General features: G+C 73.1%; 47 protein-coding genes and 1 pseudogene (1 of these 48 cut by a window edge). 22 read left to right on the forward strand and 26 right to left on the reverse strand.

What is annotated here, in order from left to right:
- The first annotated feature begins 317 nt into the window (after nucleotides 1–317).
- Both Sri02f_RS14265 and ptsP read left to right on the forward strand, forming a co-directional pair.
- Entirely contained in the window at nucleotides 318–767 is a 450-nt protein-coding gene (locus Sri02f_RS14265) for a PTS sugar transporter subunit IIA (RefSeq protein WP_109001549.1), read from the forward strand.
- A gap of 80 nt (nucleotides 768–847) precedes the next feature.
- Nucleotides 848–2518 carry a phosphoenolpyruvate--protein phosphotransferase gene (ptsP, locus tag Sri02f_RS14270; protein WP_109001550.1) on the forward strand — a complete coding sequence of 557 codons (1671 nt, stop codon included), beginning with the start codon at nucleotides 848–850 and terminating at the stop codon, nucleotides 2516–2518.
- 88 nt (nucleotides 2519–2606) lie between these two features.
- Here the strand turns inward: ptsP and Sri02f_RS14275 are convergent, their stop codons facing one another.
- Together Sri02f_RS14275 and Sri02f_RS14280 are read right to left on the reverse strand one after the other, a co-directional pair.
- Nucleotides 2607–3503: a DUF8829 domain-containing protein gene (locus Sri02f_RS14275; protein ID WP_109001551.1), complete on the reverse strand. Its 897-nt coding sequence runs from the start codon at nucleotides 3501–3503 to the stop codon at nucleotides 2607–2609.
- A 214-nt stretch (nucleotides 3504–3717) separates the two neighbouring features.
- A complete protein-coding gene (locus Sri02f_RS14280; RefSeq protein ID WP_109001552.1) occupies nucleotides 3718–5685 on the reverse strand; it encodes an acetoacetate--CoA ligase in 1968 nt (655 codons plus the stop codon).
- A 215-nt stretch (nucleotides 5686–5900) separates the two neighbouring features.
- On the opposite strand from Sri02f_RS14280, the gene Sri02f_RS14285 reads away from it, so the two are divergent.
- Complete coding sequence (locus Sri02f_RS14285) at nucleotides 5901–8267, forward strand: glycoside hydrolase family 31 protein (RefSeq protein WP_109001553.1); 2367 nt, start codon at nucleotides 5901–5903, stop codon at nucleotides 8265–8267.
- 2 nt (nucleotides 8268–8269) lie between these two features.
- On the opposite strand, the gene Sri02f_RS14290 is transcribed toward Sri02f_RS14285, so the two are convergent.
- Nucleotides 8270–8806 carry an NUDIX domain-containing protein gene (locus Sri02f_RS14290; protein ID WP_109001554.1) on the reverse strand — a complete coding sequence of 179 codons (537 nt, stop codon included), beginning with the start codon at nucleotides 8804–8806 and terminating at the stop codon, nucleotides 8270–8272.
- Nucleotides 8807–9272: 466 nt separating this feature from the next.
- Here Sri02f_RS14290 and Sri02f_RS14295 point away from each other — a divergent pair, with 466 nt between their 5' ends.
- On the forward strand, nucleotides 9273–9698 hold the full coding sequence (locus Sri02f_RS14295) for a Zn-ribbon domain-containing OB-fold protein (protein WP_109001555.1): 426 nt from the start codon (nucleotides 9273–9275) through the stop codon (nucleotides 9696–9698).
- Nucleotides 9695–10885 carry a lipid-transfer protein gene (locus Sri02f_RS14300; RefSeq protein WP_109001975.1) on the forward strand — a complete coding sequence of 397 codons (1191 nt, stop codon included), beginning with the start codon at nucleotides 9695–9697 and terminating at the stop codon, nucleotides 10883–10885. The genes Sri02f_RS14295 and Sri02f_RS14300 overlap by 4 nt, the downstream gene beginning before the upstream one ends.
- A gap of 153 nt (nucleotides 10886–11038) precedes the next feature.
- On the opposite strand, the gene Sri02f_RS14305 is transcribed toward Sri02f_RS14300, so the two are convergent.
- The 4 genes from Sri02f_RS14305 to Sri02f_RS14320 form a co-directional block, all read right to left on the reverse strand.
- On the reverse strand, nucleotides 11039–11644 hold the full coding sequence (locus tag Sri02f_RS14305; RefSeq protein WP_109001556.1) for a GTP-binding protein: 606 nt from the start codon (nucleotides 11642–11644) through the stop codon (nucleotides 11039–11041).
- Nucleotides 11645–11753: 109 nt separating this feature from the next.
- The gene (locus Sri02f_RS14310; RefSeq protein WP_109001557.1) at nucleotides 11754–12149 is read right to left on the reverse strand and encodes a DUF742 domain-containing protein; all 396 of its coding nucleotides are present in this window, start codon (nucleotides 12147–12149) and stop codon (nucleotides 11754–11756) included.
- 9 nt (nucleotides 12150–12158) lie between these two features.
- A complete protein-coding gene (locus tag Sri02f_RS14315) occupies nucleotides 12159–12590 on the reverse strand; it encodes a roadblock/LC7 domain-containing protein (protein ID WP_109001558.1) in 432 nt (143 codons plus the stop codon).
- Nucleotides 12587–15427 carry a nitrate- and nitrite sensing domain-containing protein gene (locus Sri02f_RS14320; protein WP_109001559.1) on the reverse strand — a complete coding sequence of 947 codons (2841 nt, stop codon included), beginning with the start codon at nucleotides 15425–15427 and terminating at the stop codon, nucleotides 12587–12589. The genes Sri02f_RS14315 and Sri02f_RS14320 overlap by 4 nt, the downstream gene beginning before the upstream one ends.
- Before the next feature lie 420 nt (nucleotides 15428–15847).
- On the opposite strand from Sri02f_RS14320, the gene Sri02f_RS14330 reads away from it, so the two are divergent.
- Complete coding sequence (locus tag Sri02f_RS14330) at nucleotides 15848–16426, forward strand: hypothetical protein (RefSeq protein ID WP_109001561.1); 579 nt, start codon at nucleotides 15848–15850, stop codon at nucleotides 16424–16426.
- Between the two features lie 98 nt (nucleotides 16427–16524).
- Here the strand turns inward: Sri02f_RS14330 and Sri02f_RS14335 are convergent, their stop codons facing one another.
- The 4 genes from Sri02f_RS14335 to Sri02f_RS14350 form a co-directional block, all read right to left on the reverse strand.
- Nucleotides 16525–21156, reverse strand: a complete 4632-nt coding sequence (locus Sri02f_RS14335; RefSeq protein WP_109001562.1) for a hypothetical protein — start codon at nucleotides 21154–21156, stop codon at nucleotides 16525–16527.
- Nucleotides 21157–21246: 90 nt separating this feature from the next.
- Nucleotides 21247–22125 carry a hypothetical protein gene (locus Sri02f_RS14340; RefSeq protein WP_109001563.1) on the reverse strand — a complete coding sequence of 293 codons (879 nt, stop codon included), beginning with the start codon at nucleotides 22123–22125 and terminating at the stop codon, nucleotides 21247–21249.
- Nucleotides 22126–22243: 118 nt separating this feature from the next.
- On the reverse strand, nucleotides 22244–23770 hold the full coding sequence (locus Sri02f_RS14345; RefSeq protein ID WP_109001564.1) for a hypothetical protein: 1527 nt from the start codon (nucleotides 23768–23770) through the stop codon (nucleotides 22244–22246).
- A gap of 237 nt (nucleotides 23771–24007) precedes the next feature.
- Nucleotides 24008–24709 (reverse strand): GntR family transcriptional regulator, encoded by a 702-nt coding sequence (locus Sri02f_RS14350; RefSeq protein ID WP_109001565.1) that lies wholly within the window; start codon nucleotides 24707–24709, stop codon nucleotides 24008–24010.
- Between the two features lie 172 nt (nucleotides 24710–24881).
- Here Sri02f_RS14350 and Sri02f_RS14355 point away from each other — a divergent pair, with 172 nt between their 5' ends.
- From Sri02f_RS14355 to Sri02f_RS14375, 5 genes are read left to right on the forward strand one after another with little or no spacing between them, the layout of a single operon-like run.
- Nucleotides 24882–26183, forward strand: coding sequence for an MFS transporter (locus Sri02f_RS14355; RefSeq protein ID WP_109001566.1), 1302 nt, complete (start codon nucleotides 24882–24884; stop codon nucleotides 26181–26183).
- Between the two features lie 35 nt (nucleotides 26184–26218).
- A complete protein-coding gene (locus tag Sri02f_RS14360; RefSeq protein WP_109001976.1) occupies nucleotides 26219–27034 on the forward strand; it encodes a putative hydro-lyase in 816 nt (271 codons plus the stop codon).
- 19 nt (nucleotides 27035–27053) lie between these two features.
- Complete coding sequence (locus Sri02f_RS14365; protein WP_109001567.1) at nucleotides 27054–27857, forward strand: LamB/YcsF family protein; 804 nt, start codon at nucleotides 27054–27056, stop codon at nucleotides 27855–27857.
- A gap of 2 nt (nucleotides 27858–27859) precedes the next feature.
- Entirely contained in the window at nucleotides 27860–28513 is a 654-nt protein-coding gene (locus tag Sri02f_RS14370) for a 5-oxoprolinase subunit B family protein (RefSeq protein WP_109001568.1), read from the forward strand.
- On the forward strand, nucleotides 28510–29379 hold the full coding sequence (locus tag Sri02f_RS14375) for a 5-oxoprolinase subunit C family protein (RefSeq protein ID WP_109001569.1): 870 nt from the start codon (nucleotides 28510–28512) through the stop codon (nucleotides 29377–29379). The genes Sri02f_RS14370 and Sri02f_RS14375 overlap by 4 nt, the downstream gene beginning before the upstream one ends.
- A gap of 153 nt (nucleotides 29380–29532) precedes the next feature.
- On the opposite strand, the gene Sri02f_RS14380 is transcribed toward Sri02f_RS14375, so the two are convergent.
- From Sri02f_RS14380 to Sri02f_RS14400, 5 genes are all read right to left on the reverse strand, one after another.
- Nucleotides 29533–30483, reverse strand: a complete 951-nt coding sequence (locus Sri02f_RS14380; RefSeq protein WP_109001570.1) for an SGNH/GDSL hydrolase family protein — start codon at nucleotides 30481–30483, stop codon at nucleotides 29533–29535.
- A complete protein-coding gene (locus Sri02f_RS14385; protein ID WP_507772816.1) occupies nucleotides 30480–31748 on the reverse strand; it encodes a glycosyltransferase in 1269 nt (422 codons plus the stop codon). Before Sri02f_RS14385 ends, Sri02f_RS14380 begins: the two co-directional genes overlap by 4 nt.
- Before the next feature lie 50 nt (nucleotides 31749–31798).
- The gene (locus Sri02f_RS14390) at nucleotides 31799–32926 is read right to left on the reverse strand and encodes a glycosyltransferase family 4 protein (RefSeq protein ID WP_109001571.1); all 1128 of its coding nucleotides are present in this window, start codon (nucleotides 32924–32926) and stop codon (nucleotides 31799–31801) included.
- Nucleotides 32927–33145: 219 nt separating this feature from the next.
- Nucleotides 33146–34567, reverse strand: coding sequence for a hypothetical protein (locus Sri02f_RS14395; RefSeq protein ID WP_109001977.1), 1422 nt, complete (start codon nucleotides 34565–34567; stop codon nucleotides 33146–33148).
- A gap of 309 nt (nucleotides 34568–34876) precedes the next feature.
- On the reverse strand, nucleotides 34877–35284 hold the full coding sequence (locus Sri02f_RS14400; RefSeq protein ID WP_109001572.1) for an ankyrin repeat domain-containing protein: 408 nt from the start codon (nucleotides 35282–35284) through the stop codon (nucleotides 34877–34879).
- Between the two features lie 261 nt (nucleotides 35285–35545).
- On the opposite strand from Sri02f_RS14400, the gene Sri02f_RS14405 reads away from it, so the two are divergent.
- Complete coding sequence (locus tag Sri02f_RS14405) at nucleotides 35546–35740, forward strand: hypothetical protein (protein ID WP_069772012.1); 195 nt, start codon at nucleotides 35546–35548, stop codon at nucleotides 35738–35740.
- 40 nt (nucleotides 35741–35780) lie between these two features.
- On the forward strand, nucleotides 35781–37679 hold the full coding sequence (locus tag Sri02f_RS14410; RefSeq protein ID WP_245970634.1) for a P-loop NTPase family protein: 1899 nt from the start codon (nucleotides 35781–35783) through the stop codon (nucleotides 37677–37679).
- Nucleotides 37680–37880: 201 nt separating this feature from the next.
- On the opposite strand, the gene Sri02f_RS14415 is transcribed toward Sri02f_RS14410, so the two are convergent.
- Nucleotides 37881–39377, reverse strand: coding sequence for an SCO1417 family PLP biosynthesis transcription factor (locus Sri02f_RS14415; protein WP_109001573.1), 1497 nt, complete (start codon nucleotides 39375–39377; stop codon nucleotides 37881–37883).
- 99 nt (nucleotides 39378–39476) lie between these two features.
- Between Sri02f_RS14415 and yczE the strand changes: the two genes are divergently transcribed.
- The 4 genes from yczE (at nucleotide 39477) to Sri02f_RS14435 (ending at nucleotide 42983) form a co-directional block, all read left to right on the forward strand.
- Nucleotides 39477–40163: a membrane protein YczE gene (gene yczE, locus Sri02f_RS14420; protein WP_109001574.1), complete on the forward strand. Its 687-nt coding sequence runs from the start codon at nucleotides 39477–39479 to the stop codon at nucleotides 40161–40163.
- Nucleotides 40160–40927 carry a glycerophosphodiester phosphodiesterase family protein gene (locus Sri02f_RS14425; protein WP_109001575.1) on the forward strand — a complete coding sequence of 256 codons (768 nt, stop codon included), beginning with the start codon at nucleotides 40160–40162 and terminating at the stop codon, nucleotides 40925–40927. Before yczE ends, Sri02f_RS14425 begins: the two co-directional genes overlap by 4 nt.
- Nucleotides 40928–40979: 52 nt before the next feature.
- Nucleotides 40980–42329, forward strand: a complete 1350-nt coding sequence (locus Sri02f_RS14430) for an MFS transporter (RefSeq protein ID WP_109001576.1) — start codon at nucleotides 40980–40982, stop codon at nucleotides 42327–42329.
- A gap of 279 nt (nucleotides 42330–42608) precedes the next feature.
- A complete protein-coding gene (locus Sri02f_RS14435) occupies nucleotides 42609–42983 on the forward strand; it encodes an RNA polymerase-binding protein RbpA (protein ID WP_020128921.1) in 375 nt (124 codons plus the stop codon).
- 356 nt (nucleotides 42984–43339) lie between these two features.
- On the opposite strand, the gene fxsA is transcribed toward Sri02f_RS14435, so the two are convergent.
- From fxsA to Sri02f_RS14455, 4 genes are all read right to left on the reverse strand, one after another.
- Nucleotides 43340–43870 (reverse strand): FxsA family membrane protein, encoded by a 531-nt coding sequence (gene fxsA, locus Sri02f_RS14440; protein WP_109001577.1) that lies wholly within the window; start codon nucleotides 43868–43870, stop codon nucleotides 43340–43342.
- 46 nt (nucleotides 43871–43916) lie between these two features.
- On the reverse strand, nucleotides 43917–44870 hold the full coding sequence (locus Sri02f_RS14445; RefSeq protein ID WP_245970635.1) for a polyprenol monophosphomannose synthase: 954 nt from the start codon (nucleotides 44868–44870) through the stop codon (nucleotides 43917–43919).
- Nucleotides 44871–45438: 568 nt separating this feature from the next.
- A complete protein-coding gene (locus Sri02f_RS14450; protein WP_109001578.1) occupies nucleotides 45439–47055 on the reverse strand; it encodes an amidohydrolase in 1617 nt (538 codons plus the stop codon).
- A gap of 81 nt (nucleotides 47056–47136) precedes the next feature.
- On the reverse strand, nucleotides 47137–47577 hold the full coding sequence (locus Sri02f_RS14455) for an Lrp/AsnC family transcriptional regulator (protein ID WP_109001579.1): 441 nt from the start codon (nucleotides 47575–47577) through the stop codon (nucleotides 47137–47139).
- 241 nt (nucleotides 47578–47818) lie between these two features.
- On the opposite strand from Sri02f_RS14455, the gene Sri02f_RS14460 reads away from it, so the two are divergent.
- From Sri02f_RS14460 to Sri02f_RS44075, 3 genes and pseudogenes are all read left to right on the forward strand, one after another.
- On the forward strand, nucleotides 47819–48274 hold the full coding sequence (locus Sri02f_RS14460; RefSeq protein WP_109001580.1) for a hypothetical protein: 456 nt from the start codon (nucleotides 47819–47821) through the stop codon (nucleotides 48272–48274).
- Between the two features lie 386 nt (nucleotides 48275–48660).
- Nucleotides 48661–48927 (forward strand): hypothetical protein, encoded by a 267-nt coding sequence (locus Sri02f_RS14465; protein ID WP_109001581.1) that lies wholly within the window; start codon nucleotides 48661–48663, stop codon nucleotides 48925–48927.
- Between the two features lie 25 nt (nucleotides 48928–48952).
- Nucleotides 48953–49327: pseudogene (locus tag Sri02f_RS44075) on the forward strand (hypothetical protein); the annotation flags it as partial.
- Here Sri02f_RS44075 and Sri02f_RS14475 read toward each other — a convergent pair.
- The 3 genes from Sri02f_RS14475 to Sri02f_RS14485 form a co-directional block, all read right to left on the reverse strand.
- Complete coding sequence (locus Sri02f_RS14475; RefSeq protein ID WP_109001582.1) at nucleotides 49224–49883, reverse strand: TetR/AcrR family transcriptional regulator; 660 nt, start codon at nucleotides 49881–49883, stop codon at nucleotides 49224–49226. The pseudogene Sri02f_RS44075 and the gene Sri02f_RS14475 sit on opposite strands and share 104 nt — an antisense overlap.
- 75 nt (nucleotides 49884–49958) lie before the next feature.
- A complete protein-coding gene (locus Sri02f_RS14480; protein ID WP_109001583.1) occupies nucleotides 49959–50099 on the reverse strand; it encodes an SCO1431 family membrane protein in 141 nt (46 codons plus the stop codon).
- Between the two features lie 90 nt (nucleotides 50100–50189).
- Nucleotides 50190–51557, reverse strand: a complete 1368-nt coding sequence (locus tag Sri02f_RS14485) for a C39 family peptidase (protein ID WP_109001584.1) — start codon at nucleotides 51555–51557, stop codon at nucleotides 50190–50192.
- A gap of 357 nt (nucleotides 51558–51914) precedes the next feature.
- Between Sri02f_RS14485 and Sri02f_RS14490 the strand changes: the two genes are divergently transcribed.
- Together Sri02f_RS14490 and Sri02f_RS14495 are read left to right on the forward strand one after the other, a co-directional pair.
- Nucleotides 51915–52535 (forward strand): uridine kinase family protein, encoded by a 621-nt coding sequence (locus Sri02f_RS14490; protein ID WP_109001585.1) that lies wholly within the window; start codon nucleotides 51915–51917, stop codon nucleotides 52533–52535.
- Nucleotides 52536–52973: 438 nt separating this feature from the next.
- Nucleotides 52974–54842 (forward strand): AAA family ATPase, encoded by a 1869-nt coding sequence (locus tag Sri02f_RS14495; protein WP_109001586.1) that lies wholly within the window; start codon nucleotides 52974–52976, stop codon nucleotides 54840–54842.
- 18 nt (nucleotides 54843–54860) lie between these two features.
- On the opposite strand, the gene Sri02f_RS14500 is transcribed toward Sri02f_RS14495, so the two are convergent.
- Together Sri02f_RS14500 and Sri02f_RS14505 are read right to left on the reverse strand one after the other, a co-directional pair.
- A complete protein-coding gene (locus tag Sri02f_RS14500) occupies nucleotides 54861–55946 on the reverse strand; it encodes a hemolysin family protein (RefSeq protein ID WP_109001587.1) in 1086 nt (361 codons plus the stop codon).
- Nucleotides 55943–56944, reverse strand: the 3' portion of a protein-coding gene (locus Sri02f_RS14505; protein ID WP_109001588.1) for a hemolysin family protein. The gene runs 324 nt beyond the window's last position; the window shows 1002 of its 1326 coding nt (coding positions 325–1326); the start codon falls outside the window, past its right edge; its stop codon occupies nucleotides 55943–55945. Before Sri02f_RS14505 ends, Sri02f_RS14500 begins: the two co-directional genes overlap by 4 nt.

Consider the following 56944-nt stretch of genomic DNA (forward strand, 5'->3'; position numbering starts at 1 on the left):
TTGCAAACTCTATCAGGGTTTTTCCGGCCCTCCGACCACCGTTCCGCAGGCATGCAGAAGATGATCCAGAGTTAGGATCTGACAAGTTTGGGTGCTGCTCGACGAGCACGCTTGATCGCGTCACTCCGCCTGAGCAGGAGTACGACTGTACACGGGGCCGCGCGCCCGCTGCAAATCGACTAGGCTAGTGGTCTAGACCACGGATCGGTCGTTCTCGTGCGGAACCGGTACTTCATATGACATACCCTGCTGCACAGTGCGCCGCCGTGAACAGGCAGTAACGGCCCCTATACATCTCCACCCCTGGGAGGTTTCCCATGACCACCGTCACGTCCCCGCTTGCAGGACGCGCCATCGGACTGGCAGCGGTGCCGGATCCGGTCTTCTCCGGAGCCATGGTCGGCCCGGGCACGGCGATCGACCCGGTACGCGAACCCTCCGAGGCCATCGCGCCGGTGGACGGAGTCATCGTCTCCCTCCACCCGCATGCCTTCGTCGTCGTCGACTCCGAGGGACACGGCGTGCTCACCCATCTCGGGATCGACACCGTGCAGCTCAACGGCGAGGGCTTCGAGCTCCTCGTGAACAAGGGGGACACCGTCACGCGCGGGCAGGGCATCGTGCGATGGGACCCGAGCGCGGTGGAAGCGGCCGGCAAGTCCGCGGTATGCCCGGTCGTCGCTCTGGAAGCCACGGCCGACTCGCTCGGCGATCTCCGTGCGGACGGTGACGTGAAGGCCGGCGACGCTCTGTTTTCCTGGCAGTGACGCCGACGCCGTCCCGGTCGACGGCACACAGGACAACCACCGCGGCGGCAGGCCCCGCCGCACTATGGGAGACGGGTGAGATGGTGACAACGCTGCGAGGCGTCGGCGTGAGCCACGGTGTGGCGATCGGCGAGGTGCGGCACATGGGGACGGCGGTGCTCGAACCGCCGGCCAAGCAGAACCCGGTGCAGGACGCGGAGCGCGAACAGGGGCGCGCCCGCAAGGCCGTGGAGGCTGTGGCAGCCGACCTGATGGCGCGCGGCAATCTGGCGGGGGGCGAAGCCCAGGCGGTGCTCGAGGCGCAGGCCATGATGGCTCAGGACCCGGAGCTGATGGTCGACGTGGACCGGCGTATCGCGGTCGGCAGCACGGCCGAGCGTGCCGTGTACGACGCCTTCGCCGCCTACCGCGAGTTGCTGGCCGGCGCCGGTGAATACCTGGCGGGCCGCGTGGCTGACCTCGACGATGTGCGGAATCGTATCGTCGCCCGCCTGCTCGGTGTCCCGATGCCGGGGGTTCCTGACAGCGACGAACCGTACGTGCTGGTCGCCCGGGACCTGGCCCCCGCCGACACCGCGCTGCTGGACCCGACGCTGGTGCTCGGCTTCGTGACCGAGGAGGGCGGGCCGACGAGTCACAGCGCCATCCTCGCCCGCGCGCTCGGGGTGCCGGCCGTCGTGGCTCTGCCGGGCGCCGGGGAGCTCGCGGAGGGCACGGTGATCGCCGTCGACGGCAGCACCGGCGACGTCTTCGTGAACCCGAGCGACGAGAAGAAGGCGCAGCTCGAGGCAGCGGCCGCCGAGCGCAGGGCCGCGCTGGCCGCCTCGACCGGTCCGGGCGCGACCGCCGACGGTCACAAGGTGCCGTTGCTGGCGAACGTCGGCGGACCGGCCGACGTGCCGGCTGCCCTCGACGCCGGGGCGGAAGGCGTCGGGCTCTTCCGTACCGAGTTCCTCTTCCTCGACGACAGCAAGAACGCGCCGTCCGAGGAGAAGCAGGTCGACGCCTACCGGCAGGTGCTGGAGGCGTTCCCTGAAGGGCGCGTCGTCGTACGGGTGCTGGACGCGGGGGCGGACAAGCCGCTGGACTTCCTGACGCCGGCCGACGAGCCCAACCCTGCGCTGGGCGTGCGGGGGCTCCGGACGCTCCTGGACCATCCCGACGTGCTGCGGACGCAGCTGACGGCGCTGGCCAAGGCTGCCGAGGGGCTGCCCGTCCACCTCGAGGTGATGGCGCCCATGGTGGCGGACCGCACCGACGCCAAGGCCTTCGCGGACGCGTGTCGCGAGGCGGGGCTGCGGGCGAAGTTCGGCGCGATGGTCGAGATTCCGTCGGCGGCTCTGCGGGCGCGTTCGATTCTGCAGGAGGTGGAGTTCCTGTCCCTCGGCACGAACGACCTCGCGCAGTACACGTTCGCGGCCGACCGGCAGGTGGGTGCGGTGTCCCGTCTGCAGGATCCGTGGCAGCCCGCGCTGCTGGACCTCGTCGCCCTGTCTGCCGAGGCGGCCAGGGCCGAGGGCAAGAGCTGCGGCGTGTGCGGCGAGGCCGCCGCCGATCCGCTGCTCGCGTGTGTGCTGACGGGTCTGGGGGTCACCTCTCTTTCCATGGGGTCGGCGTCGATTCCGTATGTGCGCGGTGCGCTGGCGAAGTACACGCTGGCTCAGTGCGAGCGAGCCGCGGCCGCCGCGCGTGCGTGCGACAGCGCGGAGGAAGCGCGCGGCGCGGCGCAGGCCGTGCTGTCCGGGGAGTAGCCGGACCGGGTCGGCCGTCGGCCGGTGGTGCAGGGGCGCTCCGCCTTCGGGTGGGGCGCCCCTGGCGTGGGCGGGTGTTCTGTGCCGATCAGTGGGCGTGGCCCGAGGGCCGTCCTTGGGGACCTAGGTCCGGTGGGAAGCAGTAGTCGACGCCGGACTCGGGTGAGATGAGCTCGCCGGATTCGACGTCGGTGCAGTAGGCGTCGAAGACCTCACCGGCGGTCAGGGGTTCGAGGCCTTCGCCGCGCAGGCGCCATCCGTAGATCTGGTCGCAGGCACCCGGAGCGCTGGTGCGCATGACCAGTCCGCCCGGGCTCTGCGTGGCGAGCCCGAGGGCGAGGACGCTCGTGAACTCCAGGGCCTCGGCGTCGTCGAGCAGCGGACCGGTGGCGTCGGCCGCGTCGTCGGCGTGCAGGACTGCGACGAGCGTTTCGGGTGTGCCGGTGACGCTGCAGACGAGATGCCGGTCGCCCGGCGGCGCCGTGTCGAGGATGCGGGTGAGGAGGTCCGCGGCGCGGGTGAAGGCGGCGCGGCCGATGTCCACGCCGCAGGTGGCGCAGGGTCCGAGACGGGCGAGCAGCGTGGCCGCGTATTCCCAGGCGGCCTGCCGGACGGCTTCGTCGACGAGGGCGGGCAGGAGGTCGGCGAGGGGCTGGCCCTCGTAGGCGATGGTGGGGCCGGTGGTCGCGAGTTCGGCCGTGAAGCGGGTGCGGTTGGCCGGGTCGTCGGCGTCGAGGCCCTTGGCGGTGCAGTAGTCGGCGTAGTCCTGCGGGTCGAAGAGGGCCAGCGTGGTGTGGCTGCCTTGCAGGGCGCGTGTCCTGAGCAGGCCTTCGACCTGTTGGAGGTAGGTGGCGTGGTCGTCGAACGTGAAGGTGCGGTAGCGCCGCATGGCGCGGAAGTCGTGCTCGTCGGTGAGGACGCCGATGGTGCCGGCGATCTCCCGGCGCAGGACGCGCCGCATGGTCTGCTGGTCGGTGTCTGCCACGGTTTCCCCCTGGTGTGCACGTCGAATCAATGCTCACTCACAGTAATCGACGGCACTGACAGTGAGGATTCAGTGGATCGACGGCTGGCCTGCGCGGCACGGAAACCCCAGGTCACGGGGGGGCAAGCGGGCCGACTGGTCCGGGCTTCGCGGTCGTGCTCGGTGAGGCCCGGACCACCTGCGGCGTTCAGCGGGTGGCCCGGCCGGGGCATGGTCAGGATCGCTTGCGGGCGAGGTCCTCGTAGAAGTGCAGGAGGCCGAGGTCGTCGACGGCGCCGGGGTTGACGGCCTTGTCCAGGGGGGTGCCCTGGAGGAGGCGTTTGACCGGGACTTCGATGCGCTTCCCGGTGAGGGTGTGCGGGACTCCGGGCACTTCGATGACCTCGTCGGGGACGTGGCGTGGGGAGAGCTGTCGGCGGATGGACTGTTTGATGCGGTCCAGCAGCGCCTCGTCGAGGACCGCTCCGGGGGCGAGGTGCACGAAGAGCGGCATCCAGTACCCGCCGTCGGGCTGCTCGATGCCGATGACCAGGGATTCCTTGATCTCGGGGAGGCGCTCGACGACCTCGTAGATGTCCGCGGAGCCCATGCGTACGCCCTGGCGGTTGAGCGTGGAGTCGGATCGGCCGTGGATGACGACGGAGCCGCGGGAGGTGACGGTGATCCAGTCGCCGTGCCGCCATACGCCGGGATAGGTGTCGAAGTAGCTGTCGCGGTAGCGGCTGCCGTCCGGGTCGTTCCAGAAGCGGACCGGCATCGAGGGCATGGGGTTGATGACGACGAGCTCGCCGACCTCGTCGATCACGGGGTGGCCGTCGGGGTCCCAGGCCTGCAGATCGGTGCCGAGGCCGGGCGCCTGGAGTTCGCCGGTGTAGACCGGGAGGGTGGGGACGGCTCCGGCGAAGCAGGAGCACACGTCCGTGCCGCCGCTGACCGAGGCGATCCACAGGTCGTCGCGGACCTCGTCGTGCAGCCAGCGGAAGCCGTCCGGCGGCAGGGGGGAGCCCGTGGTGGCGACGCACTGGATCTGGGAGAGGTCGAAGTCGCGGGAGGGGTGCACCTCCGCCTTGCGGCAGGCCATCACGTACGCCGCCGAGGTGCCGTAGAGGGTGGTTCCGGTGCGTTCGGCGACGCGCCACTGGGCGCCTGTGTCGGGGTGGCCGGGGCTGCCGTCGTAGAGGACGATCGTCGTCCCGGTCAGGAGGCCGGAGACGAGGAAGTTCCACATCATCCAGCCGGTCGAGGTGTACCAGAAGAAGCGGTCCTCGGGCCCGAGGTCGCAGTGCAGGCCCAGCTGCTTGAGGTGTTCGACGAGGATGCCGCCCTGGGACTGGACGATGGCCTTGGGCAGGCCGGTCGTGCCGGAGGAGTAGAGCACCCAGAGGGGGTGCTCGAAGGGGACCTGTTCGAAGACGGGTTCCTCGTCGGCGGCCGTCAGGGCCGACCACTCCAGGGCGCCCTCGGGCGGTTCGGCGCCGAGGAGGGGGATGTGGACGACGGCACGCAGGGTGGGAAGTTCGGCGCGGAGTTCGGCGACGACGTCGCGGCGGTCGTGTTCCTTGCCGCCGTAGCGGTAGCCGTCGACGGTGAACAGGACGACGGGTTCGACCTGCTGGAACCGGTCGAGCACGCTGCGTGCGCCGAAGTCGGGGGCGCAGGAGGTCCACACGCCGCCCACGGCGGCCGTGGCGAGGAGCGCGACGACCGCCTGCGGGATGTTCGGAAGGTATCCGCTGATCCGGTCGCCGGGGCGGACGCCGAGCGCGCGCAGTTCGCCGGCCAGGGAGCCGACCTGGCGGCGCAGCTCGGACCAGCTCACCGGGCTCGGTTCGTGGATCTCGTCGACGTACAGCAGGGCCGGTTCGTCCGGCCGGGTGGCGGCCGCGCGCAGCGCGTGCTCGGCGTAGTTCAGCGTCCCGCCGGGGAACCATGCGGCGCCGGGCATGGTGCGCTCGCCCAGTACGCGCGCGTACGGCGTCGAGAACCGTACGTCGAACCACTGGGTGACGGCTTCCCAGAACGTCTCCAGCTCCTCGACGGACCAGCGGTGCAGCGCCGGATAACCGCCTTCGGCGGGGGCTCCGTGGTGTTCGGCCGCCCAGGTCTGGAACTTGGTGACCTGGGCCTGCGCCGTTCGCTGCGGATCTGGCCGCCAGAGCGGCTCGGGGTTCACGGTGGGCATGAAGCGGCTCCCGGACTGTGCGCGTCGTGTGCGTCGCCCGCGCACGAGCAGGGGGTGGTGCGCGTGACGCGGCTGACACGGACGATGCCATGTGATCGACTTCTGCACCAGGGCGGGCGCCCCACAGTCCGTATCGTGAAGATGTGCTCCCGCCACAGGTGAACGGCAGTTGAACGACCCGCGCACGTGACGCGGTCAGTGACAGGGTGAGCAGTATGAGCGGTCGTGACCTGGTGCGTTCGATGAAGGCGGTCGGTTCCGCGGGAGCTGCCCAGGGGTTGCGCACCGTGAGGGCGTCGTGGCGCAGGAGGCGGGCCGACGCGTCGGGGCTGCCGGCGCGGGGTCCTGAGCGCGCGCGGGTGCCCGGCCTGGTGCGGGAGGCGCTGCCGGGGCCCGGCGGGGGGACGCTGCGGTTCAGCCGTTCGGAGCTGAGGATCCGCGTCGCCGTGAACGGGGCCGTGTTCTGGGGTTGGGACGGGGCGGAGCCGGAGCCGTCCTACGCGCTGGCCGGCCCGTGTCCCGAGGGGGACCCGCGCGCGGTGCTGGAGCCGGACAAGGACGGCGGCTGGCGCGTGGTGGCGGAGCGGGTGACGGTCGTGGTCTCCCGGCACGGCGCCGTCGAGGTGCGCACGCCGGGAGGAGTCGTGCTGCGTCGTGATCTGCCGCCCCGGTGGTGGGAGCAGCAGCAGGGCGGCGCGGCGCGGTGGATGCAGCGCTCGGAGGTGGCGGCGGACGCGCGCTTCTTCGGCCTCGGCGGCCGGGCGTCGGGGCCGCGGCTGCGCGACGGGACGTACCGGCTGTGGAACACCGATCCCGGGCGCGCGTTCGGTCCTGGGCACGATCCGCTGCATCTGACGATGCCGGTGCAGCTGGTGGTGGCCGACGCGGGCACGCACCTGGTGTTCCACGACACGTCCTGGGACGGCACGGTCGTGCTGCGGGAGGGCGAGGAGGGGGCGGGCTCCGGGCACGACCGGCCGGGGGCGTGCGAGGTGCGGATGGACGGCGGGCCGTTGCGTCGCTGGGTGATCGTGGGCACTCCCGCGCGCGTGCTCCTCGCCTGGGCTTCGCTCACCGGTGCGCCGGCGGTGCCGCCCGCGTGGGCGCTCGGCCATCATCACGCGCGGCGGGGCTTCGACGGGGAGCAGGAGGTCCGCCGGATCGTCGCGGGCTATCAGGAGCACGGTCTGCCGCTGGACGCGGTCCACCTGGACGTCGACCACTACGACGAGCACCAGGTCTTCACCGTCGACCAGGACCGCTTCCCGAAGCTGTCGGTGCTGGCCGAGGAGCTGCGGCGGGACGGGATACGTCTGGTGTCGGTCGTGGACCCGGCGGTCAGGTCCGCGCCAGGCGGCGCCGTGTACGACGGCGGGGTCGCCGAGGACGCGTTCGTGCGGGACGCGTCGGGGCGGCTCGTGGAGGGCGTGGGGCGCCCTGGGGAGTCGGTGTTCCCGGATTTCACGCACGTGCGTGTGCGGCAGTGGTGGGGCGGGCTCCACGCCGAGCGGCTCGAGCAGGGCTTCGCCGGCTTCTGGCACGACAGGGACGAGCCGACGTCGTTCGCCGCCTTCGGGGAGTCGACGTTGCCCAGGTCGGCCCGGCACTCCCTGGAGGGGCGCGGAGGCGATCATCGCGAGGCGCACAACGTGTACGGGCTGTGCATGGCCCGGGCGGCGTACGAGGGCCTGCGGAGGCTGGATCCCGAGCAGCGTCCGTTCGTCGTCTCCCGCTCCGGCTGGGCGGGTCTGCAGCGCTACGGAGGAGCCTGGTCCGGGGAGGTGGGCACGGGGTGGCCGGGGCTGCGGGCGTCGTTGTCCCTGGTGATGGGGCTCGGGCTGTGCGGGGTGCCGTACTCGGGGCCGGACGTGGGCGGTTTCGACGGCGGTCCGTCGCCGGAGCTGTATCTGCGCCGGCTTCAGCTGGGCGCCTATCTGCCGTTGTTCCGCACGCACGCGCGGGGGCGCGGGGGCGGGCGGGAGCCGTGGGAGTTCGGGGCGGAGGTGCTGGAGCACGCGCGTGGGGTGCTCGTGGAGCGTCGGCGGCTGATGCCGTACTTCGTGACGTTGGCGCATCTGGCGAGGCGTACCGGCGCACCGTACGTACGTCCCGTGTGGTGGGGTTCGCCCGGGAACCGGGCGTTGCGGGACTGCGAGGACGCCTTCCTGCTGGGCGACTGTCTGCTGGTGGCGCCCGTGCTGGAGCCGGGTGCCGACCGGCGCACGGTGCGGCTTCCGCGCGGGCGCTGGTACGACACGGCGACGGACCGGGCGTACGAGGGGCCGGGGCAGGTGCTCGTGGACGCGCCGGCGTCGCGTATTCCGGTGCTTGCGCGCGCGGGCGCCGTGCTGCCGGTGCGGGGCGACGACGGCGGGCTGGAACTGGAGGTGTGGGCGCCGGCCCGCGGGCGGACGGGCGGGGGTCTGGTGGTGCGGGACGCGGGCGGCGGCGGGGAGGAACCGCAGATCGAGCGGTACGTCAGCCGCTGGGAGGGCCTGCGGGTCGTCGTGGAGCGGGAGGGTGAGGACGGCGTGCAGGTGCCGTCCCACCCGGTCCGCGTGCGCGGGCTCGGCGAGCGGTGACGTCAGATGTAGCGGCCCTCGAAGAACGCCCGCACCGCGAGGGTGTGGAGCGGGAAGGCGAGTTCCTCCGGCCGGTGCAGCAGATGCCAGCCCTCGGTCTCGTCGGTGGCCGCGGACGTCGGGAGTCGGTCGGCGGGACGCTCCGGAAGGAGGCCGAACAGCAGCAGGTGGCCGTCGGGCGAGCTCATGGCGTCGGCGAGTCGCACGTCGCGGGACGCCGCCTCGATGCCGGTCTCCTCCTTGAGCTCGCGGACGACGGACTGCCGCCAGTCCTCGCGGTCGTCGATGAAGCCGCCGGGCAGGGCGATGCCCCCGCGCGCGGGGGCGACGGTTCGGGTGATGACGACCAGGGCGGTGCCCTTCGCGTCGTACACGGGCTGGAGCGCGACGGCCACCGGCAGGGGGTTGCGGTAGACCACGGTGGAGCAGACCCGGCAGGTGCGGGGCCAGCCGGTGACGCCCTCACCGTAGGGCGCTCCGCAGCTCGAACAGTGGGAGCCGCGCGCGGAGTTCGAAGTGGAGTACAGAGTTTCGGACACGCGGCGGAGCGTATCCGATCTTGCGGAGGGCGTCGTTACGGAGGCGGCTCGGCGCCGTCCGGCGAGGGATCCGGCGGAGACGGGGAAGTGGAAGCGGGCATCCGGGGGCCCGGGTCTGAAGGTGCAGTGCCACCGTCCCTGGGGGAGGTTCACGAAGCCGACCTCTCCCGCGTGCTTTTGAGGAGCAGTCGGTAGGGCGCGCCGGGAGCGACGCACGGGACGAGCGGTTCGCGGGACAGATAGGGCCTGGTCGGCGCGGCCGGGAGCTTCACGAGGGTTGAGGTTCATCGTCGATCCGCGGCTGTGTCCGGAGCAGGGCGGCGAGCCGGGTGAGGCCGCCCTGCTCAGTGCTGTGGAGAGTCGTTTCACGTCCGGTCCCTGCCCATTTCCCCACTGCCGTGGCACACTCCTGACGAATCGTCAGATGACGAGCCTGGAGGCGACCTTGTCGCGTACACGCACACCTGTGGTCGCCGGATGGTTCACCGGGGAGGGAGACGACTTCAGGCTCCTCGGGACGCGTTGCTCGGCGTGCCGGGCGGTCTTCTTCCCCCGTGAGGACACCTACTGCCGTAATCCGGACTGCCAGAGCGGCGACCTGGAAGAGGTTCCGCTCTCCCGGCGCGGACGCGTGTGGTCGTACACGGACAGCCGGTACCGCCCTCCGTCACCCTACGTGACGGATCCGGAACTTCCGTGGGAGCCGTACGCGTTGATCGCTGTGGAGCTGGAGTCCGAGCAGATCGTGGTGCTGGGACAGGCGGTTCCCGGGATCACCGTCGCCGATCTGACGGTGGGCATGGAGGTGGAGGTCGTCCCGGGCGTGCTCGACGAGGACGCGGAGACGACCTGGACGGTCTGGCGATGGCGGCCGACGGGGGTGGCGGGATGACGGCAGAGGTGGCGGTGCTCGGCGCGGGCATGCATCCATGGGGCAAATGGGGGCGCGGCTTCGTCGAGTACGGCGTGAAGGCGGCGCGCGCGGCGCTCGCGGACGCGCGCGTGGCGTGGCGGGACGTCGATTCGATCGTCGGGGCGGACACCGTGCGCGGCGGCTATCCGGGCTATGTGGCCGGGGCGACCTTCGCGAAAGCGCTCGGCTGGCAGGGAGCCAGGGTGACGAGCGTGTACGCGGCGTGCGCGTCCGGGGCGCAGGCGATCGACACGGCCCGGGCCCAGATCCTCGCGGGCCGGGCGGACGTGGTGCTCGTGGTGGGGGCCGACGCCGCGCCCAAGGGCTTCTTCCGGCCGGCCGGAGGAGAGCGGCCGGACGACCCTGACTGGCTGCGGTTCCGCGCCCTCGGCGCCACCAATCCGGCGTACTTCGGGCTGTACGCGCGCAGACGCATGGCGGTGCACGGGGACACTCCGGAGGACTTCGCCCAGGTCAAGGTGAAGAACGCGGCCATGGGCGCCCTGAATCCGTACGCGCGCTACCGCAAGCGGGTCACGTCGCAGGAGGTCGCCGCCTCCGCCGTCGTCGCCGACCCGCTGCGGCTGCTGGACATCTGCGCGACCTCCGACGGCGGTGCGGCGCTCGTCCTGTCCAGCATGGAGTTCGCCCGCCGGCACGGCGCGGCGGACCCGGTGCGGATCAGGGCCGTGTCCACCGTGACCCCCCGCTATCCCCGCACGGTGCTCGATCTGCCGGACATCGCGACCGACTCTGCCCGTGGGGCCGGGCCGGGCGCCGAGAAGTTCCGCGCGTCGATCGCCCGGACCGCCTATGAGGAGGCGGGCATCGGTCCCGAGGATCTGTCCCTGGCCGAGGTCTACGACCTGTCCACCGCTCTGGAACTGCAGTGGTACGAGGATCTGGGTCTGTGCGGCGACGGCGAGGCCGCCAAACTGCTGTGGGAAGGCGCGACCGCGCCGGGCGGCCGCATACCGGTGAACACGAGCGGCGGACTGGCCTCCTTCGGGGAGGCGGTGCCCGCCCAGGCCATCGCCCAGGTCTGCGAGGTCACCTGGCAGTTGCGAGGACAGGCGGGCGACCGCCAGATCGCGGGCGCGCGCGTGGCCGTCACGGCCAACCAGGGGCTGTTCGGCCATGGCTCGGCGGTGGTCGCGGTGCGGTGAGGAGGCCGGCGCAAGGCCGTGGACGCAAGGCCGTGGACGGCGGCCCGGGCCGACTGGAGGACGGCGAAGGGTTGCACGCGCGCGTGGCTGCCCGGGCAGCCCGCGGGCCGAATCCCGGCCGGTGGAGGCACGGGCCGTGCTCGTCCCGCGCGTCTAGGTGGTGACGGTCTCCCGGCGTTCGGCCCCGTAGTCCATCGCATGCTGGACGACGCCGACGAGGACGTCTCTGACCGACCTCCGGTCGCGGGCGTCGCACAGGATGACCGGTACGTCGTCGTCCAGGTCGAGTGCGCCGCGCACGTCCGCCTCGGGGTAACGTGCGGCTCCCTCGAAGCAGTTGACGGCGATGAGGAACGGGATGGAGCGCCGCTCGAAGTAGTCGACGGCGGCGAAGCAGTCCTCCAGGCGGCGGGTGTCGGCGAGCACGACGGCGCCGAGCGCGCCCTCGGAGAGCTCGTCCCACATGAACCAGAACCGCTCCTGGCCGGGCGTTCCGAACAGGTACAGCACCAGGTCCTCACGCAGGGTGATGCGCCCGAAGTCCATGGCGACCGTGGTGGTGTTCTTGCCTTCGACGCCGGTGGTGTCGTCCACCGGACGACCGGCCTCGGTGAGGTACTCCTCGGTACGCAGCGGCTTGATCTCGCTGACGGCGGCGACGAGGGTCGTCTTGCCCACGCCGAAGCCGCCCGCCACCAGGATCTTGAGCGTGACGGGCTCGACCGGGGGCTTGCCGCGCTCAGAGCGCCCGAAGATCATCGATCTCTTCTCCTGCTCGATGGCTTGATGGGGGGAGCCGGGTTCCGGGGACGGCGGCGCGTGCGCGGGAAGCAGGCCGCCGCCGTTTCCGAAGCCGCTTCCGCGCTGTTCACAGCGCCCGGAGGCCGTTGATCACGTCACGCAGAATGCTTTCGTCCGGCAGCTCGGCCGGGGGCACCGGCCGGTTCACATGAACGAACTGCGCGTCCACGAGGTCGCCGACCAGGACCCGAACCACCCCGATGGGGAGGTTGAGTTCAGCGGCGAGTTCGGCGACCGACTGCGGCGCGTCGAGGCACAGCGCCGCGATGTCCACGTGCTCGGGGGACAGCGAGGGGTCCGCTTCCGCGTCATCCGCGTGGGGCTCCGCGACGACGACCGCGATCAGGTCGAGACGATGCTGGACCGCACTGGTGGTACGGCCGCGCGTCATGGCGTACGGACGGACGACCGGTCCGGCCTCGTCGTCGAACCAGTGACTGCTTCCCTGACCGTCTGTGCTCATGCCATCCCACTACCCGCCCGAGGGCAGATCGGTGCGCGGGGCGGTGCCCAGATGTACGCCGACCCGTTTGACGAGCAGCGTCATCTCGTACGCCACGAGGCCCACGTCCGAGTCGGCGTCCGAGAGCACGGCGAGGCAACTGCCGTCACCGGCGGCGGTGACGAACAGGAACGCGTCGTCGAGCTCGACGACGGTCTGACGGACGCTGCCGGCCTCGAAGTGGCGGCCGACGCCCTTGGCGAGGCTGTGGAATCCGGACGCGACGGCGGCGAGATGCTCGCCGTCCTCGCGGGTCAGGTCCTTCGACACCCCTGTCGGCAGGCCGTCGCCGGAGAGGACGACGGCCTTGCGGATGCTGGCGACGCGGTCGACGAGTTCGTCGAGGAGCCAGTTCAGCTCGCCGTTGATGCTGGTGTGGCCGGTCGTCTTCGGTGCGGTCATCGACCGTCCCCCTTTGTCGTTCCTTGTGGTGCTGTGCCGCTGTGGGCGTCGTCGCCCGCGGCGTTCTCCACGCGGCCGCGCTGCCAGCCGCGCTGGAGCGAGGCCATGCGGCTGCGTACCTCGTCGGCGTCCCGGTCCGCCGGGTCGGAGCGGTCCTCCGCGCGCGGCGCCGGGCCCTGCCGCAACTGCGGGGCCAGGTTCGCCTGGCGCACGCGGCGCGGCAGCGCTCCCGTGTCGGAGCCGGAGCCGGTGTTCCCTCGCCGACCGGCGTCGCGGTCCGGGCCGTCGGACAGGGCCGCGGTCTGCCGTGCGCGCCGGGGAAGGGCGGCGGGCGAGGACGGCTCCTGACCGTCGCGGGCGGCCTGCTCCTGCGCCGGAAGGCCTTCGGCGCCGCCGTGCGGAATCTGGGACGCCGTGCCACGCCGTCGCGACGGCAGAGGCGCCGGCTTGCCGTCGTCGATGCGGCGCGGACCGGGCCTGGCCGGGAGGTCCGGGTCGGTCTCCGCGCGCGGGAGACGGTGCTCCGGGACGGGGCGCCCGTGCGAGCTGACCAGCTTGGGCGTGCGGCGGCCCGGCAGCAACGGCACGGGCGCGGCGGGGCCGTCGCCGACGGACCCGTCGGGTTCGCCCGCCCCGGCGGACGGCCTGCGGTGCTGGTCGGCGTCGTCGACGCCCGCCTCACCGGCGTCGGTGAGGGAGCGACGGGGACGGAACAGAACACCCTGGTCCTCGTCGTCCTCGGCCAGGGGAACCTGGAATTCGCCCAGGGCGTCCAGGCCGACGGGCGCCTCCAGTTCGATCGGTCCGTCGAGCAGCGAGGCGGGCACTCCCGGGAGCTGCGCCGAGGCCGGGGACAGCGCCGACCTGCGGGTCTCCGCGAGCTCCGCCTCCTTGGGGGGCCTGGGGCGGTCGAGCCGGAAGCCGATGCCGTTGGTGTCGGGGACGTCGTCGGTCAGCAGTGCGTCGGGGATGAAGACCACGGCGGTCGTCCCGCCGTACGGCGAGGGCTGCAGGGAGACGCGGACGTTCTGCCGCTGGGCGAGCCGGCTGACCACGAACAGCCCGAGGCGGTCGGTGTCGGACAGCTCGAACTCCGGTGTCTCGGCGAGCCGGAGATTGGCCTCCAGGAGGGCTTCGGGCGCCATGCCGAGTCCCCGGTCGTGGATTTCGAGGGTGAAGCCGTTGGCCACCCGGTCGCCGTACACCTGGACGGCGGTGTGCGGCGGGGAGAACACCGTGGCGTTCTCCAGGAGTTCGGCCACCAGGTGGGTGAGGTCGGCGACGGCCGGGCCGGTCGCGGCCAGGCGGGGCAGACGGCGGACCTCGATGCGTTCGTAGTCCTCCACCTCGGCGACGGCGGCCCGCACGATGTCCATGAGCTGCACCGGCTTGCGCCACTGCCGCGAGGGAGCGGCTCCGGAGAGGATCACCAGTCCTTCGGCGTGCCGCCGCATACGGGTGGTGAGGTGGTCGAGGCGGAAGAGGTCGGCGAGTTCCTCGGTGTCCTCGGTGCGGCGTTCCATGGTGTCGAGCAGGGTGAGCTGCTTGTGCAGCAGCACCTGGCTGCGACGGGCGAGATTGACGAAGACCTCGGCGACGCCGGAGCGCAGTTCGGCCTGTTTGACGGCGGCCTCGACGGCGGCGCGCTGAAGGGTGTTGAGGGCGTGGCCCACCTCGCCCATCTCGTTCTTGTCGTACTCCAGGCGGGGCACTTCGGTCTCGACGTCGACCTGTTCGCCCGCGGACAGACGGCGCATCACGCTGGGCAGCCGCACGCCGGACGCCTCGTGGGCCTCCATCCTGAGCTGGCGCAGGTCGCGGATGAGGCCCCGGCCGATGCGCACGGACAGCACGAGGGAGACGAGCAGGGCGACCAGCCCGAAGACGCCTGCCACGACCGCCTTGACGATGACCTCGGTCGCCACCGGGCGGACCCGGTCCTGATAGCGGTCGTTCGCCTGCTCGTCCAGGGTGCCTAGTTCGTCCAGGACGCTGCCGGCCGCGGTGTCCCAGTTCTTGGCGCTGACCCCGCGGGGCGGGTCGCCGGGCGTCGCGCCGACGACGGCCTGTTCGACCGTGCGCAGCGGTGCGGTGGTGGCGTTCTTCCAGAAGCTCTCGTAGCGTTCGCGCTCCGCGGTGGGCAGCTGGACGAGGCTGATGTCGTAGACCACTTCGCGCTGGGCCTGCAGATCGGAGACGGCGCGGATCTCCCCGCGGCCGAGCCGGCCCACGACCAGGGCGGAGCCCAGCAGGGCGTCCTCCTGGGAGAGCAGTTCACGGGCGTGGGCGACGTCGACGAGAGCCCGGTACTGCTTGTCCATCTCGACGCTGTCGACCACGTCCAGCTTGACCAGCAGGGAGTAACAGGGGTCGATCAGCTGGGTGTAGAGGTCGAGGGCCTGGGCCCGGGTGACGGTGCGTTGCTCGACGCTCCGGCGCAGGGCGTCGATGCCGTCGAAGGCGTCGAGCACCGCGGTGAGGCCCTCGCTGTCGTCCTGGTCCAGGACGTCGCGCACGTCGGAGTCGCGGGCGTTCCCGCGGATCTCGGCCATGGCCTCGTCGGTGGCGGTCCGGGTGCGGCGCAGGGCGGACAGCGCGTCGGCGGCACGGGGGTCGGCGAGGTAGACGAGGGTCTGACGGCGTTCCTGCTGAACGACGCGGACCGTGTCCTCGATGGGGTAGCCGACCTTTTCGACAAGGGACGACACGGTGAACAGGCGGCTCGCCTCACGACCCGTGAGCACCGTGGCGAAGCCCCAGATCGCCGTCAGGGAAACCAGCGGCACGAGAAGCAGCGCCACGATCTTCCGGCGGATCGACTTCCCGCGAAAGCGCATGGCCTCCCCCTGCTCGGACCCCCACCGGCAGGGGGTACACATGTGCGTCAACAAACGGCGCGAGCCTACTACCGACACGCCCATAACTCGAAGAGCCGTCCGGAAGATGAACTTCCGTACCGAGGGCGAGACATGGTGTGTTGTCCGGTCATTACGGGAGATTGCCCCCTCGAATCCGATCCCTGGAGTTCGGCTGGATCCGATCGGCCGCGCAGGCGAGTTGGCCAGAATTTTTCGCGCCGCGGGAATCTTCGGGGCAGGTCACGCGTCCTACTCATTGGGAATTGGGGGCGGAATCGGCCACACGAGCCGTATGCCGCACCTGGGCTGCGTAAATCAGCGCAAGCCGGGCAGCCACTGGGGAGCAGGGTCTTCAACCCGGAGGCGAGCGGTCTGCTGGCGGTGGGGAGTGACACGGTGATGGGCACGGCGGAGCGGCGCGAGGCGCCCGAGGACGGCGCGGCGACAGGCGGTACGGCACTGCGAGAACCCGAGGCACGGGATCGCGGTCCTTCCGCGAACGGGCACATGACGGCGGCCGGAGACGTCCGGGCCGCGGAGAGACCTGCGTCGGCGGCGCGCAGCGCCCGGCCGGCGGCGCGTGTGGCCTACCGGCCGCTGTGGGTCGAGGAGCCGGCGCGTCGACGCCGGATGCCCGATCCGGTGCGCACGGCGGCCGTACGCGCGGTGCTGATCATCTCCGTGACGCTGATTCAGGCCATGATCGCGTTCCTGTGCACGATGGCCGGCTCCTGGCTGGCCTTCCCCATGGTGATCAGCAGTGTGGTGAGCACGGTGCTGGCCACCTGGGCCGCGTTGGACGTCTGGGTGACCCGACAGGTGTGGAACCAGCGCAACGGCGTGGTGTCGACGCCGAGCAGCACGGCGCGTTCGCTGCGGCGCGAGCGGCGCCGGGTGCGTCGGCAGGCACGCATCGCCGCGCGCGGCCAGGAGCGGATACGCAGGCAGAGCGGCGCCGGGCGGCTCTCGCACTCCTGAACTCGGGCCACGGTTGCTGGAGTCGGTGCGGGGACGCATCTGTGATCGCGTCCCCGCACCGGCTTCCGCCCGTCCGAGCCACGTGTCAGGGCTGTCGGTCAACCGGCGTTCGGCGCGGGGCGCTTGTACATCCGCGTCGCCGTGATCTCGCTGTGCACCTGCGCCGCATCCCCTTCCGCGGCCGGAGCCTGCTGCGGCAGACCGGGGCGAAGGTGTTCCTCGACGCTGATGTACTTCAGGCCCGCCCTGAGGTCGGCGTCGTTGCGCAGGCGGATGACCAGCGGGAACTCCGCGAGTGCCGTCGTGTCGAACAGACCGGTGGTGTAGAGCAGCTGCACGCCCAGGGCGTCCGAGACGGCTCGCTGGAGTTCCAGCAGATAGGTCGCGTTGGCACGTCCGATGGGGTTGTCGAGGAACAGCGTGCCGGCATGGCGGTGCTTGTCGCGACCTCGGTCGTTGCTCCTGAGCGCGGCCATCGTGCAGTACAGGGCGATGGCCGCGGTGAGCAGCTGGCCGCCGGAGAAGACGTCGCCCATCTGGCCGACGGGGACGCGCTCGGCGCGCAGCACGGCGTCCGGCTTGAGGATCTCGACGGCGACGCCCTTGGGCTGAAGCGCCGCGCCGACTCCGCGCAGCAGCAGCGACATGCCGTCGCGCCGCAGGTCCGAGTTCTTCTTGACGGCCGCCCGGGTCGCGTCGTCGATGACCTCGCCGAGCCGTTCGACGAGGGTGGCCTGGTCGGGCTCCTCGAAGCGGATGCGCAGGAACTCCTGGCCGGACCATTCGCCCAGTCCCTCGGGCAGGCGGGAGAGCCGCTGGGCCGAACGCAGGGTGGCGAGCGCGGACTCCACGAGTCCCCGCAGCCGGTCCACGATCGAGTCCCTGTTGCGCTCCAGCTGCTCCAACTCGTCCGTCAGGACGCGCAATCGGGGCGCGAAGGCGTCCGCCCACCTCTTGGCGTGCTCCGGCAGCGCGGAGGCGGGCAGCTCACGGATCTGCTGGCGGGCGGGGGTGCGCACCTGCTCGTAGCGGGTGGAGTTGGCATGCCGCACGAGGATGTCACTGGCCTCGCGGACGGCGGACTCGGCGGCCGACAGGTCGGCGGCGCAGCCGCGCAGATTGCGGCGGGCCTCGGCGGCCGTGTGGCGGGCCTCCTCCGGGGTGCCGGGGTAGGGCTCGGACTCCTCCTGCTCCTCGTCCGGAGTGTGTTCGCGCAGCAGGTCGCGCAACATGGCGGCGATCTCGTCGAATCCGCCGGCCGCGTCCTCGGCGGCCCGGTGGGCGGCCAGGAGTTCGGCGTGCGCCTCGCGGGAGCGGTCCAGGGCCTCGGTGCGGGAGGCGAGTTCGGAGGTCGCGGTGCGCAGCAGGGCCTGTGCGTGTTCGGCGTCGCGCGGCTGGAGTTCCTCGGCGAGTTCGGTGTGCGCCGCGCCGTCCTCGGGCGCGTGTCGCTCCGCCTCTCCGCGCAGGCGACCGAGCTGCTCGCTCGCGGTGGACACGCGCGTCTCCAGGAGCTGCACCAGTTCCTCCGCGCGGGCGGCCGCGGCCTGCCGGGACGGTCCGTCGGAACCGTCGGGTGACTGCAGCAGCTGCTCCGCGCGCGTGCGGACCTTGTTGCTCAGCCGGTCCAGTTCGGCGCGGGCCGCGCTCTCGTCGCTCTCCGCGCGGGCCTGCTCCGCCCGCAGGTCCGCGCCGACGCCCACTTTCTCGTACAGCTGGGACGCGGCCCGGTAGGCCTCGCGGAGGGCCGGCAGAGAAGCCCTGGAGGCGTCCGCGTCAGCCGCGGGCACGTCGTCGGGGGCGCCGGCGATCTCGGCGCGCTCGGCGCGCAGCGCCCGTGCGGTGCGGCGGGCGTCGTCGGCGGCGCGCTGGGCGCCGCGCCGGTCCTCGTCGGCGGCGCGGGCGCGCTCCAGGCAGGCCTGGGCGCGGGCCTCCGACTCGGCGGCCTCGTCGGCGAGTTCCCGGACCTTGACCTGCCAGCCGGCGCGCTCGCGCAGCCGGAAGGCGAGCCCGGCGAGCGCGTCCGCGGCGCGCCGGGCCTTCTGCGCGGCCTCCTGGCGCTCGTCACGCACCTGGGCCGCCTCGACGGCCGTCTCGTCGGCCTCCGCGCGCACGGTCCGAGCCTCGGCCAGCTCGGCCTCGGACTCGTCGGCGAACGCGCGGGCCTCCCCGGCGGCCTGCGTCAGCTCGGTGAGCCGCCCGGCCGGACAGCCGGTACGCCAGGACGTGAGCCGCGCCGCCAGTTCCCGGTCCTTGGCGAGCCGCGCCGCGAGCCGGCGGATGTCCTCGTCCCGCTCGGTCGCCCGCGCGCGCAGCGCCTGCCGTTCCTCGTCGGCGGCGTGCTCGTCGTGCATGGCCGGGTTCGGCGGGACGAGGAAGACGTCCCCGCTGTCGGAGTCGGCCGGCGGGGTCGGCGCGAGCAGGGCGGCGGCCGTGCCGACGGCGACGGCCGAGCGCGGCAGCAGCGCGGCCTCGCCGAGCGCCTCGCGCGCGCGTGCGTGCGAGCCGGGGTCGGTGATGATCACGCCGTCGACCAGTTCGGGCCGGGCGGCGAGCACGCGCGCGTGGTCGGCCGGGGCGACGGCCTGCGCGAGGTAGCGCCAGCCGGGCAGCGCGGGGATGCCGTGCTCGCCGAGGAACTCGACGGTGGCCAGCACGTCCGGGCCGGGCGGCAGGAGTCCCCCGTCGCCGAGCGCACCGAGGATGCGCGCGTCGTCGGCGGCGTCGGTGCGCAGATCGAAGAGCTGACGCTCTGCGGAGGAGACGGCGTCGTCGAGGAGTTCGCGCAGTTCGTCGGCGCAGCGGTCCAGGTCCTCGGGGCTCAGCAGGGAGCCGTCGTACGACTCGCCGTCCTGCCGGGGCTGCGGGATCTGGCGGCGCACCCGGCCGCTGGTCAGCCCCAGGAGTTCGGCGAGCCGTTCCTCGCCGGCCAGGGAGTCGGCGAGGCGTCGCTCGGCGTCGTAGGAGCGCTGGGCGGCGGTGGCGGCGTCGGCTGCGCGGGCCGCGGTGAGTTCGGCGCGGGACTCGGCCGAGGCGGCCTCGCGCGCGTGCTCGCCGGCTCTGCGCGCGGCTTCCCGGGCGGTGTCCCAGGCGGCGACGGCCGTCTTCTCGGCGTCGCTGGCGGCGAGCGCGGCGCGGGCGGGGTCGGCGTCGGGCGCGCTGTCGTCGAGCCAGCCCGCGCGTACGGCTTCGGCGGTCTCCTGCTCGACCTCGGAGAGCCGCTGGCGCAGGTGCCCGACCTCGCTGCGGGCGCGCTGGGCGTCGGTGGCGGCGGACGTGGCGTCCCGGTGCGCCGATTCGCCGACCTCCTGGAGGGCGGCCGACCGCTCCTCCTCCTCGTTGGCGAGGCTCTCGGCGCTCTCGGCGGCCGCGTGCAGGGCACGGACGAGGTCGACGGCGGCCCTGGCGCGGGCGGCGAGGGCGGGGGCGGCGTCGCGTTCGGCCTCCTGGATGGCGGCGGACACGCGCGCGACCCGGTCGGCGGCGGTGCGGTGGCGCAGCACGGACTCGGCTGCCTGCCAGGCGGCGTGCAGGGTACGGGCGTCGGCGAGTTCCCGCTTCTGCGCGGCGGCCGACTTCTCTGCTGCCGAGAGGGCCAGCGAGGCATTGCGGTAGGCGAGTTCGGCGGCGATCAGGGCGCTGCGCCCGCGCGCGCCCTCGGAGTGGGTGACGGCGTAGGCGGCGGCCGTGACCCGCTGGGCGAGATCTCCGGCCCGCTGCCTCTCCCGCAGCCCACGGGCGGAGAGCCGACGGGCCAGCGCGCGGGTGCGTCGCTCGGCCCCCGCGTGGACGTCGCGCGCGCGGGCCCGCGCCTCGGCGGCCTCGACGATCCGGCCCAGCAGGTCCGCGGACCCGGCGGTGAAGTCCCGTTCGGCCATGAGCTCCGCGCGGCGGCCGAGTTTGTTGCCGAAGCCGCTGACCAGGTCGGCGAGCCCGTCGGTGTCGCGGGTGTCGGTCACCGCGCGCAGCAGCAGGTCGGTGAAGTCGGAGTCCTTCTTGACGGCGAAGAGGCCGGCGGCCTCGCCCTCGTCGGCGTTCATCTCCCGCTGATAGCGGAAGAGTTCGGGGTCGAGGCCGAGGTCGCCGAGGTGCTCGATCCACCGGTCGTGGATCTCCTCCCAGTGCACCTCGAGGTGCGGATACGCCTTGCCCGCCTCGGTGATGGCGTCCCGGAAGCCCTTCATGGTGCGCCGGCGCCCCCGTGCGCCGGAGGCGCCCTCGACCGGAGGGCGCACGGCGGTGGACTCGGCGACGGGCAGGTTGTCCAGGCTCAGCCCGGGGCCCGGCCGGAAGGAGTACCAGGCCTCGGCGAACTTGCGCGGGTCGTTGGAGACCTGCCGTCCGCGCCACTCGCTGGCCTTGCCGACCACCACGCACTCGCCGGTGAGCACGTGCTGCCACTCCAGCGCCACGTGTCCGCAGTCGTCGGCGAGCAGGAACTTGCGCAGCACTCCGGAGCTGGCCCCGCCGAGGGTGTTGCGGTGGCCCGGCAGCATGACCGAGAAGATCAGCTTCAGCAGGACGGACTTGCCGCCGCCGTTCTCCAGGAAGAGCACGCCGGCGGGCGCGGGACGGCGTGGCGGCCCTACGGGCTCCTCTGCGAAGAACTCCGCCTGGGTGGGCGCGGGGTCGGGCACGACGTCGCCGACGCCCCGCAGGTCAAGCACGGTGTCGGCGTAGCGCGCACCGGCAGGGCCGATGGAGTAGAGGCGGACCCGGGACAGCTCGTACATGGCGGACTCTCGTAAGTCTTCGGCAGATCGGCGTGATCAGGGGGGTGATGTGCGCCGGGGCGCGGGGAGGGGCTAGGACGCGGGGAGGAGCTAGGAGTGGAACGGAAGACCCGCGTCGGCCACCAGCTCCAGGTCGTCGCTCTCCTCGGCGGGCAGCAGCGTCGGCATGCCGTCGGTGACCGGGACGACGCCCAGTTCCAGCAGTTCGGCCATGGCGGCGCTGCCCGCCATGTCGCGCACCTGTAGCTGGTAGCGGGCCGTCGTGCGATAGGTGCCGCCGTTGTCGTCGCCGGTCCGCTGCAGGAAGCCGGAGTCGGTGAGGAAGGCGACGGCCTTGCCGACGATGCCGGTCGTCGAACCGGCGAGTCTGCGGGCGTCCTTGGTGGCGCCGGTGGAGCTGCGTCTGGCCCAGATCCGCCACGCGGCCTCCAGGCCCGGCGCGTCGGTGGCCGGGTCGGTGTTCTCGCCCTGCTCCTGCGCCCGCTGCTCGAGGCGGTGGCAGGCCTGGCGCACGAAGGCGTCGACCCCGTTGACGCTGACCCGGCCGATGTATCCGTCGTCGGCCAGGTCCTCGGGCCGCGGGAAGGACATCGCGGCGACGCAGAGATGGGCGAGACCGTGCAGGAAGCGGTCGCTGCCGTCGGCGGAGGCACGGCGGGCGTAGTCCCCCATGCGCACGGCGAACACCGAGTCCTCCGCGGCGGTCACGGCCATGCCCGCGCGGGGGGACACCTCCAGCACGATCAGCCCCAGCCCGGCGGCGACGGCGTCGGCGAGCCGCGCGAACGCCGGGTCCTCGCGGTGACGCCGCAGCAGATCGGCGTACTCCTGGTCGCGCGCGGGCTGCAGTTTGGGCTGCAGCCCGAAGGCGACGAGCCGCGCCGCGTCGGCGGCGTCGGCAGGGGTGACGGCGGCGGAGGCCGGTACGGCGACGGCCTCCGGTTCACTCCGGTCGACGTGCTCGGTCACGGCCTCGGCTCCTTGCTCTGCTGGCACGCGTACTCGTGCTCATATGCGTGCTTGTGCTCATGTGTGCGCTCGTGCTCGTTAGTGCGCTCGTGCTCGTTCATTCGGTCGCCCATCGGGCTCATGCCGCCTCCGTGCGGTCCGCAGCCATCCCCGCGGAGTCCAGCAGGGCGGTGCCGACGATGAGATCGGCGCCGCCGAACTCCGGATCGTCCAGTTCCGTCCCGTCGTCCACGGCGAACAGCAGCTTCTCCTCGCCCTGCCGATAGGCGGTGCCGACGGCCGGGCTGGCCGCGTGCACCGCCAGCAGGGCCACCAGATACGGCAGGTCGGGGTCGGTGCGGCGGGCCTGGGCCAGCAGCCCGGACAGGCGCCTCGGCGCGTCCGCGGGCAGATCGAGCAGTTCCGTCGCCGCGGCCAGCTGCTCCTCGCTGAACCGGCTGTCGTCGGGCGTGGCGATGAGGTCGGGTTCCGGCATCTCCGCTCCCAGGTGCTCGCGCTCCACGGGCGGGGTCAGCAGGAGGTCGACGAGGTCGCCCATCCGCACGGACACCGGGGTGCGCAGCCCGGTGCCGTGTGCGAAGAACGCGTCGGTGACCCGGACCGCCTGCTCCACCGGCAACGGCAGCAGGGGGGCGACGAGGTGTCCGTAGAGGTCCGTCCCGGACGACGTCATGGGGGTGGCGAAGGCCTGGCGGTCCTGCTCGGCGCGGAACAGCGGGCCGGCCTCCAGCAGCCGGGACTGCAGCTGTGTGTGCCGGCGGATGCAGTCCTTGACGATGTCGACGAGCTCGGCGGCCCGGCGCTTGTTCTCCGCGTCCTCGATCTCGTCGCGTGCCTTGCGGATGTTGGTGAGGATCGCGTTCTCGTGGCGGTAGCGGTCGGCGACGTGGTCCAGGGCCTCGGCGATCATGTCGGGCACCGCGTTCAGCCAGTCCACCGCGCGGACGTTGCGACGGGTGGCCTCCAGGGCGCGGCGGAGCGTCTCGGAGTACTGCACCGTGCGGTAGCGGGCCTGTTCGGCGGCGAGCTGGGCGTCGGCGAGGCGACCGCGGCGGATCAGCACCTCCAGCTTGACCTCGGCCGCGATCTGGGCGCTGGTGACGTCCGTGTCGAGGGCGCCGACGAGCACGTTGACCGCTTCGTCGGTGGTGCGCAGGTAGACCGCTCCGCCGTAGCCGGGGACCTCCTCGATCAGCTTGAAGTCGTAGTCACGGCGCACATACGTGCCGTCCGGCGCGAACATGCCGTAGGCGGCGCGGAAACCGCGGTCCACGCTGCCGACGTTGATCAGGTTCTCCAGGACCCAGCGGGCCACCCGTTCGTGCTCGGCGACGGGCCGTCGCGGGGCCTGTGCGGCGATGCGGGGCAGCAGACGAGCCACTATCTGGTCGTGGTCGGCGCCGGTGTCGAAGTCCATGTTGAGCGTGACGAGGTCGATGGCGGCCAGGGCGATCTCCGCCATGCCGTAGACCGAGTACTCACCGGCCAGGTTGGCCTTGCGCGCGTCGAGGTCGTGGATCGGCGCCGTGCAGGCGAGCGCGCGCAGCCGCCGCGCCAGCCCCTCGTCGGCGGCCGGTCCCTGAGCGGGACGCGGCCCCGCGCTGAGCTGGGGCGGAACACGGTCCGTCGAAGCAGGCGAAGTCACGGTGCACAGACTAGGTCCTCGGTCTGACATCGACCCAAACGACGCGGATCGCCTCCGGCGGTCGAGCGGGCGGCCACCGGCCGTGACGCGTCTGCGGGCCCTGCGGCTTGCGGCTTTCGCGCCCGGCGTCCCTGGCAGCCCCGTCCCTGGCCCACGCCCCCGCCCCGCGTGCCCGGCCGCGGCCCTCTACGGGCCGCGGTCCTCTACGGGCCGCGGTCCCCTACAGGCCGCGCTCCCCTACGGGGTGCGGTCCTCCCCCACCCTTCGCCGGTACACCTCGACCACCTTTGCCGATGAGTCGTCGAGGTAGACCGTCAGCAGGTGCTCGGCCTCTGCCCTGTCCCCGGCTTCGAGGGCCTGGAGGATCTGGCGGTTGCGCTGGAGGTAGGGCTCGTGCAGCCGGCGCGGTTCGTCGACGAGGTGAAAGGCCAGGCGCAGCTCGGCGAAGACGCTGCGCATGAGCTCGTCGGTGCGCGCGCTCCTGGCCAGAGCCACCAGTTCCCGGTGGAAGTGGAAGTTGGCGGTCCCCAGTTCTTTCCAGTCGTTCTCCACGGCCGCCAGCTGTCCTTCGGCGACGCTCGCCCGGAGGTTCTCCAGCGCGTACGGCGGCTCCCCGAGCCCTCGCACGACGGCGCACTCCACGAGGGTGCGCGTGCGGTAGATGTCCTCGACGTCCTCCACGGTCAGGACCCGGACGAACACACCCCGGTTCAACTCGTGGACGAGCAGGCGCTCATGGGTGAGCAGCCGGAACGCCTCGCGCAAGGTGTTGCGCGAGACGCCGAGCGCTCCGCCGATGCTGTCCTCCGAGAGCCGGGTGCCGGGCGGGAAGTAGCCCTCGGCGATGCGGCTCCTGAGGATGTCCGCCACCCGTTCGGCCGTGCTCGTACGGCCCAGGAGGGCGCGGTCGTCGGCCAGTCCCGCCAGCTGCTCTGCCATGCCCGGAATTCAATCGCAGACCTGAGAACGAGACAACGGGGGTATTGAAGAATCGTTCAACGATCCTCTACCTTCGATTCCACGGCCCCGCCCCGTCCCCACCGCGGCGACCCGCCTCCTGCACGGCACGGCTCAGTCCCAGCACCCTCCGTCCTCCTTCAGCGAGGTGCCCATGAGCACTCCCCCTCCACCGCAGGCCCCGTCCGCCGAGAACCGACGCACGACGACCGCGCACACCCCCGACGACGGGGCGGCGGCCTGGCTGCGCGCACTCGGGCCGCGCGGCCGCCGCGCCTTCGCCGGCGCGTTCGGCGGCTACGCCCTCGACTCCTACGACTACTTCACGCTGCCCCTGAGCATGGTCGCGCTGGCCTCGTACTTCGGCCTGGACAGCGGCCAGACCGGCCTGTTCACCACCGTCACCCTGGTCGCCTCGGCGATCGGCGGCGCCGTGGCGGGCGTTCTGGCCGACCGGATCGGCCGGGTCCGGGCCCTGATGATCACGGTGATCACCTACGCGGTGTTCACCGTCGCCTGCGGCTTCGCGCCCACCTACGAGACGCTGCTGGTCCTGCGGTCCCTCCAGGGGCTCGGCTTCGGCGGCGAGTGGGCGGTCGGCGCGATCCTGGTCGCCGAGTACGCGAGCCCGAGGCACCGGGGCCGCACCCTCGGAGCGATCCAGAGCTCGTGGGCCGTCGGCTGGGGCCTCGCCGCCGTCGCCTACACACTGGTGTTCTCGTTCTTCGGCGACGACACGGCCTGGCGGATCATGTTCTGGACGGGCGCGCTGCCCGCCCTGCTGGTGGTGTGGATGCGGCGCCGGGTGCAGGACGCGCCGCAGGCCACGGCGGCACGGGAGCAGAGCACCGAGAAAGGCTCGTTCCCTGCGATCTTCAAGGGCCCGCTGCTGCGGACGACGCTCTTCGCGGGCCTGCTCTCCACCGGCGTGCAGGGCGGCTACTACACCCTCGCCACCTGGGTGCCGACGTATCTGAAGTCGGAGCGCGGACTGTCGGTGGTCGGCACCGGCGGCTATCTGACCTTCCTGATCTCCGGCGCCTTCCTCGGATACCTCACCGGGGGCTACCTCACCGACCGGCTGGGCCGGCGCCGCAACATCTGGCTGTTCGCCCTGCTCTCGGCGGTGTGCATCCTGGCGTACGCCAACATCCCGAGCGGCGCGGACACCCTGCTGCTCGTCCTCGGCTTCCCGCTCGGGTTCTGCATGTCGGCCATCTTCAGCGGCTTCGGGTCCTATCTGAGCGAGTTGTATCCGACGGCCCTGCGCGGCACGGGACAGGGCTTCACGTACAACACCGGCCGCGCCGTGGGCGCGGTCTTCCCCACCACGGTCGGCTTCCTGGCCGACAGCTGGGGGGTCGGCGGCGCACTGACCTTCGGCGCGATCGGCTACGCGATCGCCGCCCTGGCGCTGTTGGGCCTCCCCGAGACGCGCGGCAAGGAGCTCGAGTGAACCGCCCCTTTCTCACGCAGGACCGTCGTCCGCCTCTGGGCGAGGACCGTCCCGTCGCACTGGCCGAGCGGCACGCGCACGCGTGGAGCCCCGAAACCGCCCGCGCCCGCTTCCGGGCCGGTCTGGCGGGCCCCACGGCCGGCGTCGCGGCGGGCCACACACAGGTCAACCTGATCTCGGTGCCCGCGGACTGGGCGTACGACATGCTGCTGTTCTGTCAGCGCAACCCGAAGCCCTGTCCCGTCCTCGACGTCACGGACGCCGGCTCCTGGACGACCGTCCTGGCCGAGGGGGCCGATCTGCGCACCGATCTGCCCCGCTACCGCGTGTGGGCGGACGGGGAACTGGTGGACGAGCCCACGGACGTGCGCGCGTACTGGCGCGAGGACCTGGTGTCGTTCCTGATCGGCTGCAGCTTCACCTTCGAGTGGGCGCTGTCCGGGGCGGGCGTCCCCATCCGCCACCTAGAACAGGGGCGCAACGTCCCGATGTACATGACCGACCGTCAGTGCCGCCCGGCGGGGCGGCTGCACGGGCCGATGGTGGTGTCGATGCGACCGGTGCCGCCGCGGCATCTGGCGGCCGCCATCCGGGAGAGCAGCCTGCTCCCGGCGGTGCACGGAAGCCCCGTACACTGCGGCGATCCGTCGGGGCTGGGCATCGACGATCTCGGGCGGCCCGACTTCGGCGACCCGGTGGACGCCGAGCCCGACGACATCCCGGTGTTCTGGGCCTGCGGGGTGACCCCGCAGGCCGCGGTGATGGCTTCGCGCCCGCCGTTCGCCCTCACCCACGCCCCGGGGCAGATGTTCCTCACCGACGCCCGCGACGAGCAGTACCGCGTGGCCTGAGAAGGAGTACGAAGGAACTATGACCGCCACGCCCGCCACGCCCGCCACGCCCCCCGCACCCGCGACGACGGCGATCGACCTGAACGCCGACCTCGGCGAGGGCTTCGGCCGCTGGCGGCTGACGGACGACGAGCATCTGCTGTCCGTCGTCACCAGCGCCAACGTCGCCTGCGGCTTTCACGCGGGGGACGCGGCCACCATGCGGCGGGTGTGCGCGCTGGCGGCCGAGCGCGGCGTGACGATCGGCGCGCAGGTCTCCTACCGGGACCTGGCGGGCTTCGGCCGGCGCGCCATGGACGTGCCGGCCGCCGAACTGGCCGCCGAGGTGGCGTACCAGATCGGCGCGCTGGAGGTGTTCGCCCGTGCGGCGGGCGCGCGCGTCGCGTACGTGAAGCCGCACGGCGCGCTCTACAACCGGGTCGTGCACGACGAGGAGCAGGCCGGGGCGGTGATCGAGGGCGTGCTCCTCGCGGACACCGCGCCGACCGTGCTCGGGCTGCCGGGCTCACGTCTGCTGGAACTGGCTCGGGGGGCGGGGCTCGCGGCGGTCCCCGAGGCCTTCGCGGACCGCTCGTACACCGACGAGGGCACGCTCGTACCGCGTGGGCGGGCCGGGGCCGAGATCACCGAGCCGGAGATCGTCGTGGCACGCTCGGTGCGCCTGGCCCGCACCGGGCAGGTCATCTCCCACGCGGGGGCGTCTATCGAGGTGCGCGCGCGTTCGCTGTGCCTGCACGGCGACACGCCCGGCGCGGTGGAACTGGCCATCCGGGTCCGGCGCGGCCTGGAGGAGTCGGGGGTACGAGTGGAGGCCTTCGCGTGAGGGTGCGCGTCCTGCGCGTCGGAGACGACGCCCTGCTCGTCGAGCTGGCATCGGGCGAGGAGGCCGAGGCGCTGCACGCGGAGCTGCTGCGGCGCCGCGCGGCGGGCCTGCTCGGCGTCCGCGAGATCGTCCCGGCGGCCTGCACCGTGCTGCTGGACGGTCTGGCCGATCCCGGCAGAGTGGCCTCCGAGCTGGCCGCCTCCGACATACCGCCGGCTCCCCCGCGCGAGCAGGCGGTCGTGGAGATCGCGGTCCGTTACGACGGTCCGGACCTGGCCGAGGTCGCCGCGCACTGGGGCGTCCCGGAGGGGGAGGTGGCCCGCATCCACGCGGCCACCGAGTTCCGGGTCGCGTTCTGCGGCTTCGCGCCCGGCTTCGGCTACCTCACCGGCCTGCCCTCGCGCTACGACGTCCCGCGCCGGGCCGTCCCGCGCACCACCGTGCCGGCCGGTTCCGTGGCGCTGGCCGGGCCTTACACCGGTGTGTACCCGCGCACCTCGCCGGGCGGCTGGCAGCTGATCGGCAGCACGGAGGCGGTGCTGTGGGACCACGCGCGCGTGCCGGCCGCCCTGCTGTCGCCGGGCACACGCGTGCGCTTCGTGCCGGTGGGACCGACGGAGTCGGCGGGGACTGCGGGGACGGGGGGACCCTCATGAGCGACCGCGCGCTCGTCGTCGTCCGCGCCGGGGCGCTCACCACGGTGCAGGACCGGGGCCGCCCCGGACACGCGCATCTCGGGGTGCCCCGCTCCGGTGCGCTCGACGGGCCCGCGGCGGCCCTCGTCAACCGGCTGGTGGGCAACTCCGCCGACGCGGCCGTCCTGGAGACCACGCTCGACGGGTGCGCCCTCAGGCCGCGCTCGGACGTGACCGTCGCGGTGGGGGGCGCGCCGTGCCGCGTCTCCGTGGACGGCCGGCCGGTCGCCTGGGGCGCGCCGGTACGGGTGCCCGCCGGGGCCGTGCTGGACGTCGGCCCCGCCCTGAGCGGGGTGCGCGGATACGTCGCCGCGGCCGGGGGCGTCGCCGTGGAGCCGGTCCTCGGCAGCCGCTCCACCGACCTGCTGTCCGGCCTCGGCCCCGCGCCCCTCACGAACGGCACGGTCCTGCACCTGGGACGCGAACTCGCCCCGTACGCGCGCGTGGACGTCGGTCCCCAGCCGGCGCCCCCGGGCGAGCTCGTCCTGCGGGTGACGCACGGCCCGCGCGCGGACTGGTTCACCCCCGAGGCGGTGCGCACCTTCACGTCACGGACGTTCCACGTCTCCTCGGCGAGCAACCGCATCGGACTGCGCACCGAGGGACCCGCTCTGGAGCGCGCCGTGGACGGCGAGCTCGCGAGCGAGGGCATGGTGCTGGGCGCCGTGCAGGTACCGCCGGCCGGCCGGCCGGTGGTCTTCCTCGCCGACCATCCGACGACGGGCGGTTACCCGGTGATCGCGGTCGTGCGCGCGGCCGACCTCCCGGCCGCCGCCCAGGCGCGACCGGGGACGCCGGTCCGCTTCGTCGCCGTACGCAGGCGGTGACGCCGGATCGTCCTTGCCGACGAGGCCGGAAGAGACCGTCGACACCCCGTGGGGCCGTTCACGCCCGGTGGGGCCGTTCACGCCCGGCGGGGGCCCGTCCGCGCCCGGTGAGGCCGTCCGCGTCCCTGCGTGTCCCGGCGCGTCCGGCCGCCCCTAGGCGGCGTCCGGTCGTCGTTCCGGCGGGGACAGTGCGGCAAGGGCGGCCGACACGGCTGCGGACGTCCGCAGGTCGAGCCGGGCGCTCGTGCCCCGCGCGCGGTGACGCATCTCGTCGGCCGCCAGAGTGAGGAGTTGAGGGAGCAGGTCGGTGCACCTGCGCGCCACCCAGCCTGTGCCCGCGGTCGCCAGCCACCACAGACTCGCCGACGTCGTGGGCGCCGGGAACTCGGGCTCGGGCGACGGCGCCGGCCCGGTGGCGAGCCCGGTCTCGGCCAGCAACGCGTGGAAGCGCAGAGCCAGTTGACGGTGTCCGCGTTCGCCGGGGTGGAGCCGGTCCGCGCTCCACATCGCCCGGTCCGCCGTCCACGCGCCCTCCGCAGCGTGCAGATGGACGGCGTCGTACCGCTCGGAGAGCGCGTGGACGACGGCGTTGACCGCGCGCTGCCGTCGGGCCAGCGGCCGGGCGAGGGCGCCCGGCAGTCCGAGCGTGGCGCCGGGGTCGGGCAGACACGCGGTGAGCAGGACCGCACCCCGCTCGGCGAAAGCACCGTAGACCGTGTCCAGGCGGGCGGCCACGGCTTGGATGTCGAAGGTGCAGCGCAGGGTGTCGTTGACGCCCACGACGACGGAGACGACCTCGGGCCGCAGCGCCAGGGCCGCCGGGAGCTGGCGTTCCAGCACGTCCCGTGTCTGCGCCCCGCTGACCGCGAGATTGGTGAACTCGACGCCGGTCACGGGCTTTCCGGTCCCCGCGGCCCTCTCGGCCCCCGCAGCCTCCTCGATCTCACCGGTCTCACCGGTCTCGCCGGTCTCGCCGGTCTCGCCGGTCTCGCCGGTCAGGCCGTCGGCCAGCAGCGCCGCCCATCCGCGCCACCCCTGGCCCACGGGGTCGCCCACCCCCTCGGTGAGCGAGTCCCCGAGGGCCACGAAGCGCAGGCGTCTCATCCGAGGGCTCCGGGCGTGAGGGGGCCCAGGGCAGCGCTGGCCGAGGGCGTGGGCAAGGGCGTGGGCAGCGGTAGCGGCGGAGCCGACGCCTGCGGCCGGGACGAGGCAGCCGCGCCGTGGACGTCGCCGCGGGTCGGCGCCGTCGCGTCGTGCGCCGCGAGGAACGCGTCGACCGCCGTCGTCCAGCCGAAGCATTCCGCACGCGCGCGTGCCGCCTCACGGCGTCCCGCGACGGGACGGTCCAGGAGCTCCTCCACCGCGTCCGCGAACGCCTCCCCCCGGTCCGCCGCGGTGGCTCCCGCGGTCCCGATCACCTCGGGGAGCGCCGACGACGCGCTCGCGACCACCGGGGTGCCGCAGGCCATCGCCTCCAGGGCGGCGAGCCCGAAGGTCTCCGCCGGCCCCGGCGCCAGACACACGTCGGCGACGGCCTGGAGCGCGCCCAGCGCACCCCGGTCGGCGACGTGCCCCAGGAACGTCACGGGCAGCCGGCGTTCCCGCGCCCTCTGCTCCAGCCGGGGCCGCAGCGGACCGTCCCCGGCGACGACGAGCACCGCCCGCGCACCGCGTCGCCGCAGCGCCTCCAGGGCGTCCAACGCCGTGCCGGGCCGCTTCTCCACGGAGAGGCGGGTGCACATCACCAGCAGCGTCTCGTCCCCGCGCGCGTGGACGGCCCGCAGCCCGGCGTCCCGCAGAGCGGGATGCCGTTCGGCGAGGTCGACGCCCAACGGGGCCCGCACCACGTTGCGGACGCCGATCCGCACGAACTCCCGCTCGGCGAACTCGGTCGTGCACACCACGCGCGCGTAGGTGTGCGCCGTGCGCAGGTTGAGCGCGTCGGCGGCGCGCCGGGCCGCCCCCTCCGGCACGCCCCAGGTACGCAGGACGCCGTCGGCGGTCTCGTGCGAGACCATCACGGCGGGCACCCGGGCCCGCCGCGCCCACTTGCCGGTCCAGCGCAGCGTCGTGCGGTCGCAGACCTCCAGGCGGTCGGGGGCGAGGCCTTCCAGCAGGCGGGCGACACGCCGCTTGTCGACGAGGACGCGGTAGCCGCCGGTGCCGGGCAGCAGGGGTCCGGGCAGGGTGATCACCCTGCCCTGCTCGGTCTCCCGGTCGGTCGTCCGCTCGCCGGGAACGATCAGGACCGGCCGGTGGCCGGCCTCGCGATAGCCCTTGCCCAGCTCGCGCAGCGCGGTGCGCAGCCCGCCCGAGGCCGGGGCCACGAAGTTGGCGAGGCGGACGATCCGCAACGACCCGCCGTTCACACCGCCGTTCACACCGCCACCAGGCGCCTTCATGCCGCCACCGGACGCGTTCATGCCGCCACCACCAGACGGCGTGCCGCGAGCACGTCCTGGTAGTGGTCGATGAGCCGGTCTCCGACGGCGGTCCAGGTGCGTCCCTCGACCGTGTCCCGCCCGGCGGCGCCGTAGGCGGCCCTCTGTGCGGGGTCGCGGGTCAGCGAGGCGACCGCGTCCCGTACCGCCGTGGCGTCGCGCGGCGGGACGAGCAGACCGGTGCGTCCGTGGGCGACCAGGTCCAGCGGGCCGCCCGCGGCCGGCGCGACCACGGGCACACCGCTGGCCATGGCCTCCTGCACGGTCTGGCAGAACGTCTCGAACGGGCCCGTGTGCACGAACACGTCGAGCGAGGCGAAGATCCGGGCGAGGTCGTCGCCGGTGCGTCTGCCCAGGAAGACCGCGCCCGGCAGGGCCTCCTCCAGACCCGGCCTGCTGGGCCCGTCGCCCACCACCACGAGCCGGACGCCCGGCAGTGCGCAGGCGCCGGCCAGGAGCTCGACCTGCTTCTCGGGGGCGAGCCGCCCGACGTAGCCGACGATCAGCTCGCCGTGCGGGGCGAGTTCGCGGCGCAGTGCCTCGTCGCGGCGGTCGGGGCGGAACCGCACGGTGTCCACCCCCCGCGGCCACAGCTTCACCCGGGGCACGCCGTGGGTGTCCAGGTCGTGCAGGGCCGCGCTGGAGGGGGCGAGGGTGAGGTCGGCTGCGGCGTGGACGGACCGTATCCGGCGCCAGGCGGCGGCCTCGCCGGCGCCCATGTAGGTGCGGGCGTATCCGCCCAGGTCGGTCTGGTAGACGGCGACGGCGGGGATGCCGAGCCGGGAGGCGGCCGACATGCCCCGGACGCCGAGGACGAACGGGCTGGCCAGGTGGACCAGATCGGCACGGTGCTCCGCGATGGCCGCGGCGACGCGTCGGCTGGGGAGGGCGACGCGGACCTGGGGGTAGCCGGGGAGCGGGAGGGAGGGGACACGCACGACGGGGCAGGGCGCTTCGGCGTCCGGCCCGGCCCCCGCGGCGGTGGCGGGGGCGACGACGAGGGGGGCGTGACCGCGTTCGACGAGGTGTCGGGCGGTCTGGAAGGCGCAGTGGGCCACGCCGTTCACGTCGGGGGGAAAGGACTCGGTCACGATGACGACACGCATACCCGTGTTGTCGCCGTCCTGGACGTGGCCGCGTCAAAGTGGATCTGTCCGCACGACTAACGTCCCATGAGCGTTGCGCTGCGCGGCCGGCGCCCTCTGCGCGCGCACCGCGCGCAGGTCGGACGGTGTCCATGACCGTCGGCCCCGCCGGTCATGCGCCGTTCACCCGTCGGGCGGGCCGCCGCCGGGATCTCCTCGGGCGGCGGCCCGCTCCCGGGGTCACATCGCGGATGCCGCGTCGGGTCCGATCCGGCTCCGTACGGCCGTCTGGACCTCGGCCTCCTCGGCCGGGTCGGCGGCGAGCCGGCGCAACCGCTCCACGACCCGCGCGTCACCGGTCTCGGCGTGCCGGGCGGCGATCTCGCGGGTGCCCTCCTCGCAGTCCCAGAGGCACTCGACGGCGAAGCCGGCGGCGTAGGAGGGGTCGGTGGCGGCGAGTGCGCGGGCGCAGCGCCCGCGCAGGTGGGACGAGGCCGTCTCGCGGTAGATGTGGCGCAGCACGGGCGCCGCGCAGACGATGCCGAGCCGTCCGGCGCCGTCGACGAGGGTCCACAGGCTGGGCGCGTCGCAGCCCTCCCCCCGCACGGCCTCGCGCAGGGCGCCGAGGACCAGTTCCGTGTCCCTCGCGCCGCCCCGGCAGGCGAGCATGCGGCCGGCCGCGGCGCCGAGGGCGTCGGGCCGGTGGACCCAGCCGCGGGCCCGGTCGACGGCGGCGACGCTGCGCATGCGTTCGAAGGCGTCGACGGCGGCCTCGACGACGGTCGCCGAGCCTGCGGCGACGGCCTGTTCGACGAGGACGAGGGCGTCCGGGTCGTTGCAGTCGGCGAGGTAGCGCAGGGCGGTGCACCGGGCGCCGTCGGCCCCGTCCTTGGCCGCCTGCACGATCTCGGGGCGGTCCTCCGGCCCTGCCACGGCGGAGAGGCAGCGGGCGGCGGGGACGTGGAGCGCGGCTCCGCGCTCGACGCCCTGTTGCGCCCATTCGAACACGGCCTGCACGCTCCAGCCGGGCCGTGGGCCGCTGGGACTCATCTGGCGTTGCCAGCGGTCGAAACAGCCGGCCTCGTGAGCGGCGCGCACGCGGGCGGAGACGTACTCGCGGGGATCCTCGGCCCACAGCCGCCAGGGCCGTGGCTCGAAGGCGTCCCGCACGACGGCGGCCAGTTCGGCCTCGCCCTCGGCATCCGTGGAGAACCGGGCGAGCACCGGTGCGGCGAGGGCGCGCAGACCGGCGTCGTCGTCCCGCAGGGCGAGCTCGTCCAGGGCCCAGGCCCAGTTGGCTCCCGTGGCGGCGTATCTGCGCAGCAGTTCGAGGGCGTCCTGCCTGCCGTAGGAGGCGAGGTGGCCGAGGACCGCCAGGGCGAGCCCCGTACGTGACTCCTCGGTGTCGAAGACGTCCTCGACGTCGAAGAGATGGGCCTCGATCTCGTCCAGCTCGCCGTTGAGGTCGAGGTAGAGACGGGCGTAGTAAAGGGAGCGGTTCTCCACCTGCCAGTCGTGGCGGGGATCCCGCTGCACACAGTGGTTCAGCGCCGCGAGCGCGTCGGCGCGCGGTGCCGTGAGCGCGTGCAGCGTGCCGTCGCCGCGGCCCCTCTGGAGCAGGCCGAGCAGCGTACCGCTGGGCGCTATGACCGGATCGAACATGGGAAACAGCCTCACATCAAGCGTCGACGCAACCGGGGACGTGCATTACCTGGCCGCGTGCCAACACGTCGGGGCGCCCGCCGTTTCCTGCTTGCTGTAGACCATCTTCCTCTGCCTCTCGTCGGTGGCCCATGCGGACCGCATCACGGCCCGCGCGGTGCGGCAACACCTGCCCAGCCATCGCGTCCGTGAATCACGACGTCATGATGACCCGGCTGTTCTACCTGCCGCGACCGAAATTTCCGGCGGCCTTGTACCGCCTCCCCCGTGGTCGTCGATTTACCTGGTCAGGAACTTCTGTCGACGTGCTCAGGATCCGTCGGCCCCGTGCGCGCCGAACAGGTCCAGCAGCTCCGTCCTGCCGAACATGCGGGCCGTGTCGACGGCCGACGGCGTGCCCTGGGAAGGGTCGGCGCCGGCCTCCGTCAGGGCCTTGACGACGTCCGTCTCACCCTTGAATACGGCTCCGGCGAGCGGGGTCTGGCCGCGGTCGTTGATCCGGTCGGCCTCGGCGCCGCGGGCCAGCAGGGCCCGGACGGCCTCGGCGTGGCCGTGGTACGCGGCGAGCATCACGAGCGAGTCGCCGCGGTCGTTGGTGAGGTTGGCCGGAACGCCCGCGTCGACGTACGCCACGAGCTCCTCGGTCTGTCCCCGGCGAGCCAGATCGAAGATCTTCGTCGCCAGCTCCACGACCTCGGGGTCGGGGGCTTCGGTCATCGGCCGGACCGCCTCTCGCTACAACCGTTCAGGTGAATCGCCAGCGTACTGGCTCGTCGGTCCCCTGGCCGGTGCCGTCCGCGGCAAAGATCACCCAAGTCCCCGTTCGTCGCAATTCTCCTGCTCGGGCAGCCCACCGAACCTGCCGCCGCATGGGGGAAATGAGTCTTATTTCACCCAGTTGCACCTTTTATCGTATGGATACATCCTGTGAGCCTGGAAGTACTCATGGTGACTGTCCCCGCGAACCAGGAGAACCAAATGATCCTGTCCATGTCAGGCGTGGTCCTGCTCGGCATCGTCGTCTTCCTCTTCTTCCGCAAGGACGGGCTGAAGGGGTCGCACGCCATCGTCTCGGCGCTGTTCGGGTTCTACATGGCCAGCACGGCCATCGCCCCGAGCATCAAGGCCGGCGGCGAGAGCCTGGCCAGCCTTCTCGGCGGCATCAAGTTCTGACGCCGCACGTCCTGTCCGTACGCACCTCCAGGAGACAGCAGTGGCCCGGCGCCCCCTCCCCCGCATCCTGAGCACAGGCAGCGCGCAGATCGCCCGGAGTCGGGAGCTGGCCCGGACGGCAGCCGACAGCGCCACCGATGTCCTCCATCCGCTGATCACGATGACCCGCGGACTGCGCCGGCTGGCCTCGGCCGGGCGGCGCAGATGGGCCGAGACCCCCAGGGACAGACGCGGTCCGCTGCTGTTCCTGGCGGCCTCGGTGATCCTGGTCGTGGTGCTCGTGCCGTACGGCCCGCTGCTCGCCGTCGTCACCCTGATGGCGGCGGCGGCCTGGCAGGGCAGGGACCGCACCCCACCGGCTCCCGATGGCCCTGACGAATCGCAGATCCAGCGACTCCAGGTGCTGTACGAGGCCCTCGTCCCGCACTTCTCGACGGCCGAAGACCCGTCTCCCCTCTACGCCCACGGCGGCGACTGGGAGACGGTCTTCCCCACCCTGGAGTTCGACGACTCGGGTCGCGTGGCCCACCTGGTGATCCGCTATCCGGCGTACTTCCCGGACGGCGAGGCGGCGTCACGCGCGCGGATCGAGCAGTTGCTCGCCGCGAAGTCCGGCCGCGGCCGCGAGTACCTCTTCGACTGGGACGAGGAGGGCAACGAGCTCACGGTCAGCGTCCTCTCCCCGCTGCCCACCGACATCGCGGCCCAGCGCTTCGTCACCGCCCCCGGCGAGACGGTCCTGGGCTTCACGGACCCCTGCCGGGTGCAGCGCACCCTCCCGCTCGCCTTCGGCGCGGACCGGCGCGACGTCCCCCCCGTCGTCTGGCGCACCGGCATCCGCTCCACCGAGCCGCACCTGCTGGCGGTCGGCCAGCCCGGCAGCGGCACCTCGACCCTCCTGCGCTCCATCGCCCTCCAGGCCCTGCAACACGGCGACGTGCTGATCGTCGAGGGCGGCGGGACCGGCGAGTACGCGTGCCTGGCGGGCCGGGAGGGCGTGCTGGGCGTCGAGATCGGACTCGACGGCGCGCTGGACGCACTGGAATGGGCGGCCGGCGAGACCGAGCGCCGGCTCATCGCGGCCAACCGAGCCCGCCAGGCGGGAGAGCCGGCGCCGGAGGACACCAAGCGCCCGCTGTGGATCCTTCTGGACCGCCCCACCGCCTTCACCCACCTGGCGCAGTCCGACGGCCACAAGGATCCGCAGTCCTTCCTCCAGGTCCCGCTGCGGCACGGCCGCGCCGCCGCCGTCACGGTGGTCGTGGCCGAGCAGTTCGACGCCCTGGACTCCCTGAGCGACGCGGTGTGCCAGCACACCCGCGCGCGGGTCACCCTCGGGCCGGCGTCGGCGGAGCAGCTGACGGCGGTGCTCGGCGCGCCGCCGCACACCACCCCGGTCGACGACGTCCCGCCGGGACGCGGATACGCCCGGCTGGGCTCGGCGCCGGTCCACCGGCTTCAGGTGCCGGCCACACCGGACCCGTACGACGACGCGACGAGCGACGCGCACCGGCAGGCGGTGCTGGACCTGCTCCCGCCGCGCTCCACACCGGCAGACGCGGCGACGGCAGCCGACACGGAGACTCCCGTCGAGACGGCGGGCCCCGCCGACACGGCACCCCCGATCGGCACGGCGACTGCGCCCGGCACCGGGACTCGGGCCGATGCGGAGATCCCGGACGGCGCAGAGACGCCGGCCGACGTGGAGGCACCGGAGGCACCGGAGGCACCGGCGGCACCGGCGGCACCAATCGAAAGCGCCGCCCCGAAGATCATCGTCACGAAGGCCGCCACCCCGCCGGCCGCGACGCCACAGACCGTGACTCCGCAGACCGTGACTTCGCGGACGACGGTCCCGGAGACGGCCCTCTTGAAGCGGCCGGTCCTGGAGACGGCGGCAGCGGAAGGAGCCGTGGCGGAGGCGGCGGTCGCGGAGTAGACGGACACCGGACCGTCCGGCCCGGTCGGACGCCGCCGCCTCACCGGGCCCACCCGGCCCGACCGGACGCCGACGCAGGCGCCGCCGACCGGACCGGTCAGGCCGGTCGGCATCACCCGCTCCCGCCAGCCGTCGCCCGCCGCTCCCCTTCCTACGCGGTGTACGCCTGTACGGCCGTACAGGCGTACACCCCCTACGCCCCTACGCGACGAACGTGCGTGGGCCCTCGCCGCCCGCCGTGCCCCCGCTCTCCACGATCCGCGCGGCGGCGGCCAGGCGCATGGCCGCCTCGTCCGCCACCGCCCCTCCCACGGTGAACGGCAGCCGCACGTACCCCTCGAAGGCGCCGTCGACCCCGAACCGCGGGCCGGAGGGCACCCGCAGTCCGACTCTTTCCCCGGCCTCGGCGAGCCGGGACCCGGACAGTCCGCCGGCCCGCACCCACAGGGTGAGTCCGCCCTCGGGGACGGAGAACTCCCACTCCGGCAGCTCCCGCCGTACCGCCGCGACCAGGTCGTCCCGGTTGCCGCGCGCCTGGCGGCGGCGCAGCTCCACGGCCTGCTCCCAGCCCCCGGTGCTGAACAGCCAGTTCACCGCCAGCTGCTCGAGCACGGGCGTGCCCAGGTCGGCGTAGGCGCGGGCCGCCACCAGGCTGCGGATGACGTCCGGAGCGGCCCGCACCCACCCGATGCGCATCCCCGCCCAGAAGGCCTTGCTCGCCGAACCGACCGTGATCACGGTCGACCCGCCGGGGTCGAAGCCGCACACGGGCCGTGGCATCCGCACGTCGTCGAGCCACAGTTCGCTCATGGTCTCGTCGGCGACCAGCACCGTCCCGGCCGAGCGGGCCGCCTCCACCAGACGGCGCCGCTGGTCGTCGTCGGCGAGCGCGCCGGTCGGGTTGTGGAAGTCGGCGACGACGTACGCGATGCGTGGAGCGGCGTCGCGCAGGACCTGACGCCAGCGGTCCATGTCCCAGCCGGCCAGACCGTCGGCCATCGCGACGGGCACCAGCCGGGCGCCCGCCTCGCGCATGAGCTGAAGGATGTTGGCGTAGGAGGGCGACTCGACGGCGATGCGCTCGCCGCGTCCGCCGAAGAGGTGGCAGATGGCGTCGATGGCGCCCATGGCGCCGGTCGTGACCATGATCTGCTCGGGCATCGTCGGGATCCCGCGCGCGCTGTAGCGCTCGGCGATCATGGCGCGCAGCGCCGGCAGGCCCGCCGGATAGTCGCCGTGCGTGTGGGCGTACGGGGGCAGCTCCTCCAGTGCGCCCTGCACGGCCCGGGTGAGCCAGGGTTCGGGCGCGGGCAGGGCCGCGCAGCCCAGGTCGATCATGGAACCCAGCGTTTCGGGGGGCAGCGGCTCCAGCCCCCGGGCCGGGACCGGGTTGCCCGCCGGCACGGCCGTCCAGCTGCCCGCGCCGCGCCTCGACTCAAGGAAACCCTCCGCGCGCAGCGCCTCGTAGGCGGCGGCGACGGTGGTACGGCTCACGGAGAGGGAGAGGGCCAGTTCCCGTTCGGCGGGCAGGCGAGCCGCGACGGGGACCCGGCCTTCGAGCACCAGCAGCCGGACGCCGTCGGCGAGCGCGCGGTAGGCGGGCGGACGCCGGGCGCCGGGGCCGGCCGGGCGCTCCTGCTGGGACTTGAGGAGCCGGGCGAGCTGCGCGGCCCCCACCGCAGAGGTCCACTGCGCCATGTTTACCAGTCCACCTTCCCCGAATTGGCCATGGATGACGTGCGCTTCCGAGCCACAGAGTGTCACGAGTCAGGCCACTGCCACCACCAGGGGGACCCCTTGTCCGAGCCGTCACCGCAGGAACCGCCCTCCCGGGAGCCGAACGGCCGTGTCGCGCGCAGGCTGCTCCAGCTCTACGCCGGCCTCGCCCTCTACGGCGCCAGTTCCGCCCTGCTCGTGCAGGCGGGCCTGGGCCTGGAGCCGTGGAACGTGCTGCACCAGGGGCTCGCCGAGCTGACCGGGCTGTCGATCGGCGTCGTGTCGATCGGTGTGGGCGCGGCGGTGCTGCTGCTGTGGATCCCGCTGCGCCAGCGCCCGGGCCTCGGCACGGTCTCCAACGTGTTCGTCGTCGGGCTCGCCCTGGACGGCACCCTCGCGTGCGTCCCGGAGGCGCACACGCCGGCCGCGCAGGCACCGCTGCTGGCGGCCGGGCTCGTCCTCAACGGGGCGGCCACGGGCCTGTACATCGCCGCCGGTTTCGGACCGGGTCCGCGGGACGGGCTGATGACCGGTCTTCACCGGCGCACCGGGCGCTCGGTCCGTCTGATGCGGACGACGGTGGAGGTGGCGGTCGTGGCGACCGGGTTCGCCCTCGGCGGCACCATCGGTGTCGGCACGCTGCTCTACGCGGTGACGATCGGACCGCTCGCCCAGTTCTTCCTGCGGGTGTTCGCCGTTCGGCCGGCATCCGGCGGCAGCGCGGTCGTTGCCACCGGGACACCGCAGGGAGCGATACTGCGTCCGTGACCAGCCTCAGACGCCATCCGTACCTCGACCATCCGGGGCCCATCCCGTTCGCGCACCGCGGTGGGGCCGCGGCCGGTCTGGAGAACACCGTGGCGCAGTTCCGGCGGGCGGTGCAGGCGGGGTACCGCTATGTCGAGACGGATGTGCACGCCACGCGGGACGGCAAGCTGGTGGCCTTCCACGACACGACGCTGGACCGGGTGACCGACGGCGAGGGGCGCATAGCCGACCTGCCGTGGTCGCAGGTGCGCCACGCGCGCGTGGCGGGCAAGGAGCCCGTGCCGCTCTTCGAGGAGCTCCTGGAGACGTTCCCCGAGGTGCGGTGGAACGTCGACCTCAAGGCGGAGCCCGCACTGCACCCGTTGCTCAACCTGATCGCCCGCGCCGACGCGTGGGACCGCGTCTGCGTGGGCTCGTTCTCGGAGGCGCGCGTCGCCCGTGCCCAGCGGCTGGCCGGGCCGCGCCTGGCGACCTCGTACGGCACCCGGGGCGTGCTCGACCTGAGGCTGAGGTCCTGGGGCCTGCCCGTGAGGCCGCGCCGCTCCGCGATCGCCGCACAGGTGCCCGAGGCCCAGTCGGGCATCCAGGTCGTGGACCGCCGCTTCGTCCGCACCGCGCACGCGTGCGGGCTGCAGGTCCATGTGTGGACGATCAACGATCCGGATCGGATGCACCGGCTCCTGGACCTGGGGGTCGATGGCATCATGACCGATCACATCGACGCGTTGCGCAAGGTCATGGAGGACCGGGGCGTCTGGGTCTGACTCCGGGCCCACCGCCCGCACGCGGTTCCGGAACCGGGAAGCGAGGGCGCGGGTGGGCATCGAGACCGTGCGGACGACGGAGTCCGACGAAGCCTCCGGGCGGCGGCGCGAGCAGCGCGGCTGGTACTTCTACGACTGGGCGTGCTCCGTCTACTCGACGAGCGTGCTCACCGTGTTCCTCGGCCCGTACCTGACCTCGGTCGCCAAGAAGGCGGCGGACGCCGACGGGTATGTGCATCCCCTGGGCGTCCCCGTCAGGGCGGGCTCCTTCTTCGCCTACTCGGTGTCCCTGTCGGTGATCGCGGCCGTTGTGGTGATGCCGCTGGTGGGCGCGGCCGCCGACCGCACCGGCCGCAAGAAGCCGCTGCTGGGCGCGGCCGCCTACGTGGGTGCCGCGGCCACCACCGCCATGTTCTTCCTCGGCGGCGACCGCTATCTGCTGGGCGGCGCGCTGCTGATCGTGGCGAACGCGGCCCAGTCGGTGGCGATGATGCTCTACAACTCCTATCTGCCGCAGATCGCGCCGCCCGAGGAACGCGACGCGGTCTCCTCCCGGGGTTGGGCCTTCGGCTATGCGGCGGGTTCGCTGGTCCTCGTCGTGAACCTCGTCCTCTATCTCGCCCACGACTCCTTCGGCGTCTGCGAGTCGACGGCCGTGCGCATCTGCCTGGCCTCGGCCGGCCTGTGGTGGGGCGGCTTCACGCTGATCCCGCTGCTGCGGCTGCGCGACCGGCCGGCCGCCGTTCGGGAGGAGGCCTCGGCTCCGGGGCTGCGGCAGCTCGCCGCGACGGTCCGCGACATGCGCCGCCATCCGCTGACCCTGTCGTTCCTCCTGGCGTATCTCGTCTACAACGACGGCATCCAGACGGTGATCTCACAGGCCTCGGTCTACGGCTCCGAGGAGCTGGGCCTCGGTCAGTCCACGCTGATCGGCGCCGTCCTGCTGGTGCAGCTGCTCGCGGTGGCGGGCGCGCTGGGGATGGGACGGCTGGCCCGGACGTACGGCGCGAAGCGGACGATCCTCGGTTCACTGGCGGCCTGGACGCTCACCCTGGGCGCGGGATACTTCCTGCCGGCCGGGGCTCCGGTGGGCTTCTTCCTGCTGGCGGCCGCCATCGGACTGGTCCTCGGCGGCAGCCAGGCCCTGTCCCGCTCGCTGTTCTCCCATCTCGTCCCGCCCGGCAAGGAGGCCGAGTACTTCTCGGCGTACGAGATGAGCGACCGGGGCATGAGCTGGCTCGGCCCGCTGCTGTTCGGGATCACCTACCAGCTCACCGGCAGCTACCGTGACGCGATCGTCTCGCTGGTGGCCTTCTTCGTGATCGGGTTCCTGCTGCTCGCGCGGGTACCCGTACGGCGGGCGATCGGCGACGCGGGGAACCCCGTGCCCGAGCGGATTTAGCGCTCAAGGCGAAAGGGCGGTAGTGTACGCGTTTGGCCTGCCAGGCGTACCGTTACTGCGCGTCAAAGATGCCGAAACGCTGGGTGACATCTCCTTTCAGATGTGACAAACCGGGCGCCGGTGGGTACTGCACTGGTTGACAAGGCTGCGGCTACGACGGCGACGCACGACCCGGAACGAACTCGGATCGGGAATCTTTACCGCCGCCCGGACGTTGACCGGATGACGACGACAGCGACACACCTGTCCTGTGGGCGACAAGCCCGGGAGGCACGATTCATGAGTGAGCGAGCTCTTCGCGGCACGCGCCTCGTGGTGACCAGCTACGAGACGGACCGCGGTATCGACCTGGCCCCGCGCCAGGCCGTGGAGTACGCATGCGAGAAGGGGCACCGGTTTGAAATGCCCTTCTCGGTCGAGGCGGAGATTCCGCCGGAGTGGGAGTGCAAGGTCTGCGGAGCCCCTGCACTTCTGGTCGACGGCGACGGCCCTGAGGAAAAGAAGGCCAAGCCCGCGCGTACGCACTGGGACATGCTGATGGAGCGGCGGACCCGCGAGGAACTGGAAGAGGTCCTCGAGGAGCGCCTGGCCGTTCTGCGGTCCGGGGCTATGAACCTTGCGGTACATCCCCGCGACAGCCGTAAAAGCGCGTAGCTCCTAGGGGCTGCGACAGGCTGCACAGCGCACGACAACGACCGCGGGCGCCGTACGTGTTTCACGTACGGCGCCCGCGGTCTTCGTGCTGCCCGCTCCACTGTCCCCGGGAGGGACCGGCCCGGCCACTGCGGCTACTCAGGAGACGGCTCCCTCGGAGACGGCTCCCTCGGACGCGGCCCGGCCGGCGGGCCGCCTACCGGTCGCTCGGAGCCGGAACCTCGGACCCGTAAGCCCAGAATCCCGGGCCGGCTGCCCAGAGGCCCCGGGCCCGGAACCCAGAACCCGGCCCGGCTGCCCGGAGCGCGGAGGCCTCGGAGCTCAGGGCCGCCGGATTCACTCCTGACGCCGCGAGGTCACTGCTCGTCCCTGAGGACCTCGCCCTGCACCACCTTGCCGTCCGGGCGGTGGATGCGGGCCTGCTGGAAGGCGTCACCCAGGGAGCCGGGGGTGCCCGCGGCCTCCCGCAGCTTGCGCTCCCCATAGCCGCCGACCGCCTTCTGGACGGGCGGGAGCAGCAGGAGCAGGCCGATCGCGTCGGAGGCCAGGCCCGGGATCATCAGGAGAAGGCCGCCGAGCATCATGAGACCGTTGCCGCCGCCCTTGCCGGGGGCCGTGCCGCGCTGAATCGCCTCGTTCAGGTTCTGGAAGGCCCGCCGGCCGGCCCGCTTGATCACGACGGCGCCGAGCACGAACCCGGCGGCGAGGAGCAGGAGGACCACCGGCCCGCTCGTCGCGCCCGCGACGACGGTCAGCAGCCAGATCTCCAGCACCAGCCACGCGGCGAGGCCCAGCGGCAGGAACGTCCGCAGGCGGGAGCGACGGGGCTGGGTGCGGCGGGGCCGGGCGTCGGTCGGGTATGCGCGGATCGGAGAGCCAGTCGTCATGCCTCCAGTGTGCCCGGACCCGGCTCAGAGCGGCATAAGGGGACCCTCAGCCGTCGCTGGGGGAGCTGCCCTCGCCGTGGGACGTGCCCTCGCCCCGGGAGGCGCCGTCCGCCTCCGACCCGGCGGCGTCGCTGCCGGACTTCGCGGCGTCGCTGCCGGACTTCGCGGCGGCGCTGTGGGCCGGGACGGGCGCCTGCGGACGCTCCGGCCGGTCGGCTCCGCGGCCGGTGATCTTGCCGACCCGCTCCCCCACGCCCCACGCCGTGACCCGCCACAGCGCCTCGACGAGGATGTCCCGGCTCATCTTGGAGTCGCCGAGTTCACGCTCGACGAAGGTGATGGGCACTTCCACCACATGGAACCCTGCCCTGACCGCGCGGCGGGCGAGGTCGACCTGGAAGCAGTACCCCTGGGAGGCCACCTCGTCGAGGCCGAGGCCCTCCAGGGTCTCGCGGCGGAAGGCGCGGTAGCCGCCGGTGATGTCGCGCAGCGGCAGGTCGAGGGCGAGGCGGGAGTAGAGGCTGCCGCCGCGGGAGATGACCTCGCGGGATCTGGGCCAGTTCACGACCCGGCCGCCCGGCACCCAGCGGGAGCCCAGGACCAGGTCGGCGCCCTTGAGCGCGGTGAGCAGGCGGGGCAGCTCCTCGGGCTGGTGGGAGCCGTCGGCGTCCATCTCGATCAGGACGCCGTAGCCGTTGTCCAGGCCCCAGTGGAAGCCCGCGAGATAGGCCGCGCCGAGACCTTCCTTGCCCTTGCGGTGGAGCACCTGGACCTGGTCGTCCCCGGCGGCCAGTTCGTCGGCGAGCTTGCCGGTGCCGTCGGGGCTGTTGTCGTCGGCCACGAGGACGTGGGCCTCCGGGACAGCCTTGCGCACCCGGCCGACGATGCTCTTGATGTTCTCCGCCTCGTTGTAGGTCGGGATGATCACCAAGGCCGTGCCGAGCGGACCGAACTGCCGTCCCCGGTCCTGTGCCGCGCGGGTCCCGTCGCCGTCGTTCACTGCTGCCCCTTCAAGTCCGTACGCAGGGGACCACCATAGTGGCCGCGGCCTGCGATGACGTGACAGGGCGTTCGCATGGTGGTGTCGAATCCGCAAAAGCGGGGTAACAACGCGCTTTTGAGCTTGTATGTACGCCCCTACCCCGGGCGGCTCGTGCGCACGCCCGCTGCGGATGGGGGCCCGGCGCTCTTCGGGCCGGCCCGGGACCCGCTGGCTGCGGGTCGACCGAAGCCGTTGTCTACTGAGCGCCCGGGCCCCACCCGGGTCACACCTCCCCGACCGGCCGGAACGTTCCCTCGCTGCGGCGCGGGCGCTGAGCCTGGCTGCCAGTGGCGGTGCGCCGGCACGGCACACCGTCCCTGACCCAGCGGCGCCGCGGCGAGTGCGCGGACGTTCCCCGGCGGGGCGTCCGGTGGTGGACTCCGCCGAACCTACCGGCCTTCCGCAGTCGGCTGTCAACAGCGGTGCGACCTGCGAGTCTTTCGCCAACGCCCTGGTCAGGGGGGAGGACGGGCCGGCGGCCCGACGGCGGGCGGACGGGTGATCTTCGCCGCGCCGGCCCGGGAGATCACTCGCTCGGGCGCACGAACACGGTCCGGCCGTCCACCACGGTCCGCAGGCACACCGGCAGAGCGGCTCCAGGGGTCAGATCGGGCAGTCCCGGGGTGCCGGAGCGGGGGTCGGTGGACCAGCGGGCGACCCGGTCGTCGGGGGCCTGGACGACGAGCTCGTCGGTACGCCAGACGGCGTAGTCGGCGGGTGCGCCGGGGACCAGGACGCCCGCGTCGTCGCGCCCGATCGCCCGCCACCCGCCGCGCGTGTGGGCCGTGAACGCCGCCCGTACGGAGACGCGGTGGTCGGGGGTGCGATGGAAGGCGGCGGCGCGGACCGTGCCCCAGGGGTCGAGGGGGGTGACCGGGCTGTCGGAGCCGAAGGCGAGCGGGACGCCGGTCCGCAGCAGGGCGGCGAAGGGGTTCAGCGTGCGGGCCCGCTCGACGCCAAGCCGCTGGGCGTACATGCCCTCCTCGCCGCCCCACAGGGCGTCGAAGGCGGGCTGCACGGAGGCGGTGAGGCCCAGTTCGGCGAAGGCGGCGATCGTCTCCGGCGTGAGCATCTCGGCGTGCTCCACCCGGTGGCGGGCGGCGCGGATCCGGGCGAGGCCGGTCTTCTCCGCCGCGGCGCGCACCCCTTCGACGACGGCGCTCACCGCGGCGTCGCCGATGGCGTGGAACCCCGCCTGAAGACCGGCCTCGGTGCAGGCCGCCACGTGTGCGGCCACCTCGGCCGCGCCCAGGTAGGCGGCGCCGGTGTGGTCCGCGTCGGCGTACGGGCCGTGCAGACAGGCGGTGTGGGAGCCGAGGGCGCCGTCGACGAACAGGTCCCCGGCGGCGCCGAGCGCGCCCAGCTCCCGGGCCTTGTCGACGGCCTGCTCCGCCCAGTAGCCGACGACGCGCGGGCCGCTCTCCTCGGCGGCGAGCCGCAGCAGGTCCGTGAAGTCGTCCTCCGAGGAGATCTCCGGACCGCCGCACTCGTGGACGGAGCCGATGCCGAGGGAGGCGGCGTGCGCGAGGGCGGCCCGCTGGGCCTCGGTCCGCTGTCCCGGCGTCACGGCTGCGAACGCGGCGGCGCGGACGGCGTGGTGCGCGTCGCGGGTCAGCGGCTGCCCCTCGGCGTAACCGGCCGCGGTGCGCGCGGCGGGGGTCAGGTCGAGCAGGGCGGTGGTGGCCACGGCCGAGTGGACGTCGATCCGGCTCAGGTAGAGCGGCCGGCCGCCGCTGGCCTCGTCCAGTTCGTCGCGCCGGGGAGGACGCCCCTCCGGCCAGCCGGAGGCGTCCCAGCCGTGCCCGAGCAGCACCTTGTCCTGCGGGCGGGCGGCCGCGAAGTCCCGTACGCGGGTGAGGGCGGCGGCCAGCGAAGGGGCGCCGGACAGGTCGAGTCCGGTCAGTGCGAGGCCGGTGGACGTGGTGTGCACATGGGCGTCGGTGAACGCCGGGGTGACCAGGGCGCCGTCCAGGTCGACGACCTCGTCGACGCCGTCCGCGAAGGCGTCCGCGGCGCCCTCGGAGCCGACCCAGGCGACCTGGCCTCGCTCGACCACCATCGCGGTCGCGAACGGGTCGGCGGGGCTGTGGACCTCTCCGCGGCGGAGCAGGACGGTCTTCGGCTGGGGGGCGCGCTCACTCATGGGGAACAGTCTCGCGCCTCGCGCCGACCGCCCCGCACGGGGACCCCTCAGATCCGCGCCGACCGCCCCGTACGGGACCCCTCAGATCCGCGGCGGCCGGGCCTCGTACGGGGTGGACAGGGCGACGGTCGTGCGCGTCGACACCCCCGCGAGCGCTCGCAGCCGGCCGAGGAGCTCCTCCAGCTCGTGCGGGGTGGCCACGCGCACCTTGAGGATGTAGTTCTCGTCGCCGGCGACGCTGTGGCAGGCCTCGATCTCGGGCACGCCCGCGAGCCGCTCGGCGATGTCGTCGGGGGCGCTGGGGTCGAACGGCTTCACCGAGATGAAGGCGGTCAGGGGCAGCCCGACGGCCTCCGGATCGACGACGGCCGCGTAGCCGCGGATGACGCCGCGCTGTTCCAGCCGGCGCACCCGCTGGTGCACGGCGGACGTCGACAGGCCCGTGGCCTTGCCCAGATCGGTGTAGCTCATCCGCCCGTCCCTGACGAGCAGCTGCACGATTTGTCGGTCCAGCTCCTCCATGACGCAAGAACCTACCGTGCGGGCGATCTCCGCGTATACGTATGCAGCGCAGGTCATACCCGGTTTGTGATGTGCCGGGCCGGGTGGGGCGTGCAGCATCTGCACAGGGCATGTGACGAAGGCCACAGCAGTTGTCAAGGCTTCGTGATGGCCTCGTGGTTACCGCCCGGACGTGCTGGGAAGTGCTTGCTGTGGTCGAGGCCGCAGTGCCTTCACGGCCCAGTCCGAGGGGGAGAATCCCATGCAGAGTCTTAAGCGCCCTGGTCGCACCGCGCCCAAGCGGCTCCAGTCGGTCGTAGAGCCCGAGCCGGAGGGCGTCGAACCCTTCGACGCCGACGGCTTCGACGCCGATGACGCCGACCACTTCGACGCGTACGACACCTTCGAGATGTACCGCGTGATCTGCCCGGACTGCGCGCAGCCCATCGCACTGCTCGCGGACGAGGAGATCCTGCCGGAGCACGCGCTGTGCGCCTCGCCGTGGAACCCGTTCGGGCTCACGGTCTGCGCCGGGACGGGACGCGCGGCGTCCGAGGCCCGCTCCGCCGACGAGTCCGCGGAGCCCCAGGAGCAGGACACCGCACTGCTGCTGACGCTCCCTCAGGGCCTGGACTGGCGCACACAGCCCTTCTCGCATGTCGGCGGCCCGGGCTCGCGCCCGATGCGCGTGCCGGTGCTGCGCCGCGCCGCCGCCTGACCGGGGGCCCTCGCGCCCATCGCCCGCCCGCTTCGGCTCCGCCGGCTGCCGCCGCTGCCGTGGGCGCGAGGAACTCCGCCTGTCCGGGCGGCAGTCGCTGCGACCGCTGCCCCCCCCTACGGCGGTGTTACGTCGGCGCCGGTGCGCCGGTGAGCGCACCGGGGCAGGACGCCCGAAACCCGGCGATGCGTCAATCGGTGTGCTGCGGCACCGTGTCGGCCGTGCGTGGACCCGATACGCGTCAGGTCGGGTCCGGGCCGGGCGGGAGCACGCAGAGCCCGCACTCCAGGGCCGGTGACGCACGTCCCGGACCCGGGACACCCCCCGAACTCACGCTCTACGACGGCGGCCGGTGACCTGTCCCGCGGCACCTCCGTTGCCCTGGTATGACCCCCACCTATTCGGCTGCACCCGGGCGTCACCGCCAGCTCTTCGTTCCGTCGCGTCCGGAACCCGCCCGCGCAGGATCGGTTCCGCTGGCCTCGCCGGCCGCTCTGGACCCGCCCATCTACCGCGACCTGCTGCGCACTTGGGCCGACCGGGGCCGGACCCTGCCGGGCCGTCACGATCCCGAGTGGGTGCGGCTCGCGGCTCCCCAGGTGCGGCCGGGACAGTTCGGCGGCTCCGGGGACCCGCTGGGCGACGCACGCTGACCGTCCGCCGGATCCGACGGGGCACATCCCGTCGCGCAGGCTGCCGCTCGGCATCGGCTTTTACGGGCGCGGCTGGACCGGCGTCACCCAGGCGAAACCGGGGCACGGCCACCGGGCCCGCGGCGGGGATGTACGGCCGCGACGAAGACGACGTACAGGGCTCGGCGGAACCTTCTTCTGGGAGCTCGACGGTGACACGGCCGACGGCGAACTGATCAGGGCCGTCAAGCAGCCCGTGGGCGGCGGGCCGGGGCGCAGAGCCGAGGCTCCCCCGGCCTCCGCCGACGGCCGCGGCGTCAGACCTCGCGGCGGGCCGGCTTCGGCGCGGGGAAGGCGGGGTCGAGCTCCTCGACGGCGCGCAGAGCGCCGCCCAGCGTCTTCACCAGCAGGTCGCCCATGACCTCGCGGGAGAGTTCGGGGCGGTCGATCCACTCCAGCGTGGCCCCCTCGACGCTGCACACCCAGGACAGCAGGGCCATGCGGGGCAGCGCGGGGATGTCGCTGCGGCCGTACGCGCCCTCGGCGAGGGTCGCCACGATTGCCGCGCGCACCCCGTCCCGGATGGCGTGCACCTCGGTGTCGAAGCCGACGCCGCCGCTGACGATGGTGCGATAGGCGGCCTGGTTGTGCTCGGCGTAGCGCAGGTAGCCGTCGATGGTGCGGTGGAGCCGGTCCACCTGGGGCAGCTCCATGCCGCTCGCCGCGAAGGTGACCAGGTCGGCGACGGAGTCCTGGATGATCGCCAGGTAGTAGCCCCGCTTGGACTGGAAGTAGTAGTAGATCAGCCCTTTGGCGACGTGTGCCTGCCGGGCGATGTCATCCATCGAGAGGGCGTCGTACGACGTGTCGGCGAACAACTTGCGCCCGATGGAGATGAGTTCGGCGCGGCGCGCCAGTGAGCGCTCGGTGCCGCGCGCCCGGGGGCGGACGACTTCGCGCTGTTCACTGATATTCAATGTCGACCCTGGTCTCGGGCGGTCGGCGGGGACTTCCGCAGTATGTCAGGTCAACCGTGCGTCAGGTCACGCCCGTCACAGCAGCCCGAGCTGGGTGACCAGCATCGCGACGACCGCGACGAGGATCCAGCCCACGACGTGCTCCAGGATCTTCGGGCCGTCGGCGTCGGGGCCTCCGGTGCGGGCTCGGGCGGCGGTGGCTGTCTGTGCGGTCATGGTGTCTCGCTGAGGTCGGACGTACTGGTGGATCCCCCCACGATCCGTCCACCTTGCCACCCGCCGGGGCCCTCGCGGCAGAGACGTTGCTCACACGGGGACGCCCACCGCGGTGAGGGCCGCGCACTGGCGGGCGGTCGGCCGCGCCGGGAAGTAGACGTAGCAGACGCCTCCGCTGCCGGAGGCGACCTTGCCGCTCGCGTTGTAGCGCTTGGTCCTGAGCCAGATGTTCTCGAACTCCCGCCGCCGGTACACGCGCCGCACCGCCGCGTCGTCCGCCGAGAACGGGTCGTTGGCGATGACGTCGCCCTCGGCCGTGAAGCCGATCACGGTCATCAGGTGCCCGGAGGTGCCGTAACCCGCCCCCGTGAGCTCCTCCTTGAGGAAGGACTGGGACGTCATGGCCGGGATCCCGGCGGCGATCAGCGTCTCCAGGTCGGTGAGGGAGCCGAGCCGGGTCACCACACCCTGCAGGTCGGCGAAGGTGGCCGCGTAGGCGGCGTTGAACGGCCAGTTGCCGCAGCCGCCGTACTGGTAGTCGTACGTGTACCGGGCGGCGTGGCACACCTGCGGATCGCTGTAGGAGGGGTCGACCCAGGCCAGTTGGGCGGGCGTGAGCCGGCCGCCCCAGTACTCGACGATCATCTGCGAGGAGGTCGGGCTGCACCAGGCCTCCCCGCCGTTGTCGTACTCGGGGTAGCGGCCCCGGTGGATCTCCTGCGAGTAGCGCGGGACGATCAGCTCCCGCGCCAGGCCGGGCGCGGAGGCCACGACGGTGAAGCGGTCCGGGACGTCCGAGCCCGTCACCCCCAGCCGCCACACGGTCGGGGCGGCCTCGGAGCCGGGGCGGCGGTAGAGGGTGAGCCGGAGCCTGACGGCGGCGACGCGCAGACCCGTCGAGGCGTCGTCGACGGCCAGGGTGTCGGTCCGGACGGTGCTCCGGCCGTCGGCCTGGCCGTCGACCGAGGTGCGCCTGATGTCCTGGTCGCCGGAGGCCCAGCGGCCCATCACGTACCAGGGGGTCTCCTTGCCGTCGGAGTACGTCCCCTTCAGCTCGACCTGGAGCCAGGTGGCGGCCGGGGTGCTCGCGTTCCAGGAGGCGATCACCTCGGTGGCCGGGACCGCGAGCGCCCGGACCGGGGACGTCCAGGTCGCGTACTCCCAGGCGGCGGTGGTCTTGGTGTGCGGGTCCGTGTAGTCGACGGAGCCGAGCGGGGCGGCGAGGACGACGCCCGGGCGGGCACCCGCGACGGCACGGACGCCCTGGGCGGCCCCCGTGAGCCAGTCGGCGTAGGTGATCCAGGCGCGGTGGTCGACGTATCGGGCCGGGGCGGACTCGGCGTCGCCGGTGTCCGTCGCGCCGGCGGCCGTCGCGGCCGGGGCCGATCCGCCGGCGACCGCGGCGGCGACCGCGGCGGCGAGGACTCTCCTGCGGGACGGATGTTCGGCTCTGCTCATGGGCGGAAGGACCCCCGAGGTCTCGGCGCGGCTGTGCGCCCACTATGGACGGAGGGGAGCGCGCCTTCCAGCACCGTCGCCCAGGCCACGCCCACGGACGAGGGGCCGAACCACCGGTGTGGCGTACGGACCACCACTGGTGCGGCGTACGGACCACCACCGGTGTCGGCGTACGGACGTAGAATTCTCGGGCCGTACCGACGACAGCGCCTCCCGCTCGCCCCGCTCCTTCCGCTCCTCCAGCCTTCCGCCCCTCCCGCCTTCCGCCCTTCCCGCTCCTCCCGGCCGTCCCACCGGCGGCCTCCCCCGCCTCTCCCGCCTCCCCCTTCCCCTCCTCCTCGCCCACCTGGACCCGCCATCCGCCAGCTCGCCTCCCGGCTCCGCCGTCTGCCGCCGTCCTGCGGGCCGGTCCGCCTGATCGGGGTCGACGGACACGCCGGCTCGGGGAAGTCCACCTTCGCCACGGCGCTGGCCGAGGCGCTGGGCGGAGCGCCGGTGCTGCATCTGGACGACATCGCCTCGCACGACGAGCTGTTCGCGTGGACCGGGCGGCTGCTCACCCAGGTGATCGAACCCCTCGGCCGCGGCGAGAGCGCGCGGTACACCCCCTACGACTGGCGCGCCCGCCACTTCGGGCCGCCCCGGCCGCTGCCCGCCGCCCCCGTCGTCCTGGTGGAGGGAGTCGGCGCCGGCCGACGCGCCCTGCGGCCCCGGCTGGCGTGTCTGCTGTGGATGGACGTACCGGCGCGGGAGGCCTGGGCGCGCGGCCGCTCGCGCGACGGGGAGGAGCAGCGGGACTTCTGGGACGGCTGGGTTGCGGCCGAACTCGGCCACTTCGCCGAGGATCCGTCGCGACCGTACGCCGACTTGCTGGTACGGCAGTTGCAGCAGGGATACGAGGTGCTGCGGGGGCCGCTGGGAGAGCTTGGTCCGCACCAGGATGTCACCCACCGTGAGGGACCGACCTCGATGTGGTGAATCCGTGAAGGCTCGTGCACTCGAACTTCGCCAAGTGCTCCAACTCCGCTTGACCGGCGGCCCGTACAGGTCTTACGTTCTCAATGTGCGGCATCGAAGCCGCCCCCAGACGCGAAGCCCCCGATTGTTCCCCCGTGATCGGGGGCTTCGTTCTGCCCCCTCCCGGTTCCGCACCCCCCTTTTCGGGCGCGAGGCGGCACCGTCCGCTCACGCTGGGTCACGGTTCGGTGTGCGCCCCGTCTGCTCCCACCTCGTCGAACGGCCTGTGCGGCACCCTACGGCGAGCGACGCCCACGCAGGTACGATGCCCTCGGTGCGACCTGGACGACTGCTGCGCGCACCTTGCAACTCCGGTCCGCGGCACAGCGGTTCGACCAAGGCAGCCGACGGGCGACGGCTCGACGGCAGACCGACGGGGCACGGTTTGTGGGGGACGTGATGGACTTCGGCACGCAGGGCCCCGAGGCCCCGGCCGACCTGGCCTGGCTGCGAGGCGTGGACGCCTACACCATGGGCGCCTATCCGCAGGCGGAGGAGGAGTTCCGCACCGCGGTGCGGATCGATCCCGGTATGGCCGACGGCTGGCTCGGGCTGCACGCGCTGCGCGTCGACACGACGACCGCGCTGCTGCGGATGTTCCGCCACCGCGAGCGCTTCGGCGAGCAGCGGACCCGGCACCGCCGCACCCTCAACTCCTGGTACTGGCTGGGCTGGTGGGTGCAGCCGGTGCTGGAGAGCCCGCGCGATCTGCTCCTCGCGCACGCCTCGCACTGGCTGGACGGCCGCCACGTGCCCGAGCTGGACCGGGCGCTCGCCGGCCTCCCGCCCGTCGACGCCGACCATCAGGTCCGGTTCCTGCACGCCTGCCGCGCCTATCTGGTCAAGGACTGGGAGCAGCTGGTCCGGCACACCGACCCGCTGCTGGACGACTCCCTGCTGGGCATCGAGGCCGGTCTGTTCGGCGGGATGGCCCGGGTGCGCCTGGAGATGTACGGGCAGGCCGAGCCGCTGCTCTCGGCGGCGCTGATGCGCTGCCGCAGCGAGCAGCCGCAGCGCAAGGAACTGCGGTACTGGCTGGCCCGGGCCCACGAGGGCACCGGCCGTTCGGCGGCCGCCCTCCCGCTGTACCGGGCGGTCCACCGCGTCGACGCCGCCTTCATGGACACGTCGGCCCGGCTGGCCGCGATCGCCGAGGGCGACGGGTACGACGACACGGCCGACCTCGCGGCGATCACGCTCACGGGGTTCGGGCAGGACGCGGTGGACGGGCCGGACGGCTTCGACCCGTTGTTCGGCACGGAGGGGCGCGATCTGAGGCTCACCGAGCCCGCCGATCCGCCCCCCGTCGCCCCCCTGACGCCGGTGACGGAGCCGGTCGCGCGGAACACGAACCTCGTTCCCTCCGTGTCCCTGCCGGCCGGACCGACCGATCCCGCCCTCCTTGAGGAGGCGCTCGCCGAGCTGGAGCGCATGGTGGGGCTGGAGCCGGTGAAGCGCCAGGTCAAGGCCCTTTCGGCGCAGCTCAACATGGCTCGGCTGCGGACCGGGCAGGGGCTTCCGGTCCAGCCGCCCAAGCGGCATTTCGTCTTCTCCGGACCTTCGGGCACCGGCAAGACCACGGTGGCGCGCATCCTCGGCCGGGTCTTCTACGCGCTCGGCCTGCTGGGCGGCGACCATCTCGTGGAGGCCCAGCGCGCCGACCTGGTCGGCGAGTATCTGGGCCAGACGGCCGTGAAGGCCAACGAGCTGATCGACTCCGCTCTCGGCGGCGTGCTCTTCGTCGACGAGGCCTACTCGCTGTCCAACTCCGGGTACGGCAAGGGCGACGCGTACGGCGACGAGGCGCTGCAGGTGCTGCTGAAGCGGGCCGAGGACAACCGGGACCACCTGGTGGTGATCCTGGCCGGCTATCCGGAGGGCATGGACCGGCTGCTCGCCGCGAACCCCGGGCTGTCCTCCCGGTTCACCAGCCGCGTCGACTTCCCCTCCTACCGGCCCCTGGAGCTCACCTCCATCGGCGAGGTGCTGGCGGCGGAGAACGGCGACGTGTGGGACGAGGAGGCGCTGGACGAGCTGCGTTCCATCGCCGGGCACGTGGTCGACCAGGGCTGGATCGACGAGCTCGGCAACGGACGGTTCCTGCGGACGCTGTACGAGAAGAGCTGCGCCTACCGGGATCTGCGGCTGTCGACCTACCCGGGCGCACTGACCCGGGACGATCTGTCGACGCTGCGGCTCCCGGACCTGATGCAGGCCTACGGCGAGGTGCTGTCGGGCAGAGGACCGCAGGATCCGTCGGCGAGGTGACGGACCCTGCGGCCCCTCTCAGCTCGCCAGCACCTGCTCCGGTTCGTCGCGCGGCGTCGGCTCCGTCAGCCGTACCTCGGGAACCTCCCGGTGCGCCGGGTCGGTGACCTCGCCTACCAGGAGCTCCAGCACGTCCTCCAGGGCGACCAGGCCGAGGACCCTGCCGGAGGCGTCGGCGACCTGCGCCAGATGGGTCGCCGCCCGGCGCATCACCGTGAGCGCGTCGTCCAGCGGCAGTTCGGACCGGAGCTTCGTCATCGGACGCCACACCTGCTGCGGCACGGCCCGCTCGGAGTTCTCCAGATCCAGGACGTCCTTCACGTGCAGGTATCCCATGTAGGCGCCGTTCTCGGCGGCCACGGGGAAACGGGAGTAGCCGGTGCGGGCGGTCAGCTCCACGATCTCGCCGGGGGTGACCGACGGGCTGACCGTGACCAGCGACTCGCGCTTCAGCAGCACGTCGGTCACCGGGCGGGAGCCCAGCTCCAGCGCGTCCTCCAGCCGCTCCCGCTCCTCGGGGTCGAGCAGGCCGGCCTGACCGGAGTCCTCCAGCAGCCGGTTCAGCTGCTCGCTGGTGACGACGGCCTCGACCTCGTCCTTGGGCTCCACGTGGAAGAGCCGCAGGATGCCCTGGGCGCAGGCGCCGAGGGCCACGGTGATCGGCCGGCAGACCCGGGCGAAGGCGACCAGCCCGGGGCTGAGCCAGAGGGCGGCCTTCTCGGGGGCCGCCATGGCGAGGTTCTTCGGCACCATCTCGCCGATGACGAGGTGGAAGAAGACCACGGCCGCCAGGGCCAGGACGTAGCCCAGCGGGTGGATCATCCCGTCCGGGAGCCGGATCCACCGGAACAGCGGTTCCAGCAGCTCGGCGACCGTCGGCTCGGCGACCGCGCCCAGGGTGAGGGAGCAGACGGTGATGCCGAACTGGGCCGCCGCCATCATCTGCGGCAGGCGCTCCAGGCCGTAGAGGACCTGGCGGGCCCGCGTGGTGCCCAGGGGCTCGATCTGGCTACGGCGGACCGAGACGAGGGCGAACTCGGCGCCGACGAAGAACCCGTTGGCGAGCACGAGGAGCGCGGCGAAGAGGAGTTGCAGGGCGCTCATCGGGCGACCTCCACGACCTGGCCGGTGCGCACCAGCCGGACCCGTTCGGCCCGGTAGTGGCCGATCCGGCGCACCGAGAGCCGCCAGCCGGGCAGTTCGGCCCGGTCGCCGACGGCCGGGATGCGGCCGAGCAGGTCGGCGACGAGGCCGGCGACCGTCTCGTACGGTCCCTCGGGGACCTCCAGCCCTATGCGCTGCAGCGTGTCGACGCGACAGCTGCCGTCCACGTCCCAGGCGGGTCTGCCCTCCTCGGGCGGGGCCGCGGCCAGCTCCGGGGCGTCCTGGCCGTCGTGCTCGTCGCGGACCTCGCCGACGATCTCCTCGACGATGTCCTCCAGGGTGACCACTCCGGCCGTGCCGCCGTACTCGTCGACGACGACGGCGATGGGCTGCTCGCTGCGCAGCCGGGCCAGCAAAGGCTGCACGGGCAGGGTCTCGGGGACCTGCAGCGCCGGACGGGCGATCCGGACGACCGGGGTGCGCAGCCGGTCGTGGACCGGCACCGCCAGGGCGTCCTTGAGGTGGACCATGCCGACGACTTCGTCGATCTTCTCGCGGTAGACCGGGAACCGGGACAGGCCGGTGGCTCGGGTCAGGTTGACCACGTCCTCGGCGGTGGCCGACGCCTGCAGGGCGCTGACCTTCACGCGCGGGGTCATGACGTGCTGTGCGGTCAGCTCGGCCAGCGACAGGGTCCGCACGAAGAGGTCGGCCGTGTCCTGTTCGAGCGCGCCGGCCTGGGCCGAGTGGCGGGCCAGGGACACGAGCTCGCCGGGGGTGCGCGCGGAGGCCAGCTCCGCGGTGGGCTCGACGCCCAGGGAGCGCACCAGCCGGTTGGCGACGGTGTTGAGCGCCGCGATCACCGGCCGGAACAGGCGGGAGAAGCCGGCCTGCGGGCCCGCGACGAACCGCGCGACCTGCAGGGGCTTGGACACCGCCCAGTTCTTGGGCACCAGCTCGCCGATCACCATCTGCACGGCGGAGGCCAGCAGCATGCC

Source organism: Streptomyces rishiriensis (genome assembly GCF_003112535.1).
Classification (GTDB): domain Bacteria; phylum Actinomycetota; class Actinomycetes; order Streptomycetales; family Streptomycetaceae; genus Streptomyces; species Streptomyces rishiriensis.

Bases quoted from the DNA above. Each gene is read 5' to 3' on its own strand.
- Sri02f_RS14400 (WP_109001572.1), bottom strand. From the start codon at position 35,284: ATGACCGAAGCCCCCGACCCCGAGGTCGTGGAGCTGGCGACGAAGATC.
- Sri02f_RS14435 (WP_020128921.1), top strand. From the start codon at position 42,609: ATGAGTGAGCGAGCTCTTCGCGGCACGCGCCTCGTGGTGACCAGCTAC.
- Sri02f_RS14350 (WP_109001565.1), bottom strand. From the start codon at position 24,709: ATGGCAGAGCAGCTGGCGGGACTGGCCGACGACCGCGCCCTCCTGGGC.
- ptsP (WP_109001550.1), top strand. From the start codon at position 848: ATGGTGACAACGCTGCGAGGCGTCGGCGTGAGCCACGGTGTGGCGATC.
- fxsA (WP_109001577.1), bottom strand. From the start codon at position 43,870: ATGACGACTGGCTCTCCGATCCGCGCATACCCGACCGACGCCCGGCCC.
- Sri02f_RS14480 (WP_109001583.1), bottom strand. From the start codon at position 50,099: ATGACCGCACAGACAGCCACCGCCGCCCGAGCCCGCACCGGAGGCCCC.
- Sri02f_RS14390 (WP_109001571.1), bottom strand. From the start codon at position 32,926: ATGCGTGTCGTCATCGTGACCGAGTCCTTTCCCCCCGACGTGAACGGC.
- Sri02f_RS14365 (WP_109001567.1), top strand. From the start codon at position 27,054: ATGACCGCCACGCCCGCCACGCCCGCCACGCCCCCCGCACCCGCGACG.
- Sri02f_RS14500 (WP_109001587.1), bottom strand. From the start codon at position 55,946: ATGAGCGCCCTGCAACTCCTCTTCGCCGCGCTCCTCGTGCTCGCCAAC.
- Sri02f_RS14285 (WP_109001553.1), top strand. From the start codon at position 5,901: ATGAGCGGTCGTGACCTGGTGCGTTCGATGAAGGCGGTCGGTTCCGCG.
- Sri02f_RS14355 (WP_109001566.1), top strand. From the start codon at position 24,882: ATGAGCACTCCCCCTCCACCGCAGGCCCCGTCCGCCGAGAACCGACGC.
- Sri02f_RS14395 (WP_109001977.1), bottom strand. From the start codon at position 34,567: ATGTTCGATCCGGTCATAGCGCCCAGCGGTACGCTGCTCGGCCTGCTC.
- Sri02f_RS14310 (WP_109001557.1), bottom strand. From the start codon at position 12,149: ATGAGCACAGACGGTCAGGGAAGCAGTCACTGGTTCGACGACGAGGCC.
- Sri02f_RS14330 (WP_109001561.1), top strand. From the start codon at position 15,848: ATGGGCACGGCGGAGCGGCGCGAGGCGCCCGAGGACGGCGCGGCGACA.
- Sri02f_RS14315 (WP_109001558.1), bottom strand. From the start codon at position 12,590: ATGACCGCACCGAAGACGACCGGCCACACCAGCATCAACGGCGAGCTG.
- Sri02f_RS14375 (WP_109001569.1), top strand. From the start codon at position 28,510: ATGAGCGACCGCGCGCTCGTCGTCGTCCGCGCCGGGGCGCTCACCACG.
- Sri02f_RS14450 (WP_109001578.1), bottom strand. From the start codon at position 47,055: ATGAGTGAGCGCGCCCCCCAGCCGAAGACCGTCCTGCTCCGCCGCGGA.
- Sri02f_RS14320 (WP_109001559.1), bottom strand. From the start codon at position 15,427: ATGCGCTTTCGCGGGAAGTCGATCCGCCGGAAGATCGTGGCGCTGCTT.
- Sri02f_RS14485 (WP_109001584.1), bottom strand. From the start codon at position 51,557: ATGAGCAGAGCCGAACATCCGTCCCGCAGGAGAGTCCTCGCCGCCGCG.
- Sri02f_RS14465 (WP_109001581.1), top strand. From the start codon at position 48,661: ATGACCCCCACCTATTCGGCTGCACCCGGGCGTCACCGCCAGCTCTTC.
- Sri02f_RS14300 (WP_109001975.1), top strand. From the start codon at position 9,695: ATGACGGCAGAGGTGGCGGTGCTCGGCGCGGGCATGCATCCATGGGGC.
- Sri02f_RS14280 (WP_109001552.1), bottom strand. From the start codon at position 5,685: ATGCCCACCGTGAACCCCGAGCCGCTCTGGCGGCCAGATCCGCAGCGA.
- Sri02f_RS14405 (WP_069772012.1), top strand. From the start codon at position 35,546: ATGATCCTGTCCATGTCAGGCGTGGTCCTGCTCGGCATCGTCGTCTTC.
- Sri02f_RS14335 (WP_109001562.1), bottom strand. From the start codon at position 21,156: ATGTACGAGCTGTCCCGGGTCCGCCTCTACTCCATCGGCCCTGCCGGT.
- Sri02f_RS14305 (WP_109001556.1), bottom strand. From the start codon at position 11,644: ATGATCTTCGGGCGCTCTGAGCGCGGCAAGCCCCCGGTCGAGCCCGTC.
- Sri02f_RS14455 (WP_109001579.1), bottom strand. From the start codon at position 47,577: ATGGAGGAGCTGGACCGACAAATCGTGCAGCTGCTCGTCAGGGACGGG.
- Sri02f_RS14460 (WP_109001580.1), top strand. From the start codon at position 47,819: ATGCAGAGTCTTAAGCGCCCTGGTCGCACCGCGCCCAAGCGGCTCCAG.
- Sri02f_RS14265 (WP_109001549.1), top strand. From the start codon at position 318: ATGACCACCGTCACGTCCCCGCTTGCAGGACGCGCCATCGGACTGGCA.
- Sri02f_RS14380 (WP_109001570.1), bottom strand. From the start codon at position 30,483: ATGAGACGCCTGCGCTTCGTGGCCCTCGGGGACTCGCTCACCGAGGGG.
- Sri02f_RS14495 (WP_109001586.1), top strand. From the start codon at position 52,974: ATGGACTTCGGCACGCAGGGCCCCGAGGCCCCGGCCGACCTGGCCTGG.
- Sri02f_RS14415 (WP_109001573.1), bottom strand. From the start codon at position 39,377: ATGGCGCAGTGGACCTCTGCGGTGGGGGCCGCGCAGCTCGCCCGGCTC.